The organism is Kitasatospora sp. NPDC034035, from assembly GCF_055575755.1.
Window position 1 is genome coordinate 112,218 of the sequence record NZ_JBVISA010000022.1, and the last position, 57,671, is coordinate 169,888.

At 73.6% G+C, this 57,671-nt stretch carries 39 protein-coding genes, 2 tRNA genes, 1 other RNA gene and 1 pseudogene (1 of these 43 only partly in view); 19 read left to right on the top strand and 24 right to left on the bottom strand.

The window, feature by feature from the left end:
- A protein-coding gene (locus ACZ52J_RS28295) for a beta-ketoacyl-[acyl-carrier-protein] synthase family protein (RefSeq protein ID WP_465622723.1) crosses the window boundary here: on the bottom strand, positions 1-781 show its 5' portion. The gene continues 479 nt to the left of window position 1, outside the view; only the first 781 of its 1,260 coding nucleotides appear in the window; its start codon is at positions 779-781; its stop codon lies off the left edge, out of view.
- A gap of 101 nt (positions 782-882) precedes the next feature.
- Positions 883-1,896, bottom strand: coding sequence for a ferritin-like domain-containing protein (locus ACZ52J_RS28300; RefSeq protein WP_465622725.1), 1,014 nt, complete (start codon positions 1,894-1,896; stop codon positions 883-885).
- Positions 1,897-2,100: 204 nt separating this feature from the next.
- Here ACZ52J_RS28300 and ACZ52J_RS28305 point away from each other — a divergent pair, with 204 nt between their 5' ends.
- Positions 2,101-3,837, top strand: coding sequence for an acyl-CoA dehydrogenase family protein (locus ACZ52J_RS28305; protein WP_465622726.1), 1,737 nt, complete (start codon positions 2,101-2,103; stop codon positions 3,835-3,837).
- A 139-nt stretch (positions 3,838-3,976) separates the two neighbouring features.
- Here the strand turns inward: ACZ52J_RS28305 and ACZ52J_RS28310 are convergent, their stop codons facing one another.
- The 4 genes from ACZ52J_RS28310 to ACZ52J_RS28325 form a co-directional block, all read right to left on the bottom strand.
- Positions 3,977-4,777, bottom strand: a complete 801-nt coding sequence (locus ACZ52J_RS28310; RefSeq protein ID WP_465622728.1) for an SDR family NAD(P)-dependent oxidoreductase — start codon at positions 4,775-4,777, stop codon at positions 3,977-3,979.
- A 133-nt stretch (positions 4,778-4,910) separates the two neighbouring features.
- The gene (gntD, locus tag ACZ52J_RS28315; protein ID WP_465622730.1) at positions 4,911-5,969 is read right to left on the bottom strand and encodes a guanitoxin biosynthesis L-enduracididine beta-hydroxylase GntD; all 1,059 of its coding nucleotides are present in this window, start codon (positions 5,967-5,969) and stop codon (positions 4,911-4,913) included.
- Between the two features lie 144 nt (positions 5,970-6,113).
- Positions 6,114-12,572: an amino acid adenylation domain-containing protein gene (locus ACZ52J_RS28320; protein WP_465622732.1), complete on the bottom strand. Its 6,459-nt coding sequence runs from the start codon at positions 12,570-12,572 to the stop codon at positions 6,114-6,116.
- Entirely contained in the window at positions 12,569-18,931 is a 6,363-nt protein-coding gene (locus ACZ52J_RS28325; protein ID WP_465622733.1) for an amino acid adenylation domain-containing protein, read from the bottom strand. Before ACZ52J_RS28325 ends, ACZ52J_RS28320 begins: the two co-directional genes overlap by 4 nt.
- 275 nt (positions 18,932-19,206) lie before the next feature.
- Here ACZ52J_RS28325 and ACZ52J_RS28330 point away from each other — a divergent pair, with 275 nt between their 5' ends.
- On the top strand, positions 19,207-20,826 hold the full coding sequence (locus ACZ52J_RS28330; protein WP_465622735.1) for an AMP-binding protein: 1,620 nt from the start codon (positions 19,207-19,209) through the stop codon (positions 20,824-20,826).
- Between the two features lie 32 nt (positions 20,827-20,858).
- On the opposite strand, the gene ACZ52J_RS28335 is transcribed toward ACZ52J_RS28330, so the two are convergent.
- The gene (locus ACZ52J_RS28335; RefSeq protein WP_465622736.1) at positions 20,859-21,251 is read right to left on the bottom strand and encodes a hypothetical protein; all 393 of its coding nucleotides are present in this window, start codon (positions 21,249-21,251) and stop codon (positions 20,859-20,861) included.
- A gap of 542 nt (positions 21,252-21,793) precedes the next feature.
- Here ACZ52J_RS28335 and ACZ52J_RS28340 point away from each other — a divergent pair.
- The 7 genes from ACZ52J_RS28340 (at position 21,794) to ACZ52J_RS28370 (ending at position 32,247) form a co-directional block, all read left to right on the top strand.
- The gene (locus ACZ52J_RS28340) at positions 21,794-28,267 is read left to right on the top strand and encodes an amino acid adenylation domain-containing protein (RefSeq protein WP_465622737.1); all 6,474 of its coding nucleotides are present in this window, start codon (positions 21,794-21,796) and stop codon (positions 28,265-28,267) included.
- A gap of 59 nt (positions 28,268-28,326) precedes the next feature.
- Positions 28,327-28,545, top strand: coding sequence for an MbtH family protein (locus ACZ52J_RS28345; RefSeq protein ID WP_465622739.1), 219 nt, complete (start codon positions 28,327-28,329; stop codon positions 28,543-28,545).
- The gene (locus ACZ52J_RS28350; protein WP_465622740.1) at positions 28,542-29,801 is read left to right on the top strand and encodes a beta-ketoacyl-[acyl-carrier-protein] synthase family protein; all 1,260 of its coding nucleotides are present in this window, start codon (positions 28,542-28,544) and stop codon (positions 29,799-29,801) included. Before ACZ52J_RS28345 ends, ACZ52J_RS28350 begins: the two co-directional genes overlap by 4 nt.
- A 92-nt stretch (positions 29,802-29,893) precedes the next feature.
- Positions 29,894-30,265 (top strand): aspartate 1-decarboxylase, encoded by a 372-nt coding sequence (gene panD, locus ACZ52J_RS28355; RefSeq protein WP_189913070.1) that lies wholly within the window; start codon positions 29,894-29,896, stop codon positions 30,263-30,265.
- A gap of 144 nt (positions 30,266-30,409) precedes the next feature.
- Positions 30,410-31,129, top strand: a complete 720-nt coding sequence (locus ACZ52J_RS28360) for a CGNR zinc finger domain-containing protein (protein WP_465622743.1) — start codon at positions 30,410-30,412, stop codon at positions 31,127-31,129.
- Entirely contained in the window at positions 31,129-32,073 is a 945-nt protein-coding gene (locus tag ACZ52J_RS28365) for a metallophosphoesterase (protein ID WP_465622745.1), read from the top strand. Before ACZ52J_RS28360 ends, ACZ52J_RS28365 begins: the two co-directional genes overlap by 1 nt.
- Positions 32,074-32,173: 100 nt before the next feature.
- Positions 32,174-32,247: transfer RNA gene (locus ACZ52J_RS28370), tRNA-Pro, on the top strand.
- A gap of 277 nt (positions 32,248-32,524) precedes the next feature.
- Here ACZ52J_RS28370 and ACZ52J_RS28375 read toward each other — a convergent pair.
- Positions 32,525-35,335, bottom strand: a complete 2,811-nt coding sequence (locus ACZ52J_RS28375; RefSeq protein ID WP_465622746.1) for an AAA family ATPase — start codon at positions 35,333-35,335, stop codon at positions 32,525-32,527.
- A gap of 194 nt (positions 35,336-35,529) precedes the next feature.
- On the opposite strand from ACZ52J_RS28375, the gene ACZ52J_RS28380 reads away from it, so the two are divergent.
- The 5 genes from ACZ52J_RS28380 to ACZ52J_RS28400 all read left to right on the top strand — a co-directional run bounded on the left by ACZ52J_RS28380 (position 35,530) and on the right by ACZ52J_RS28400 (position 40,229).
- Positions 35,530-35,907 carry a nuclear transport factor 2 family protein gene (locus tag ACZ52J_RS28380; protein ID WP_465622748.1) on the top strand — a complete coding sequence of 126 codons (378 nt, stop codon included), beginning with the start codon at positions 35,530-35,532 and terminating at the stop codon, positions 35,905-35,907.
- 174 nt (positions 35,908-36,081) lie between these two features.
- Complete coding sequence (locus tag ACZ52J_RS28385) at positions 36,082-37,149, top strand: MFS transporter (protein ID WP_465622749.1); 1,068 nt, start codon at positions 36,082-36,084, stop codon at positions 37,147-37,149.
- A gap of 3 nt (positions 37,150-37,152) precedes the next feature.
- The gene (locus ACZ52J_RS28390; RefSeq protein WP_465622783.1) at positions 37,153-37,575 is read left to right on the top strand and encodes an MFS transporter; all 423 of its coding nucleotides are present in this window, start codon (positions 37,153-37,155) and stop codon (positions 37,573-37,575) included.
- 204 nt (positions 37,576-37,779) lie between these two features.
- A complete protein-coding gene (locus ACZ52J_RS28395; RefSeq protein WP_465622751.1) occupies positions 37,780-39,660 on the top strand; it encodes a S9 family peptidase in 1,881 nt (626 codons plus the stop codon).
- On the top strand, positions 39,657-40,229 hold the full coding sequence (locus tag ACZ52J_RS28400) for a hypothetical protein (protein WP_465622753.1): 573 nt from the start codon (positions 39,657-39,659) through the stop codon (positions 40,227-40,229). The genes ACZ52J_RS28395 and ACZ52J_RS28400 overlap by 4 nt, the downstream gene beginning before the upstream one ends.
- A 78-nt stretch (positions 40,230-40,307) precedes the next feature.
- Here ACZ52J_RS28400 and ACZ52J_RS28405 read toward each other — a convergent pair whose 3' ends face one another.
- From ACZ52J_RS28405 to ffs, 10 genes are all read right to left on the bottom strand, one after another.
- Positions 40,308-41,105 (bottom strand): SURF1 family protein, encoded by a 798-nt coding sequence (locus tag ACZ52J_RS28405; RefSeq protein WP_465622755.1) that lies wholly within the window; start codon positions 41,103-41,105, stop codon positions 40,308-40,310.
- A 112-nt stretch (positions 41,106-41,217) separates the two neighbouring features.
- Complete coding sequence (locus ACZ52J_RS28410; protein ID WP_465622756.1) at positions 41,218-42,510, bottom strand: hypothetical protein; 1,293 nt, start codon at positions 42,508-42,510, stop codon at positions 41,218-41,220.
- Complete coding sequence (locus ACZ52J_RS28415; RefSeq protein ID WP_360496325.1) at positions 42,503-43,048, bottom strand: SigE family RNA polymerase sigma factor; 546 nt, start codon at positions 43,046-43,048, stop codon at positions 42,503-42,505. The genes ACZ52J_RS28410 and ACZ52J_RS28415 overlap by 8 nt, the downstream gene beginning before the upstream one ends.
- A gap of 308 nt (positions 43,049-43,356) precedes the next feature.
- Positions 43,357-44,418: an aspartate-semialdehyde dehydrogenase gene (locus ACZ52J_RS28420; RefSeq protein ID WP_465622759.1), complete on the bottom strand. Its 1,062-nt coding sequence runs from the start codon at positions 44,416-44,418 to the stop codon at positions 43,357-43,359.
- Positions 44,419-44,446: 28 nt separating this feature from the next.
- Entirely contained in the window at positions 44,447-45,727 is a 1,281-nt protein-coding gene (locus tag ACZ52J_RS28425) for an aspartate kinase (RefSeq protein ID WP_360496331.1), read from the bottom strand.
- Between the two features lie 432 nt (positions 45,728-46,159).
- The gene (locus ACZ52J_RS28430; protein ID WP_360496334.1) at positions 46,160-46,816 is read right to left on the bottom strand and encodes a DUF5063 domain-containing protein; all 657 of its coding nucleotides are present in this window, start codon (positions 46,814-46,816) and stop codon (positions 46,160-46,162) included.
- Positions 46,809-47,408 (bottom strand): recombination mediator RecR, encoded by a 600-nt coding sequence (gene recR, locus ACZ52J_RS28435; RefSeq protein WP_360496337.1) that lies wholly within the window; start codon positions 47,406-47,408, stop codon positions 46,809-46,811. Before recR ends, ACZ52J_RS28430 begins: the two co-directional genes overlap by 8 nt.
- Positions 47,409-47,595: 187 nt before the next feature.
- The gene (locus ACZ52J_RS28440) at positions 47,596-47,934 is read right to left on the bottom strand and encodes a YbaB/EbfC family nucleoid-associated protein (RefSeq protein ID WP_465622762.1); all 339 of its coding nucleotides are present in this window, start codon (positions 47,932-47,934) and stop codon (positions 47,596-47,598) included.
- Positions 47,935-48,075: 141 nt separating this feature from the next.
- Positions 48,076-50,271: a DNA polymerase III subunit gamma and tau gene (locus tag ACZ52J_RS28445; RefSeq protein WP_465622764.1), complete on the bottom strand. Its 2,196-nt coding sequence runs from the start codon at positions 50,269-50,271 to the stop codon at positions 48,076-48,078.
- 79 nt (positions 50,272-50,350) lie between these two features.
- Positions 50,351-50,447, bottom strand: an RNA gene (ffs, locus tag ACZ52J_RS28450) — signal recognition particle sRNA small type.
- Between the two features lie 107 nt (positions 50,448-50,554).
- Between ffs and ACZ52J_RS28455 the strand changes: the two genes are divergently transcribed.
- Positions 50,555-50,639, top strand: a tRNA-Ser gene (locus tag ACZ52J_RS28455).
- 319 nt (positions 50,640-50,958) lie between these two features.
- On the opposite strand, the gene ACZ52J_RS28460 is transcribed toward ACZ52J_RS28455, so the two are convergent.
- Entirely contained in the window at positions 50,959-51,411 is a 453-nt protein-coding gene (locus ACZ52J_RS28460; protein ID WP_465622766.1) for a nuclear transport factor 2 family protein, read from the bottom strand.
- Between the two features lie 98 nt (positions 51,412-51,509).
- Positions 51,510-52,217, bottom strand: coding sequence for an SDR family NAD(P)-dependent oxidoreductase (locus ACZ52J_RS28465; RefSeq protein WP_465622768.1), 708 nt, complete (start codon positions 52,215-52,217; stop codon positions 51,510-51,512).
- 103 nt (positions 52,218-52,320) lie between these two features.
- Here ACZ52J_RS28465 and ACZ52J_RS28470 point away from each other — a divergent pair, with 103 nt between their 5' ends.
- The 3 genes and pseudogenes from ACZ52J_RS28470 to ACZ52J_RS28480 all read left to right on the top strand — a co-directional run bounded on the left by ACZ52J_RS28470 (position 52,321) and on the right by ACZ52J_RS28480 (position 54,415).
- Positions 52,321-53,190, top strand: a complete 870-nt coding sequence (locus ACZ52J_RS28470; protein WP_465622770.1) for a helix-turn-helix domain-containing protein — start codon at positions 52,321-52,323, stop codon at positions 53,188-53,190.
- Between the two features lie 333 nt (positions 53,191-53,523).
- Positions 53,524-53,610 (top strand): annotated as a pseudogene (locus ACZ52J_RS28475) (transposase); the annotation flags it as partial.
- Positions 53,611-53,836: 226 nt separating this feature from the next.
- A complete protein-coding gene (locus tag ACZ52J_RS28480; RefSeq protein ID WP_465622772.1) occupies positions 53,837-54,415 on the top strand; it encodes a DUF5994 family protein in 579 nt (192 codons plus the stop codon).
- A 40-nt stretch (positions 54,416-54,455) separates the two neighbouring features.
- On the opposite strand, the gene ACZ52J_RS28485 is transcribed toward ACZ52J_RS28480, so the two are convergent.
- Positions 54,456-54,707: a hypothetical protein gene (locus ACZ52J_RS28485; RefSeq protein ID WP_465622774.1), complete on the bottom strand. Its 252-nt coding sequence runs from the start codon at positions 54,705-54,707 to the stop codon at positions 54,456-54,458.
- A 327-nt stretch (positions 54,708-55,034) separates the two neighbouring features.
- Here ACZ52J_RS28485 and ACZ52J_RS28490 point away from each other — a divergent pair, with 327 nt between their 5' ends.
- Positions 55,035-55,202 carry a hypothetical protein gene (locus ACZ52J_RS28490; protein WP_465622776.1) on the top strand — a complete coding sequence of 56 codons (168 nt, stop codon included), beginning with the start codon at positions 55,035-55,037 and terminating at the stop codon, positions 55,200-55,202.
- Positions 55,203-55,291: 89 nt separating this feature from the next.
- Here ACZ52J_RS28490 and ACZ52J_RS28495 read toward each other — a convergent pair whose 3' ends face one another.
- From ACZ52J_RS28495 to ACZ52J_RS28505, 3 genes are all read right to left on the bottom strand, one after another.
- Positions 55,292-55,540, bottom strand: a complete 249-nt coding sequence (locus ACZ52J_RS28495; protein ID WP_465622777.1) for a hypothetical protein — start codon at positions 55,538-55,540, stop codon at positions 55,292-55,294.
- A 55-nt stretch (positions 55,541-55,595) separates the two neighbouring features.
- Complete coding sequence (locus ACZ52J_RS28500) at positions 55,596-56,087, bottom strand: DUF5994 family protein (protein ID WP_465622779.1); 492 nt, start codon at positions 56,085-56,087, stop codon at positions 55,596-55,598.
- A gap of 155 nt (positions 56,088-56,242) precedes the next feature.
- Positions 56,243-57,448: a PP2C family protein-serine/threonine phosphatase gene (locus ACZ52J_RS28505; RefSeq protein WP_465622780.1), complete on the bottom strand. Its 1,206-nt coding sequence runs from the start codon at positions 57,446-57,448 to the stop codon at positions 56,243-56,245.
- Between the last annotated feature and the right edge of the window lie 223 nt (positions 57,449-57,671).

Consider the following 57,671-nt stretch of genomic DNA (forward strand, 5'->3'; position numbering starts at 1 on the left):
AGATCCGGGCGCCACGCCGCCGGGCGTGCTCACCGGACTCCAGCACCAGCACCGCCGCGCCCTCGCCGAGGACGAAGCCGTCCCGCTGCTTGTCGAACGGCCGGGAGGCGCAGGACGGGGCGTCGTTGTTGCGGGACAGCGCCTTCATCGCCGCGAAGGCGGTGATCGCCATCGGGTTGATGACCGCCTCCGTGCCGCCGGCCACCACCACGTCGGCCCGGCCCAGCCGGATGAGGTCCAACCCGGCCGCGATGGCGTCGGCGCCCGCCGCGCAGGCCGTCGAGGGCGCGTGGGCCGCCGCCGTGGCGTTCAGCTCCAGCGCGCACAGCGCCGCGGCGGCGTTGTTCATCAGCATCGGCAGGGTGAACGGCGAGACCCGGCGGGTGTCCCCGGCCCGGATCAGGTCGTGCGCCGGCAGCAGGGTGCTCAGGCCGCCGATGCCGCTGCCGATGACCACCGCGAGGCGCTCCGACTCCGGGTGCCCCGGCGCGCCCGCGGCGGTGCTGAAGCCGGCGTCCCGCCAGGCCTCCCGCTGGGCCAGCAGCGCGAACTGGGCGGACCGGTCGGTGCGCCGGGCCTGGACCCGGTCGATCAGCGGGGCCGGTTCCACGGCGGCCGGGGCCGCGATCCGCACCGGCAGGTCCTCGGCCCAGGGCTGGGTGATCGCGACCGCCGCCGAGACCCCGTCGAGCAGTGCCTTCCAGGTGGACCGGGCGTCGCCGCCCAGCGGCGTGGTGGCGCCGAGCCCGGTGATGACGACGTCGTCGCGCTGCACAGGCACGCGGCTCCTCCGATTCGTTCTTGTCGTTCTTGTCGTTCTTGTCGTTCTCGTCGTTCTTGTTGTTCTTGTCGTTCGGGTGACGGCGCCGGTCGCCCTGCGGGTCAGTCGATGCCGACGAAGGCTTCCGGCTTGGCCAGCTGCTCGCTCAGGAACAGGTCGCGCAGCTTGGGGCTGAGCAGGCCGACCTGCCGCAGGATGTGGATGACCTGCTGGAACAGCAGCTGGCGGTAGCCGAACATCATCGGGTCGTTCATCGCGAAGGTGATGCCGGCCTCGACGTCCAGCTCCATGCGCTCCCACACCTCGCGCAGCAGGAAGCGGCGGGACATCAGGAAAACCGACTCCAGCAGGAACTCCTCCCGCCCCGCGCGCTCCTTGCTGTTCATCTGCTCGTACATGCCGGTGAGCGAGACCACGCCGAAGCCGATGTGCCGCGCCTCGTCCTTGGCGATCATCCGGGTGATCTGGGTGATGATCGGCTCCCCGAAGCCGGTGCCCGCCAGGCGGGTCGCCGCCAGGGCGAGGCCCTCGACGATCACCTGCATGCCGAGGTAGACGATGTCCCAGTCGGACTCCGTGAGCAGGTCGCGCAGCAGCGACTTGAGGCCCGGGTTGATCGGGTAGGAGTTGCCCAGCTTCTCGTCGATGTACTTGGCGTACGCCTCGACGTGCCGCGCCTCGTCGGCGACCTGGGCGGCCGCGTAGATCTTGGCCTCCATGTCGGGCACGGTCTCCACCAGCCGGGCGGTGGTCACCAGGGCGCCCTGTTCACCGTGCAGGAACTGACTGATCATCCAGGACAGGTACTCCCACCGGAACTGGTTGATCAGTTCCTCGGGAACCGGGCTGCCCTCGCCGCGGAAGTTCTGCAACCCGGTGCTCTGCCCCTCGTTCAGCAGCGAGCCGAACCGGACCTCGTGGTTCCAGTCGATATCGGTCGCGGCATTCCACTGCGAGATCTTGCTCTTCTCGTAGAGCGACCAGAGGCGATTGTTGCGTTCGCCGTAGTTCCAGTTGAGATTGGCCTTGAACGCGGCGTCGACCTCCATCAGACTCTCCCTGGTCCGGTCCAGGGTGAACAGCACGGTTTCGCGCTCGTGGAATTCGGTAGTCATCGCCGCCGGGCCCCTTCGGATTGACGTACTGCCACACCGGATACTCTCGGGCGAAAGGCACGCGAAAACCTAGGCACTCACTGGGCAACTTGCAGGCATGATGAGTTGCCTGCGCCCCTGCCTGGAACGACACAAAGCCCCCTGGCGACACTGCACCGGAACACCGCTGGGCGTTCCGTATTCCCGCGCACAGGAGCCAGCCGTATGGAGCCGAATTCCGTTCCCCGTCCGACCCGGCAGCTGACCGCCGAGCTCGAAGGGCTGCTGGGCGACCCGCTGGACCCGTCCGGCCCGTACTCCTTCGCCGAGGTCGTGGCGCACGAGGAACTCGGCGAGGTCCCGCCCGGCGCGGAGCGGCTGCTCCTGGACTGGGGCCTGCCGGAGCGCCTCGTCCCGGCGGTGGCCGGCGGGCGGATGCTCAACCTGGAGTCGGTCCTGGCGGTGACCCGCTCGCTGGCGCGCCGCAACCTGACCATGGCGGTGATGTTCGGCTCCAGCATGCTCGGCTGCCAGCCGGTCTGGCTGTGGGGAACGCCCGAGCAGCAGAAGCGGATCGCCGAGGCGGTGACCACCGGGGACAAGCTGTGCTTCGGCATCTCCGAGGCCGAGGTCGGCAGCGACCTGACCACCACGGCCACCACCGCCGTGCTCGACGGCGAGCACTACGTCCTGGACGGCGAGAAGTGGCCGGTCGGCAACGGCAACCGGGCCCGCTTCTACACGGTGCTCGCCCAGGGCCCGCGCGGCCCGATGCTGCTGCTGGCCGACCGGCGCGAGCTGGACCCGGACAGCGTCGAGCCCAAGCCGATCGTCCGCGCCCTGGGCCTGCGCGGCCACGACGTGAGCGGCGTCAGGTTCACCGGCTCCCGGGTGCCCGCCGCCGGCGCGGTCATCGGCCGGCCCGGCCGCGCCCTGATCGACACCGTCCGCACCCTGCAGATCACCCGCACCGCGATCGGCGGCATGTCCCTGGGCAGCATGGACGCCGCGCTGCGGATCGGGCTGGACTACGCGCACGAGCGCCGGCTGTACGGCGCCGAGATCTACCGGCTCCCGGTGGTCCGCCAGCACCTCGTCGACGCGCACCTGGACCTGCTGATCTGCGACTGCGTGGCGATCCCGGTGGCCCGGGCGCTGACCCTCGCCCCGGCCCGGCTGGCCCTGTGGTCCTCGGTGGTCAAGTACCTGGTGCCGGTGATCGGCGAGGAGACCCTGGAGCAGATGTCCAAGGTGCTCGCGGCCCGCAGCTACCTGCGCGAACTGGTCGCCTCCGGCGCCTTCCAGAAGATCCGCCGGGACCACTGCATCACCTCGATCTTCGAGGGCACCACGCACGTCAACCTGTTCAACATCGCGACCCAGCTGGCCGCGCTGGCCCCGCTCGCCGACCGGCCCACCGAAGGCGGAGAGGAACTGCTGGCCCGGCTGTTCGACCTCTCCGCCGAGGCCCCGGTCTGGGAGCCGGACGGCAACAGGCTGGCCCTCGCGACCAACGGGCAGGACGAGATCACCCGGGGCTGGGGCACCGCGGTGGAGCGGCTGGCCCGGGTGGCCACGGCCGAGTGCGCGCCCGGGCAGGCTCGCGACCTGGCCGAGGTGGTGGCCGAACTGGACCGCCGCCGGGCCGCGCTGTACGGGCGCATCGCGGAGCGCGGCATCGAGGCGGCCTCGGTGGCCGGCTCACGCACCGCGGAGGACCACTGCGTGTTCCACGCCGCCGCCTCCTGCGTGCACGTCTGGCTGCACAACCGGGGCGCCGCGCCGGACGCCGGCTGGCTCGTCCTGGTGCTCCGACGGCTGCTGCAGCGCCTGGACCGGGACGTGGTGCTGGACGAGCGGGAGACGTACCTGCCGGGGCTGGAGGCCGTGATGGAGGAGTGCCGGGCCGGCCGGCGGTACTTCGGCCTCGAGGCCGTGCTGGAGCACGGCGCGCGGGGCTGACCCGGGCCGAGGACAAGGACGGCGACGACGGAAGGCGGCTCCGACCCGAGGTCGGCGCCGCCTTCGCGCAACTTCCCCTAATCGGCCGTCAGTTGGGCACCAGGGTGACCGGCATGGTGGACGGGACGGTTGTCCGTGGTCACTTGCCGCCTTCGGGAGCGTCCTGGTCGGGCCGCGGCTGCGGCGCGAGGGGTCCGGGGAAGAACGCGGTGGTGGCGCCGGCCGTCTCGCCGCCGTCCACCACGAACTCCTGGCCGGTGACGAACCCGGCCTGGTCGGAGGCGAGGAAGTGGAACACCCCGGCGATCTCCTCCGGGGAGGCGTGCCGGCGCGCCGGGATGCGCTCGTTGACCTCCTCCAGCATCGCGTCGGTGTACTCGGCGCGCTGCATCGGCGTCAGCACCGCGCCGGGGGTGACGCACGCGGTGCGCACCAGCGGGCTGAGCTCCATGGCGAAGGTCTGGCAGAGCGAGGCGACCCCGGCCTTGGTGGCGTTGTACGGCGCGTAGAGCGGGTAGCCGCGGCTGCCGTTGACCGAGGCGGTGGCGAGCAGCACGCCGTGGCCCTGCTCGATCAGGTACGGCGCCGAGTGCCGCCACAGGGCCAGCACGCCGACCAGGTTGACGTCGATGGCGCGGCGCACGTCGGCCTCGGTCAGCTCGAGCACCCCGCCGCGGACGCTGATGCCGGCGTTGGCGATCACCACGTCGAGGCCGCCCCGGGCGGCGTGCACGGTGTCGACGGCCTCCTTGACCGCCTGCCAGTCGGCGACGTCGACCTCGAGGAAGCTCACCGTGCCGGCGCCGCCGTCCAGGCCCGCCGCCGGGGCCGCGGGCTTGGTGATGTCGAGGTTGACCACGTGGTCGCCGGAGGCCGCGAACCGCTCGGCGGTGGCCTTCCCGATGCCGCTGGAGGCGCCGGAGACGATGACTGTGCGCATGGACGAGGGCCTTTCGAAAGATGCCGGGCCCGGGCGCCGGAGCGGCCGGGCCCGGGCCGGGTGTGCGGGTGCGGGGCGGGTGTGCGGGTGCGGGGCGGGTGTGCGGGTGCGGGGCGAGGCCGGGCCCTGGGGATCAGACGATGACCCGGTGCCGGTCGGGGGCGTAACCGGCCAGGTTGCGGCGGAGGTTGCGGCTGACGGTGATCTTCTTCAGCCAGCGGTCGGTGCCGTCGTACCGGGCCTTGAAGGAGCGCCGGCCGTGCGCGGCCTGGTAGTTGTCCACGACCAGCAGGGTGCCGGGGCCGACCACGACCTCCTGCTGGACCCGGGTGAGCTCCGCCATCAGCCGGTCCAGGGCCTCGACGGCCTCCGGGGCGTCGCCGACACAGCGCATGAACGGCAGGTCGATGCGCAGGTACGGGGAGAGGCTGTCGCCGAACAGGGCGCTGGTGGGCGCGGGGTCGTCGGCCATCCGGCGGAGCTTGGCGAGCGCCGGGTGGCCGGGGTCGGAGGTCTCCAGCTGCCGGATGTGCTCGGTGTCCGGGAGGATGTGGAACCGGTCCTGGGAGAGGACCTCCCGGGTGCGGTCGTCGAGTTCGACGTCCCGGACGGAGGCGACGATGGTCGGCACCTCGTCGGCGTTGCGCAGGCCGAACAGGACCAGGTAGTCGCAGCGGTTGGGGTGGAAGCCGTCCTCGGTGTGGAACTCCAGGAGGGCCTCGCTGCCGTAGCCGCTCTGCCGGTCCTCGTCGCCGCGGATCGGCAGGACGTTCTGGATGATGCTGCCCTCCTGGAGGGTGGCCCAGCCGAAGGGCTCGCCCAGCGCGATGCCGACCAGCGCCAGCATGGCCTCCTGGCTGCGGGCCGACTCCGAGGCGATGGCGTCGCGCCAGTGCGCTGGGGTCGGGCCGAGCTCGGCGTCGTCCACCGGGAGTCCGTGCACCAGGCAGGCGGCGGCGGGCTCGCGGCGGCGGAAGTCGGCCAGGAAGGACTGCAGGCCGACCGGCAGCATCCGGTCGAACTGCCAGGCGCGGTCGTAGAAGCCCTCGTCCAGGGGGTTGCCGCAGTCGTCGGCGATCTTGTGGGCGGCCCGGGCCAGTTCGGCGGCCTCGTCCGCGCTCAGGGTGTACTGCGCCGGCCGGCCCCGGAGCGGGGTCGGAGCGGTGGCAGCGGAGCGTTCTTGACGAATCATCAGATGTTCCCTTGCTGTTCTCCGACCGGTTCGGCCGGTGGGGCGGACGGATGGTCCTGTGCCGCCTGCCCGGGGCAGGCGACGGGGTGGTGTCACGGGCGGAGGGCCGAGCAGGGTCCCGGCCGGCTCCTCCGCCCGGGTCGGTCAGTCCTCGTCGGCGAACTTGGCGATGAACTCGTCGAGTTCGTCCTGGTCGAGGTCGATGAGCGGCTCCTCGGCCTCGTCGGCGGCGGCCTGCGGCGCCGATTCGGTGACCACGGCGGCCAGTTCGGCGACGGACTTGTGGGTGAAGACGTCCCGCGGGGAGATCTCCAGCCCGGCCTCGCGCGCCGCGGTGACCAGCTTGATCGACATGATCGAGTCGCCACCGAGCGCGAAGAAGCTGTCGTCGATGCCGATCCGCTCGACCTGGAGCACCTCGACGAACAGCTGCCGCAGCAGCTCCTCACGCGGGGTGCGCGGCGCCCGGCTGCCCTCGGCCGCGGCGAAGTGGGGGGCGGGCAGCGCGGCCCGGTCCAGCTTGCCGTGCGGCGTGGTGGGCAGCTCGGGGATCTCGACGACGGCGGCCGGCACCATGTACTCCGGCAGGTGGGCGGCGACCCGGTCGCGCAGCGCGGCGGGGTCGGTGCCGTCCGGCCCGGCCGGCACCACGTAGGCGACCAGCCGCCGCGACCCGGGGGTGTCCTCGCGCAGCTGCACGGTGGCGTGCCGCACGCTCGGGTCGGCGGCCAGCACGGCCTCGATCTCGCCCGGCTCGATCCGGAAGCCGCGCAGCTTCACCTGGTCGTCGGCCCGGCGCAGGTAGTCCAGGCGACCGTCCGGCAGCCAGCGGGCGATGTCGCCGGTGCGGTACATCCGGGCACCCGGCGCGCCGAACGGATCGGCGACGTAGCGGTGCGCGGTCAGGTCGGGCCGGTGCAGGTAGCCCCGGGCCAGGCCGGCGCCGGAGATGTACACCTCGCCGGGCACGCCGGCGGGCAGCGGGCGCAGGCAGTGGTCGAGGACCCGGATCCGGGCGCCGACGACCGGGACGCCGATCGACACGGCGACGCCGGGCTCCAGCGGTCCGCCGACGGTCGCGATGATCGTCGTCTCGGTGGGGCCGTAGATGTTCAGCATCCGCCGGCCCGGGGCCCAGCGGGCCACCAGCTCGGGCGGCAGGACCTCGCCGCCGGTGACGACGGTGATCCCCGCCGGCAGGCTGCCGTCGGCCATCGCGGCCAGCGAGGACGGCGGGATGGTCAGGGTCTGCACCCCGGTCCGGGCCACCCAGTCGGCCAGCGGCTGCCCGGGCAGCATCTCCTCGTAGCTGCCGACGACCACGCAGGAGCCGCTCAGCAGCGCGGTGTTGAGCTCGCCCATGGCGCCGTCGAAGCTGGGCGAGGCGAACCAGAGCACCTTGCGGCCGGGGCCGAGGTCCAGGTGGCGCCGCTGGGTGGCCAGGAAGCTCGCCAGGCCGGCGTGGGTGACCAGGACGCCCTTGGGACGGCCGGTGGAGCCCGAGGTGAAGATGACGTACGCGCCGCAGGCGGGCAGCAGCGGGCGGCCGCGCTCGGCGTCGGTCACCTCGCCGGACGGGGTGTCCGCCGGGGCGGTGAGCCGGTCCGTGGTCACCACCCGGTCGCGCAGCTCCGCCGGGATCTTCTCCACGGCGTCGGGCGCGGCCAGGATCAGGTCCGGCCGGGCCTCGGTGAGCATGAACTCGATCCGGTCGGCCGGGTAGTCGGTGTCCACCGGCATGTGGACGGAGCCGCTCTTCCAGATCGCCAGGATCGTGGTGACCAGCTCGGCGGTGCGGGGCAGCAGGACCGCGACGATGCGCTCCGGGCCGGCCCCGTGCGACAGCAGGACGCGCGCCGACCGGTTGGCCCGGGCGTCGAGTTCGGCGTAGCTCAGCTCCTCGGTGCCGGTCAGCACGGCCGGCGCCTCGGGGTGCTCGGCGACCCGCCGGGCGAACAGCGCCGGGATGGTGGCCGCGGGCTCGGCGGGGGCGGTCGCCGCCCACCGCTCCAGGACGGCCTCCCGGGTCGGCGCGGACAGCAGGTCCAGCCCGGCGAGCGGGGTCCGCGGCGCCTCGGCGAAGGTCTCCAGCACCCGTAGCACCGAGGCCAGCAGGTCGCCGGCCTCCGCCGCGCCGTACAGGTCGGTGCGGTAGTGGAGCTTGACGTCCAGGTGCTCGCCCGGGCGCACCAGCAGCCGCAGCGGGTAGTGCGCGGAGCCGGGGACGGACGGCTCGCGCAGCCCGATGCCCAGGCCCGGTACGGGCTGGGCGACCTCGGCGTGGTCGATGCCGGCGTTCTCGAAGCCGACGATGGTGTCGAAGAGTTCGCCGAGGCCGACCGCCCGCTGGATCTCGGGCAGCCCGAGGTGGTGGTGGGCGATCAGCTCGGACTGCTCGGTCTGCATCCGGACCAGGGCGGCGGACAGCGGCTCCGCCGGGTCGAGCACGGCCCGGAACGGCACGGTGTTCATGACCAGGCCGATCGCGTCCTCGACGCCGGGCAGCTCGGGCGCGCGCCCGGACACCGCGGCGCCGAAGACGACGTCGCCGCGGCCGGTCAGCCGTTCCAGGGCGATCGCCCAGGCGCCGTTGAGCAGGGTGTTCACGGTGATCCCGGCGGCGCGGGCCGCGGCGGTGATCCGGGCGGAGGCGTCGGCGTCCAGGACCTCGTGGGCGGTGCCCTGTGCGGCCAGCACCGACAGGTCGGCGTTCGGGGCGACCAGGGTGGGCTCGTCCAGGCCCGCGAGGGCCCCGGCCCAGGCCCGCTCCGCCGCCGCGCCGTCCCGGCCGGACAGCCAGGCGAGCACCCGGCGGAACGGCATCGGCTCGGGCAGTCCCTCGGCGGAGCCGCCGGCGGCGTACGCGGCGAAGACCTCGCGGTAGATCAGCGGCACCGACCAGCCGTCCAGCAGGAGGTGGTGGTCCGTCACGACCAGCACGTGGCGGTCGCCGGCGAGCCGGACCAGCAGCGCCCGCAGCAGCGGGGCGGAGCCGAGCGGGAACGGGCGGTCGTGCTCCTCGGCCACCAGCTCCTCGACCCGGCGGCCCCGCTCCGCGGGGGCCAGGGCGCCGAGGTCGACCTCCCGCCACGGCACCTCGACCCGCTCGGGGATCACCTGCACGGCCCGGCCGGAGCTCAGCCGTACGAAGCGGGCGCGCAGGTTGGCATGCCGGGCGAGCACCGTGTCGAAGGCGGCGCGCAGGACGGCGGGCGCCACCTCCCCCTCCAGGTCGAAGACCTGCTGGGTGATGTACGGGTCGACGCGGTCGGGTGCGAGCAGCGCGTGGAAGAGCATGCCCTGCTGGAGCGAGGTCAGCGGCCACACCTCGACGGCGTCGGGGTGGGCGGCGTCGATCTCGGCGCGCTCCTCGGCGGCCAGTTCGAGCAGCGGGCCCTCGGGCGGCGCGCTCTCGGGCAGCGGGCCCTCGGGCGAAGACTGGGCGGCTTCCGCGTCCTCGGCGTCCCGGGCGGCGGCGACCAGGGCGGCCACCGTGCGGTGCAGGAAGACGTCCCGGGGGCTCAGTGCGAGCCCGGCCCGGCGGGCCAGCGAGGAGAGCCGCATGGAGAGCAGCGAGTCGCCGCCCAGGTTGAAGAAGTTGTCGTGGATGCCGATCTTCTCGACCCGCAGCACCTCGGCGAACAGCCCGCGGAGCAGTTCCTCCTGCTCGTCGCGCGGCTCGCCGCCCTCGCCCGCGCCGTCGAAGCGGACCGCGGGCAGGGCCGCCTTGTCCACCTTGCCGTTGACGGTCATCGGCAGCTCGTCCAGGACCAGCACGGCGGTCGGCACCATGTAGCCGGGCAGCACCTCGGCGGCCCGGGCGCGCAAGGCCGCGCCGTCCGCGGTGGCGCCGGGCGCGGCGACCACGTAGCCGACCAGCATCGGCGAGCCGGGGTGGTCCTCGCGGGCCACCACGACGGCGTGCCGCACGCTCGGGTCGGCGGCCAGCACGGCCTCGATCTCGCCCGGCTCGACCCGGAAGCCGCGGATCTTGATCTGGTCGTCGGTGCGGCCGAGGAAGACCAGGGTGCCGTTGTCGTCCCGCTGGGCGCGGTCGCCGGTGCGGTACATCCGGGCGCCCGGCTCGCCGAACGGGTCGGCGACGAAGCGCTCGGCGGTGAGGACCCGCCGGCCGAGGTAGCCGCGCGCGAGGCCGGCGCCGGCCAGGTACAGCTCGCCGGTCACGCCCGGCGGGACGGGCCGCAGCGCGTCGTCCAGCAGGTGGGCCCGCAGGTTGTCGGCGGGGCCGCCGATCACCGGGTGCTCGTGCGCCGCGAAGCGGGCGTACATCGGGTCGACGGTGCACTCGGCCGGCCCGTACAGGTTGTACGCGGACAGGCCCTCGACGGCGCGCAGCCGCTGCCACAGCGGCTCGTCGACGGCCTCGCCGCCGAGCGCGAGGACGCGGACCGTACGGCCCTCGTCGAGCAGCCCCTCGGCGATCAGCCGGCGGGCGAAGCTCGGAGTGGTGTCGAGCACCTCGATGCCGTGCCGGGTGACGTGGTCCAGCAGGGCGTGCGGGTCGGCCCGCAGCTCCTCCTCGATCAGGTGCAGCTCGTGCCCGCCGACCATCCACAGCAGCTGGCTCCACGAGGCGTCGAACACCAGGGAGTTGGTCAGCGCGGCGCGCAGCGGACGGCCGGCGGCGGCCTGCTCCGGCTCGAACAGGTGGTTGCGGTGGCTGTGGAACATGTTGGCCAGCGACCGGTGCTCGATCGCGACACCCTTGGGGCGACCGGTGGAGCCGGAGGTGTAGACGGTGTACGCCAGGTTCTCCGGGCACAGCGGGGCGAGCCGGTCGGCGTCGGTGAGGTCGGCGCCGTCGGCCTCCAGCGGCAGCTCGTCCAGCAGCAGCCGCTCGGTGCCCTCGGGCAGCCGGGCGGCGGACGCGCCGGTGGTGACCGCGAGGTGCGGGCGCAGTTCGGCGAAGACGGCGGCGATCCGCTCGGCGGGCTGCTCGAGGTCCACCGGCACGTACACCGCACCGGACTTGAGGATCGCCAGCAGGGTGACGACGGCCTCGGCGGTGCGCGGCAGGGCCATCACCACGGGCCGTTCGGGGGCGGCGCCGCGGGCCACGAGCTGCCGGGCCAGCCGGTTGGCGGCGGTGTTGAGCGCGGCGAAGGTGAGCCGCTCGGCGCCGCAGCTGACCGCGGGCGCGTCCGGGGTGCGGGCGGCCTGCTCCTCGAAGAGCCGCACCAGGGTGCCGGGCGGTGTGGCGACCGGGGCCGGGGCGGCGGCGCGGTCGATGCGGCGGCGCTCCTCCCCGGTGAGCAGCGGCAGCCGGCCGACCGGGGTGTCCGGCCGCTCGACGGCGTGGCCGACCAGCAGGCTCAGCCGCTCCAGCAGCGCCTCGGCCCGCTCCTTCGGGTACAGGTCGGCGCGGTAGTTGAGCTCGAAGACGGTGGTCGGGCCGGGGAAGACGGCGAGGCTGAGCGGGTAGTGGGTGCCCTCCGGCACCTCGTCGACGGCCTCACCGGCAAGAGCGAGGCGCAGACCGGCAACGTCGACGCCGCGGGCGGAGGCCGGCAGCGGGAAGTTCTCGAAGGCGATGGTGGTGTCGAAGAGGCTGTCGTGGCCGCTGATCCGGTGGATGTCGGCGAGGCCGAGCCAGGAGTGCTCGGTGAGTTCGGCCTGCTCGTCCTGGACGCGGTCGAGCAGGGCGCCGAACGGTTCGGTGCGGTCGATCCGGACCCGGGCCGGGACGGTGTTGATCAGCAGGCCGACGACCCGGTCCACGCCGGGGACGGCGGCCGGGCGGTCGGCCACGGTGCAGCCGAAGACCACGTCGTCGCTGCCGGTCAGCAGCGCGAGCAGCAGCGACCAGGCGCCCTGGATGACGGTGTTGACGGTGAGGTTGCGGCCGCGGGCGGCCTCGGCCAGCGCGCGGGAGCGCTCCTCGTCCAGTTCCAGGCGGATCCGCTGCTGGGACACGGTTCCGCCGGCCGGGTCGGCGCCGCGGCCGAGCAGGGTCGGGCCCTCCAGGCCGGCCAGCGCCTTGCCCCAGGCGGCCTCGGTGGCGGCGCGGTTGCGGGCGCTCAGCCAGCCGAGGTAGTCGCCGACGGAGACCGCCGGGTCCAGGGCGGTGGCGTCGCCGCCGTGGTGGAGGATCCGGAACAGGTCCTCGACGACCACCGGCATCGACCAACCGTCCATCAGGATGTGGTGGTTGGTCAGCACGAAGACGTGCCGGTCGGCGGCCAGCGCGCACAGGGTGAACCGCAGCAGTGGGGGCTGGGCCATCTCGAAACGGCGGTGGCGCTCCTCGGTGAGCACCTCGCGCAGCCGGGTCTCATGCTCGGCCGGGGCGAGCCCGGTGAGGTCGACCTCGGCCCACGGCAGTTCCACCTGGGACGCCACGGCCTGGAACGGCTCGCCCGAGCGGCGCTGCAGGAACCCGACGCGCAGCGCGGGGTGCCGGGCCACGACCAGCTCGCCGGCGCGGCGCAGCGCGGCCCGGTCCAGCGGGCCGGTCAGCTCGATCGGGAGCTGCATGTTGTAGTGGTCGACGCCCTCGTGCCCGCCGTCGTACAGGGCGTGGAAGAGCATGCCCTCCTGCAGCGGTGTCAACGGCCAGATCGCGTCGAACGAGGTCGGCTTCATTTCCCACTTCTCCAGTGCGCTTCGAGTTCGGCGAGCTCGTCGGCGTCGAGTTCGAGCCGGGGCGCCGCCGGCGGGGCGACGGCCGCCTCGGGCTCGGTCTCGGTGGCGACGTCCGCCAGAGCCGCCACGGTGCGGTGACGGAACACGTCCCGTGGGGTGAGGGACAGGCCGGCGATCCGAGCCCGGCCGGCCAGTCGGGCGGAGGCGATGGAGTCGCCGCCCAGGTCGAAGAAGTTGTCGTCGATGCCCACCTGCTGTCCGTCGAGCACCTCGGTGAAGAGGCGGCACAGCAGGCGCTCGCGGTCGGTGCGCGGCTCGCGCCGCTCCCGCCGGCCCGCCTGCGGAGCGGGCAGCGCGGCCCGGTCGAGCTTGCCGTTGGGGGTGAGCGGCAGGGCGGTCAGCGGCACGATCACGGACGGGACCATGTACTCGGGCAGTTGCTCCGCGACCTGCTTGCGGGCGGTGTCCGGGTCGGGCACCGCCCCGGGCTCGGGCACCGCGTACGAGACGATCCGCGGGCTGCCCGGGATGTCCTCGCGGACCACCGTGGCGACCTGCCGGATGCCGTCCACCGCGGACAGTGCGGAGTCGATCTCGCCGAGTTCGATCCGGTGGCCGCGGATCTTCACCTGGTGGTCGGCGCGGTCGAGGTAGCGCACCGCTCCGTCGGGGCGGCGTACCCCGAGGTCGCCGGTGCGGTACATCCGGGTGCCGGGCGGGCCGAAGGGGTCGGGGACGAACCGTTCGGCGGTGAGCAGCGGACGGCGGGTGTAGCCGTCGGTGACGCCGGTGCCGGCGATGTAGATCTCGCCGGGCAGGCCGGCCGGGACCGGGCGCAGGGCGCCGTCGAGCAGGTACACCCGCAGGTTGTCGGCCGGGCTGCCGACGGGGACGTCGGCGGTGCCGGTCTCGGACCCGGCCTGCCAGGTGGTGGTGTAGACGGAGACCTCGGTGGGCCCGTACAGGTTGTGCAGGCCGGCCTCACTGGCCTTGCGGAAACGTTCCACCAGACCGGCGGTCATCTTCTCGCCGCCGCAGAACACCTGGCGCAGGCTGCCGCACTCGGCGGCGCCGGGCTCCAGCAGGAACAGTTCCAGGGTGGACGGCACGAACTGCGCGGTGTGGATCCGCTCGGTGCGGATCAGCTCCGGCAGGTAGCCGGGGTGCTGGTCGGCCTCCGGCAGCGCGACCACCATCGTCGCGCCGACGTGCAGGGTCCAGAAGATCTCCCACACCGACGGGTCGAAGCTGATCGAGGTGCGCTGCAGCACCCGGTCGCCGGGCGCGAGCGGGAAGCAACGCTGCATCCAGCGCAGGTAGTTCACGATGCCGCGGTGGGCGACCACGATGCCCTTCGGGCGGCCGGTGGACCCCGAGGTGAAGATCACGTACGAGGTGTGCACCGGGTCGACCGCGCGGTCCGGCGCCGGGCCCGCGCTCTCGCGCGCCGACAGCTCGGCGAAGCTCCGCTCGTCCAGCGTGAGCGCCGGACGGGCGTCCTCGGTCATCGCCCGCACCCGCTCCGGCGGGTACTCCGGGTCCAGCGGGAGGTAGGCGGCGCCGGTGCGCAGCGTCGCGAGCAGCGCCACGACCAGGTCCACGCCGCGCGGCAGCGCCACCGCGACCACGTCGCCGGGGCCGATCCCCCCGGCGGCCATGGTGGCGGCCAACCGCCCGGACAGCGCGTCGAGTTCGGCGTAGCCGACCCGGCGCTCGCCGTACACCACGGCCTCGGCGTCCGGCGTGCGGCGGGCCTGGGCGGTGAACAGCCCGTGCAGGGTGCCCTCCTGGTGCGCCATGGCGGTGTCGTTGCACGCCCCGACCAGCGTGCGGCACTCCTCGGCGTCGACCAACTCGACGCGTCCGAGCGGCAGTTCGGGCTGCCCGACGAAGGCCAGCAGGTACCGCTCCAGCCGCTCCAGCAGCGCCTGCGCCTGCTCGGCGGGGTACAGGTCGGCGCGGTGGGTCAGCTCCAGGCGCAGCCGCGGACCGGGGTGGACGATCAGGGTGAGCGGGTAGTGGGTGACCCCCGTGCGGTCGGACTCGGCGACCCCGATCCGCAGCCCCGGCAGGGTCCGGCGGATCGCCTCACGGTCGGCCGGCGCGTTCTCGAACACCATGGTGGTGTCGAAGAGTTCGCCGAGGCCGAGGCCGCGCTGGATGTCGGCCAGGCCCAGGTGGTGGTGCGCGCCGAGCGCGGCCTGCTCGGCCTGCACCTCGGTGAGCAGCTCGGACAGCGGCCGTTCGGCGGAGAGCCTGACCCGCACCGGGACGGTGTTCATCACCAGGCCGACCAGGTCCTGCATCCCGGCCAGCTGCGGCGGCCGGGCGGACACCGAGGTGCCGAAGACCACGTCGTCCCGGCCGGTCAGCTGCCCGAGCAGCGCCGCCCAGGCGCCCTGGAAGACGGTGTTGACGGTCAGGCCGGCCGTCCGGGCGGTGCGGTTCAGGTCCGCGGAGAGCTTCTCGGACAGCGCCCGGCGGGTCAGCGCGGGCATCTCGGTGGTCAGCGCCGCCCCGGGGGCGACCAGGCAGGGCTGCTCGACGCCGGCGAGCGCGCGCTTCCAGGCGTCCGCGGCGGTGTCCTTCGGCTGACGGTCCTGCCAGCGCAGGTAGGCCGCGAAGGAGACCGGCTCGGACGGCTCGTTCCGATCGGACACCTCGGAGTCCTCGGAGTAGGCCGCGAACAGGTCCTTCAGCATGATCCCGACGGACCAGCCGTCGAAGAGCACGTGGTGGCTGGTGAAGACCAGCAGGTGCCGGTCGTCGGCGGTGCTGATCACGGCGAACCGCAGCAGCGGCGGCTTCGCCAGGTCGAAGCGGGTCGCCTTGTCGGCGGCCAGCAGTTCGGCCGTGCGCTCCCGCTGCTCCTCGGCGCCGAGCCCGCGCAGGTCGTGCTCGGCCCAGGGCACCGTCACCGCGGCCGGGATGGTCTGCCGGGCCTCGCCCAGCTCGTCCAGCGCGAAGTGGGCGCGCAGCGCGTCGTGCCGGGCGACCAGGGCGTCGCAGGCGGCGCGCAGCCGGTCCGGCGCGATCTCGCCGGTCAGGTCGAACACCATCTGGCCGATGTACGGGTCGGCGCCGGTGTCGTCGGCATACAGCGAGTGGAACAGCATGCCCTGCTGCAGCGGGGTCAGCGGCAGGCCTTCGGCCGGGCCCCCGGCGTCGGTCAGCAGCGACCGGTCGAGGTCGGCGGCCCGGCCGCCGTCGGCGACCGCGGCCATGGTGGCGGCCGTGCGGTAGGTCAGGACGTCCTGCGGGGTGAGCGCGAGCCCGGATTTGACCGCCCGCGCGGCGAGCCGGACGGCGGTGATGGAGTCGCCGCCCAGATCGAAGAAGCTGTCGTCGATGCCGATCTCCTGCGCGCCGAGCACCTCGTGCAGCAACTCGCACAGCACGGTCTCGGTACGGGTGCGCGGCGGCCGGCGGGTGGCGCCGCCGCGGATGTCGGGCTCGGGCAGCGCGTCCCGGTCGATCTTGTTGTTGGAGGTGAGCGGGAAGGCGTCCAGGGCGACGACCGCGGCGGGCACCATGTGCTCCGGCAGGGTCCGGCCGACCCAGGCGCGCAGCTCGGCGGGCTCCACCTCGGCGTCGGGCGCGGGCACCACGTAGGCGACCAGGCGGCGCGCACTGCCCTTCGCGGCGCGGGCCACCACGGCGGCCCGGGCGACCGAGGGGTGCGCGGTGAGTCTGGACTCCACCTCCCCGAGCTCGACCCGGAAGCCGCGGATCTTCACCTGGTGGTCGCTGCGGCCGACGAAGTGCAGTTTGCCGTCCGGCCCCCAGGAGCCGTTGTCGCCGGTGCGGTACATCCGGCTGCCGGGCGGGCCCCACGGGTCCGCGACGAAGCGCTGCGAGGTGAGGCCGGGCCGGCGGTGGTAGCCGACCGAAACGCCGGGGCCGGCCAGGTGGATCTCACCGGTGACGCCGGGCGGCACCGGGCGCAGCAGCCCGTCCAGGACGTACACCCGGGCGTTGTGCAGCGGCGAGCCGATCGACGGCGTGCCGGGGCCGGTCAGCGGCCCCGTCATGGTGGTGAACACGGTGCTCTCGGTGGCGCCGTACACGTTGTGCAGCCGGTGCACGCCGCCCCAGCGGCGGACCAGTTCGGCGGGCAGCGCCTCCGCGCCGACCGCGATGATCAGGTCGTCCGGCAGCGAGCCGGGCGGGAACGCGGCCAGCACCGACGGCACGGTGCCCACGCAGCTGACCCGGTGCCCGGCGATGAACTCGGCCAGCTGCGGGCCGGGCATCAGCTTCGGCGGGGCGATCACCGCGCAGCCGCCGCTCATCAGCCAGACCGACAGCTCCCACACCGACGGGTCGAAGCTGGGCGAGCTGATCATCAGTACCCGCTCGCCCTCGCGCAGCGCCAGCACGCCGGGCTGGGACTCGGCGAAGTCGGCCAGGCCGGTGTGCGGCACCAGCACGCCCTTGGGGCGGCCGGTGGAGCCCGAGGTGTAGATCATGTACGCGAGGTCGGCCGGGGTCGGCGCGGTCGGGGGCGCCGGCTCGGCGGGGTCGGCGGCGTCCAGCGCGGCGGCCACCGCGGCGTCGTCGAGGTGGACCGCGGCGAGGCCGTCGCGGCCCGGGAGCCCGTCGGCGTGCCGGGTGACCATCAGGTCGGGCCCGGCGTCGTCGAGCATCCCGTCCACCCGGTCCGCCGGGTAGCCGGGGTCCACCGGGAGGTAGACGGCGCCGGCCTTCATCACCGCGAGCAGCGCCACCAGGTTGTCCAGGCCGCGCGGCAGGGCGACGGCGACGATGCCGCCGCGGCGCACCCCGCGCTCCACCAGCATCCGGGCCAGGCGGTTGACCCGGGCGTCGAGCAGGCGGTACGTGAGGGCCCGCCCCTCGAACTCCACCGCGTCGGCGTCGGGGGTGCGGGCGGCCTGGCGCTCGAACAGCTGCGGCAGGGTGACCCGCTCGGTCGGCCACTCGGTGTCGTTGAAGTCGTTCAGCACCCGGTCCTGCTCGATCGCCGTCGTCAGCTGCAGGCGGGCCAGCGGGGTGTCCGGGTCGGCCTCGGCGAGGCGGTGCAGGAAGGCCGGCAGCCGGACGGTGTGGGCGTCCAGGTCGGCCTGGTCGTAGCGGGCCTCGTTGCCCTCCAGGCGGACGTGCTGCCCGCCGGCCGGGTCGGGGAACAAGGTGAGGACCAGGTCCGGCACCTGGCCGGCGTTGAGGCCGGTCACGGTGGCCGGGAAGCCGGCGAGCTCGGCGCGGTCGCCGGTGGGCACCAGGTTGAGCGCCGCGTGGAACAGCCGGTCGCCCGCGTCGCGCATGCCCAGCTCGCGGCGGATGTGCTCGTGCGGGAAGCGCTGGTGGGTGAGGAGTTCGCCGAGCCGCGCGGAGGTGTGGTCGATCAGCTCGCCCACCGTCATCGCCGCGTCCAGCCGGACGCGCAGCGGCAGTTCGTTGGCGAGCATGCCCGGGGTGGTGCGGGCCGCGTCGGTGCGCCGGACGGTCGCGGTCAGCCCGAGGACCAGGTCCTGATGGCCGCTCAGACCACTGAGGTAGGCGGCCACTCCGGCCGCGACCACCGCCGTCCAGTCGGTGCGGCGGCGCCGGCCGAGCTTGCGCAGCGCGGTCACGTAGGTCGAGGTCAGCAGGGTCTGGGCGCGCAGCACGTCGCCCACCCGGTCAGCGGCGCGGGGGGCCACGGTGACCGGCTCGGGCCGGTCGGTCATGCGCTCCAGCCAGTACGCGCGGTCCGCCTCGTACTGCTCCGAGGCCAGGTACGCGCGCTCCTCCAGCGGCAGCAGCAGGGCGGACGGCAGCGGGCGGCCGCCCGGCTCGGCGCCGGCGACCATCGCCTTGTAGAGCGCGTTGATCCGCTCGGTGAGGATGGCCAGGCCCTGGATGTCGGTCAGCACGTGGTGGTAGCTGCTGTACCAGAACCAGTGGCCGGCACCCAGCCTGAGCAGCACGTCCTCGCCCACCGGGCCGCGCCGCAGGTCGTAGGTGGTGCGCATCCGCTCGGCGATCCACCGGTGGGCGGCCAGCTCCGGGTCGGACCGGTCGGACAGGTCGACGATGTCCCAGCCGGCGTTCGAACGGCCCAGGAACTCCTGGTACGGGCCGTCGGCGTCCTCGCCCAGCCGCACCTCGAAGACCTGGCTCTCGGCGTGCGCCTGCCGGATCGCGCGGTGCCACAGCTCGGGGTCGAGCGGGCCGCGGATCTCGAAGCGGCGCACCAGGTTGAACCTCGGCGAGTCCGGCGCGAACTGCTGGGCGAGCCACAGCGCCCGGCCCGCGGCGGTCAGCGGCGTACGGTCCCCGGCGGTCAGCGGCGTACGGTCCCCGGCCTCGCGGATCGACGAGTGCGGACCGGATCCTTCTTGATCGCTTGCCCGGTACACACCTGGCTCCTCTCCGCGGCGGTCGGCCGGCGGCGCGGGCGGCCCCCTGGCCGACGACCGGGGACCGCACTGACGGTTCTCGCCGCCGATGCTTGCGCGCGCGGACAGAACCGACCAGGAAACTGACCGGCAATCGACCTTGCTGGTCCCGGCCGTGCGCCGGACCGGAGTTGCCCGCTCGATTCCTGGCTTCCTGCCCGTACGAACCGGAGGATGCGGCCTGGGCGGCAGCGACGTTGCTCCGAAGAACGCAAGGATCTGGGAGGAATCGGTCAATGAGCATCCCCGACAGGGCCCTGCTGGACTGGGTCGAGGAGGCCTCGGAGGAGCGCGGCCTGCACTTCGCCGGTCCGGGTGACTCCTGGGAGTTCCACAGCTACGCCGAACTCGCCGACAGGGTGCTGCGCACGGCCGGGGCGCTGCGCGCCGCCGGCGCGCAGGACGGCGACGTGGTGGCGGTCGTCCAGCGCTGCAGCCCCGGCTTCGTGGCGACGTTCTTCGGCGCCATCGCGGCCGGCTGCACGCCGTGCTCGATCGCGCCGCCGTTCGCCTTCCAGCGCGGCGGCGAGTACGCCGAGCACGCGCGGGCCCTCTTCGACACCGCGCAGCCCCGGGTGATCGTCTGCGACGAGGAGTCGCAGAACTCCGTGCGCACCGTCACCGAAGGACTCGACCTGCCCGAGCCGGTGGTCTTCGACACGTTCATCGCCGAGGTCGAGCCCGCCCCGAAGCCGTACCCCCCGGCCGAGTTCGCGCTGCTGCAGTTCACCTCCGGCTCCAGCGGCCGCTCCCGCGGCGTCCTGGTGAGCCACGAGGCGCTGACCAACGACGTGAACGCGATGCACCGTTGGCTGGAGTGGTTCCCGGAGTACTCCGGCGCCTCCTGGCTGCCGGTGCACCACGACATGGGCCTGATCGGCTGCATGGTCAACTTCGTGACGATGAGCTGCGACGGCTGGATGATGCAGCCGGAGGACTTCATCCGCTCCCCGCTGCGCTACCTGCGCTGCATCAGCGACAACAAGGTCGGCCTGACCGCCATGCCCAACTTCGGCCTGGCGTACATCCTGCACCGGGTGAAGCCCGCCCAGCTGGAGGGCCTGGACTTCTCGTCCTTCCGCTCGCTGATCCTCGGCGCGGAGCGGATCGACCCGCAGGTGCTGGAAGGCTTCGAGGCGCTGCTCGGCCCGCACGGCTTCGACCGGCGCGCGCTGCTGCCCGCGTACGGCGGCGCGGAGGCCACCCTGGCCGTCACCGGCCTGCCGATCGGCGAGGGCTGGAGCGAGGTCACCCTGGAAGGCGACCAGGCCGGGCGCTTCGTCGGCTGCGGCCGCCCGCTGCGCGGCGTCCGGGTCACGGTGGTCGACGACGAGGGCACCGAAGTGCCGGACCGCGTCGTCGGTGAGGTGCTGGTGAGCGGGAACACCCTCGGCACCCGCTACCAGGGCGCCGCCGGAACGGCCTCCGGCACGGTGCTGGACGGCGGGGTGCTGCACACCGGCGACGCCGGCTTCCTGCACGACGGCCAGCTCTACGTGGTCGGCCGCCTCGGCGACGGCGTCAAGGTCCGCGGCAAGATGGTCTTCGCCGAGAGCCTGGAGGCCCGCCTGCACGAACTCGGCATCCCCCAGCGGCGGGTGGCCGTCCTGCTCGGGCACCTCGAGGACCGCGCGACCGGCGTGGTCGTCCTGGAGAAGCCGGACCCGCAGTGGCAGGCCGCCGCGCACACGGTGCTCTCCGAAGCCCTGGGCACCGAGGCCGACCTGCTCGCCGTCGAGGTGCCGCGCGGCGGCCTCGCCGTCACCTCCAGCGGCAAGCCGCGCCGCCGGGTGATGTGGGCCGCGCTGACCGCCGGCGAGCTGGGCGGCGACATCCGGAGCCTGACACCGGCCTGACCGGCCGACCCCCGAAGCGCCGCCCCGCCACGTCAGGCCACCGAGCCGGCAGGCAGGCGCTTCCGGGACCGGACGGTCACCACCAGCGTGCGCGCCAGGAGCATCGCGCCGAACGAGATGGCCAGGAAGCCGAACCCGGTCTCGATGCCCTGGTTCTGCCCGACCTGGTAGAAGGCCGTCCGGGACACCAGCAGGCCCGCCCAGACCAGCAGGGCGTACAGGCCGCCCCTGAACACGGTGTGCCCGGCGGCGTCCCGGCCCACCGGGAGCAGCGCGCCGTAGGCCACGCCCAGCACCAGACCCACCCCGGTGATCGCGGCGCCGAGCCCGATCGAGGCGCCGCTCCTGTCGTGATCGATCAGGTCGTCCTGGAGAGCTCCGACCACGATCGGAATCACCGGAAGCAGCCACGGGACAAGAGTCAACCTCTGATCCCTGAACTCGCGGACAAGTCCGAGCACCAGAACGGCAGCGGTCAGAATTTCGACCATGTTGTCTTTCACGGGGAAATCCCATCGTGTGTGAGGCGCCCGCGTCGGCACCGGTGCCGTGAGCACGGCGCGGCCTCGTCAGAACGGCGCAGAGGCACCCTACTGCAGCCCCCGCCGGTGGAATAGGGACGCCTCTCGGGCGTTTCTCGGACGCCTTCCGGGCGCCACTCGGACGTCAATCGGGCGTCTCCCGGGCGCCATTCGGCGTTCTATCGGGTGCCTATCGGGTGCCTATCGGGCGCCTCCGCAGAACCGAATTCCCCGGCTGGAGACCGTTACACCCGATCGGCAGCTGGAATGCAATTTCGATTGCCGGGCACTTGCCTGGCCGGGCCGCGCGGCAGCCGGAAGCATGGCCGACGCGGGCCGGCCGGACGGCCCTGCAGTCCCCATCCCCCCGGCGATCCCGGCCGGTCCGTGCCGGACGTCGCCCGCGGACCGTGCGACCGCAACCCGCCCCGGTTGGAGATCACCCAGTGCCTGCCCACGACTCACCGCTGGAAGCGGTCCTTCCGCTCGCGCCCCTGCAGGAGGGGCTGTTCTTCCACTCGCTGCTCGGCAACGGCATCGACGAGTACGTCAGCCAGGCCGCACTGCGCCTCGACGGCCCGCTCGACCGGGACCGCCTGCGCGCCGCCTGCCAGGCCGTGGTCCGCCGGCACGCCGCGCTGCGCACCTCCTTCCAGCAGCGGAAGAACGGGCAGGCCGTCCAGCTGGTGCACCGCAAGGCCGCCGCGCCGATCACCGAACTCGACCTGGCCGGCGGCCTCGACCTGCCCGACGGACTCGACCTGGCTGGCGGACTCGACCTGCCCGACCGGACGGGCACGGAGCCGGCCGCTGGGACGGACGCCGAACTGGTCCGCCACCTCACCGAGGAGCGGCTGCGCGGCTTCGACCTGGGCGCCCCGCCGCTGATCCGCTTCTCGATCGTCCGGACCGCCCCCGAGTCGCACGTCCTGCTACTGACGCATCATCACATCCTGCTCGACGGGTGGTCGTTGTCGATCGTGCTGCGCGACCTGGTGGCGATCTACGCGGCCGGCGGCGACGACACCGCCCTGCCGAAGGCCGTCCCGGCCACCGGCTACCTGGCCTGGCTGGCCAAGCGCGACACCAAGCTGTCCGGGCAGGCGTGGCAGCAGGCCTTCGCCGGACTCGAGTCGCCCACCCTGACCGGCCCCGAGCACACCGGCGCCACCGAGGAGCTCCCCGACCTGGTCACCACCGAGCTCTCCGCCGAGCTCACCGCCGCCGTCCGGGACGCCGCCCGCGCCCGCGGTCTGACCCTCAACACTGTCGCCCAGACCGCCTGGGCGCTCGCCCTCGCCTCGCTGACCGGGAAGACCGACGTCGTCTTCGGGCAGACCGTCTCGGTGCGCTCCGCCGCGGCCCCGCGGGTCGAGGAGATGGTCGGACTGCTCATCAACTCGGTTCCGGTACGCGTGCGCCTGGACCCGGCCGAGCCGCTGCGCACCCTCCTGGACCGGGTGCAGCGCGAGCAGACCGCGCTCACCGACCACCACCACCTCCCGCTGCCCGAGATCCAGCGGACCGCCGGGCACGGCACCCTCTTCGACACCTTCCTGGCCCTCGCCGACCCGGGCAGCGGCGACGGCGCCGACCGGGGCAGCGGCGACGGCGCCGACCGGGGCAGCGGCGACGGCGGGACCGCGCGTCCGCCGGCCGGCCTGCGGATCTCCCCGCTCGCCGACGACCTGGTCGCCGCCGACCCGAACGGCGCCCGCGGCTCCACCCACTACCCGCTCAGCCTGGTGGTCGTCCCCGGCGACCGGCTGATCCTCGAACTCACCCACCGCCGCGAGGTGTTCGACGCCGACACGGCCCGCGGCGTACTGCGTCGGCTGGAGTCCGTGCTCACCGCCCTGGCCACCGCCCCGGACACCCCGGTGGTCGCCCTCGACCTGCTCGACGACACCGCCCGGGCCGCCCTGCCCGTCCCCGGCGTCCCGGCCCGCGGACCCGCGTCCGAGACCACCCTGCCCGCCCTGTTCGAGGCCCAGGTCGACCGGGCACCGGACGCCGTCGCGCTCTCCGACCGGCACCGCGCGCTCAGCTACCGGGACGCCAACGCGGCCGCCAACAGGATCGCCCGCGCCCTGATCGCGCGCGGCATCGGCCCCGAGTCCGTGGTCGCCGTCCTGCTGCCGCACGACGCCGAGCTGGTCGTCGCGCTGCTCGGCGTGCTGAAGTCCGGCGCCGCCTACCTGCCGATCGACCCGGCGCTCCCGGCGGAACGGGTCGCCTTCATGCTCGAGGACGCCCGGCCCGCCGCGGTGCTCACCGACCGCGCCCCCGGCCACCTCCCGGCCGAGCCGCTGCGGCCCGCCAACCGGCTGCCCGCCGACCTGCCACCTGCCAACCGGCTGCCCGCCGACCTGCGGCCCGCCGATCTACTGGCCGAACCGCACCCGGACGGGAACGTCACCGACGCCGAGCGGGTGCGCCCGCTGCGCCCCGGCAACGGCGCCTACCTGATCTACACCTCCGGCTCCACCGGCCGCCCCAAGGGCGTCCAGGTCGAGCACCGCTCCGTCGGCGTCTACCTGGAGTTCGCCCGGCACACCTACCCGGGGCTGGCCGAGACCGCGATCGTGCAGTCGCCGATCTCCTTCGACTTCACCGTCACCGGCGTCTGGGGCGGCCTCACCGCAGGCGGCCGGGTGCACCTGGCCGAACTCACCGATCCCGCGCCGACCGGCCTCGGCCCGGCCGCCTTCGCCAAGGTGACGCCCAGCCAGATGCCGCTGCTCGCCGACACCCACGCCTGGCTCTCGCCCACCCGTGACCTGGTGGTCGGCGGGGAGCAGCTGTCCGGCGCGATGCTGCGCGCCTGGCGGGCCGGCAACCCGACCGCCACCGCCGTCAACGAGTACGGCCCGACCGAGGCCACCGTCGGCTGCATGGAGTTCCGCAGCGGGCCCGACGACGAGATCGCCCTCGGCGCCGTCCCGATCGGCAAGGCGATCCCGGGCGCCGCGATGCACGTCCTCGACACCTGGCTGCGCCCCGTCCCGGTCGGCGTGCCGGGCGAGGTCTACATCGCCGGGCCGAGCCTGGCCCGCGGCTACGTCCGCCGCCCCGGCGTGACCGCCGAACGCTTCGTCGCCAACCCCTTCGGCGCGCCCGGCGAGCGGATGTACCGCACCGGCGACGTCGCCCAGTGGGGCGCCGACGGCGAACTCGTCTACCTCGGCCGCGCCGACGACCAGGTCAAGATCCGCGGCCAGCGGGTCGAGCCCGCCGAGATCGAGGCGGAACTCTGCCGGCACCCGGCGGTGCGGCACTGCGTGGTCGTCGTCCAGAGCGGCCCGCAGGCCGACCGGCTGGTCGCCTACCTCGTCCTGGACGGCACGCCCGAGGCCGAGGAACTGCGCGAGCACGTCGCCTCCCGGCTGCCCGCCGCCATGGTGCCGGACGCCTTCGTCCCGGTACCGGAGATCCCGCTCACGCCCAACGGCAAGCTCGACCGGGCCGCGCTGCCGCCCGTCCCCGACCAGGGCGAGGGCCGCGCCACCGGCCGACCGCCCCGCAGCCGGATCGAGAAACTGCTGGTCAAGCTGTTCGGCGAGGTGCTGAACCGCGACGTGCGCTCCGTCCACGACGGCTTCTTCGAGCTCGGCGGCGACTCGATCACCTCCCTGCAACTGGTCGCCAAGGCGCGCGGCGCAGGCCTCGAACTCACCGCCAAGCAGGTCTTCGAATACCGCACGGCGGCCGCGCTCGCCACCCTGTCCGGCCCGGCCGCCGGAACGGCGGCCCAGGTCGTCCACGACGACGGCACAGGCGACTTCCCGGCGCCGCCCATCGTCCACCGGCTGCGCGAACTCGGCGGCCCCGTCGACTCGTTCAACCAGTCCACGCTGCTCGCCGTGCCGGCCGGGCTCGGCCTGGAGCAGCTGACCGGCGCCGTGCAGGCGCTCCTCGACCGGCACGGCGCGCTGCGCATGCGGCTGACCGAGGACTGGTCGCTGTCCGTCCCGCCGGTCGGCTCGCCCGTCGCCTCCGACGGCGTCCGCCGGGTCGACGTCACCGGGCTCGACCCCGACGCCCTGGCCGCGGCCGTCACCGAGCACGCGGAGGAAGCCGCCCGCCGGCTGGACCCGCGCGCCGGAAATTTGCTCCAGGCGGTCTGGTTCGACGCCGGCACCGCCTCCGGCCGCCTGCTCGTCGTCGTCCACCACCTGGCCGTGGACGCCGTCTCCTGGCGCGTCCTGCTGCCCGACCTGCACGCCGCCTGGCTGGCCGCCGGCACCGGCGAACCCGCTCGGCTCGACCCCGTGCCGACCTCCCTGCGGCGCTGGTACGACACCCTCGCCGACGCCGCCGCACGCCCCCACGTCGCAGCCCAGGTGGAGCACTGGCGGCGCACCCTCGCCGAGGCCGGTCCGCAGCTCACCGACCGCGCCGCCGACCCGGCCCGCGACGTGCACGGCACCGCCCGGAGCCTGACCGTCGAACTCACCCCCGCCGAGACCGAAGCCCTGCTCACCACCCTGCCCACCGCCTTCCGGGCCGGCCCCGACGAGGTCCTGCTGACCGCCCTGGCGCTCGCTGCCACCCGCTCGCGCGGCACCGGCGGACTGCTGGTCGACCTCGAGGGCCACGGCCGCCGGGAGCTCGACGGCCTGGACCTCACCCGGACGGTCGGCTGGCTCACCACCCTGCACCCCGTCCTGCTCACCCCGGGCACCTCTGCACTGGACGACGGCGCAGTTGCCCGCGCCCTCAAGCTCGTCAAGGAGCAGCTGCGCGGCGTGCCCGACCACGGCCTCGGCTACGGCCTGCTGCGCTACCTGGACGAGCAGGGCCGCGCCGCCCTCGGCGCCCTCCCCCACCCGCAGCTCGCCTTCAACTACCTCGGCCGGTTCACCGCCGGCGGCCCCGAAGCGGACTGGCGCCCGGCCGGCGAGAGCGCCGCCCCGCCCGTCCACCCCGACCAGCCGATGGCCCACCCGCTGGAGGTCAACGCGGTGGCCGAGGACGGCGGCAACGGCCTGCGGCTGACCGCCACCTGGACCTGGGCCCCCGGCCTGCTCGCCGAGCACGAGGTCCGGACCCTCGCCGAGGAGTGGACGGCCGCGCTGCGCGCCCTGGCCGCCTTCGCCGGTCGGCCCGCGGCCCACGGGCTCACCCCCTCCGACGTACCGCTGGTCCGGATCACCCAGGACGAGCTGGACGCCCTCGCCCAGGACGGCCCGGTCGCCGACGTCCTCCCGCTCACCCCCACCCAGCAGGGCCTGCTGTTCCACGCCCGCTACGAACACGGCGCCCCCGACCCGCACACCGTCCAGACCGTTCTCGAACTCGACGGCGAGCTGGACGCGGCCCGGATGCGCACCGCCTTCCAGGCCCTGGTGCGGCGTCACGAGGCCCTGCGCGCCCGGTTCGGCCTGCTGCCCTCCGGCGAGCCCGTCCAGGTCCTGGACCAGCGCGCCCAGGCGCCCTGGCGCGAACTCGACCTGCGCCGCGCCGACGAGGCCCGGCAGCGGGAGGCGCTCGCCGACGAACGGTGCGAACCGTTCGACCCGGCCCGCTCCCCGCTGGTCCGCGGCCTGCTGGTGCGCCTCGGCAAGCGCCGCCACCTGCTGGCGCTGACGATCCACCACATCCTGGTCGACGGCCGGTCCAGCGCGATCCTGCTCCGCGACCTGGCCCACCTGTACCGCCACCGCGGCGACGACGCGGGCCTGCCCGACACCGTCCCGTACCGCCGGCACTTCGACTGGCTGCAACGGCAGGACGGCGAGGCCTCCCGCGCCGCCTGGCAGAAGGCCCTGTCCGGGGCCGAACCGACCCTGCTGGCACCCGACGGCGACACCGCGCGGGTCCACGCCCAGCCACTGCGGCGCACCGCCCAACTCCCCGAGGAGACCACCGAGGCGCTCCGCCGGGCCGCCCGCGACCACGGCGTCACCCTCAACACCGTCGTCCAGGCGGCCTGGGCGCTCACCCTGCACCGGCTCACCGGGGCCCGCCGGCCCGTCTTCGGCGCCACCGGGTCGATCCGCACGCCGGAACTGCCCGGCCACGAGGACCTCGTCGGCCTGCTCATCAACACCGCACCCGTCCGGGTACGGCTCGACCCGGACGCCGGACTGGACGCCCTGCTCCGGGACCTCCACCGGGAACAGACCGAACTGGCCCCGCACCGGTACCTGTCGCTCGGCGAGATCCTGCGCGCCGCCGGGCAGCGCGAACTCTTCGACAGCTGCCTGGTGTTCGAGAACTACGCGGCCGCCGAGGCGGTCGGGGCGGAGGGCTCGGCGGCGGTCGGGCCGGCGGGCTCAGCAGGCTCGGAGGCGGTCGGACCGGCGGGCTCGGCAGGCTCGGAGGGCCCGTCAGGGCGTTCCTCCGGCGGCCTCCGGATCACCGACACGTACGGCCAGGACCCGTACCACTACCCGGTCCGGCTGACCGTCACCCCGGAGCAGCGGCTGCACCTCGCGCTCAGCCACCGGCCCGAGCTGGTCCCGACCGCGCTCGCCGAGCGGGCCGGCGAACTGCTGGTCGCACTGCTCCACGCGATCGCGCAGCGGCCCGCGGCGAAGGTCGGCGAGCTGCTGCCGGACTCCGACGCCCTGCGAGCCGCCCGGGACACCCTGGCAGTGCTGGCGGCCGAGGCCATCGGCGCTGCCTCCGGCACGTCCGGCACGTCCGGCACGTCCGGCTCGTCCGGCTCGTCCACGGCGCCGGAACCCCTCGGCACCGAACCCCTGGACGTGGACGACGACTTCTTCGCCCGCGGCGGCGACTCACTCGCGGCGCTGCGCCTGTCCGGCCGGATCGAGGCCACGTTCGGCCGCCCGGTCGACATCCGCACGATCTTCCAGCAGCGCACCCCGCGCCGGCTGGCCGCACTGTGCGTCCCGACCGCCTCCTCCGCATCCCCCACCTCCCCCGGCTTCACTGACCCCGACGCCCGCTGATCGCGCCCCCCAGAACCCGACAAGACCCACCGAGCACCCCGCGACGAAAGGCACGAGTCATGCAGAACCCGTTCGACAACCCGGACGGCACGTTCCTGGTGCTGCGCAACGAGGAGGGACAGCACTCCCTCTGGCCGTCGTTCGCCGAGGTCCCGGCGGGCTGGACGGTGGCGCACGACAAGGCCGGGCGCCAGGAGTCCCTGGACTACATCGAGCACAACTGGACCGACATCCGGCCGCAGAGCCTGGTCGCCGCCATGGAGTCCGAGCCGGCATGACGGACGACCGCAGCGGTGAAGCCGTGGTGGTGACCGGACTCGGCGCGGTCACCCCCCTCGGAGCGACGGTCAAGGACACTTGGTCGGCGCTGCTCGCCGGGCGCGGAGCCGTTGCGGCCCTGGACGAACCCTGGGCGGCCGAGCTCCCGGTCCGGATCGCGGCGCGGGCCGCGGCCGGACCCGGGGAGCTGCTGGACCGGGTGCTCGCCCGCCGGGTGGACCGGGTCGGCGCCTTCGGCCTCGCCGCCGTCCGCGAAGCCTGGGCGAACGCGGGCTACACCGGACCGGCCGGCACCCCCGACACCCCGGACCCGGAACGGGTCGCCGTGGTGCTCGGCACCGGCATCGGTGGCGTGCACACCGTCGTGAACAACCACGAGGAACTGCGCACCCGCGGGGCACGCCGGGTGTCGCCGCACGCCGTGGCGATGCTGATGGGCAACCACACCGCCGCACTGGCCGCCCTCGACGTCAACGCCCAGGCGCAGGCGTCGGCCCCGGCCACCGCCTGCGCGGCCGGCGCCGACGCCATCGCCACCGCGCTGGACCTGATCCGGCTCGGCCGCGCCGACGTCGTCGTGGCGGGCGGCGCGGACACGGGCGTCCACCCGCTGGTCGCCGCCGCGTTCGCCGCCATGCGCGCACTCTCCGGCCGCCACGCCGAGCCGCACCGCGCCTCCCGGCCGTTCGACCGGGACCGGGACGGCTTCGTCCTCGGTGAGGGCGCGGGGGTCCTGGTGCTGGAGAGCGAGCGCCACGCCCGGGCCCGCGGGGCACACCGGTACTGCGTCCTCGCGGGCGCCGGTCTGGCCTCCGAGGCCCACCACCCCACCGGCCCGCGCCCGGACGGCCGCGGCCTGGCCGCCGCACTGCGCCGGGCCCTGGCCGACGCCCGGCTCGACCCGGCCGAGGTCCGGCACGTCCAGGCGCACGCCACCTCCACCCCGGCCGGCGACGCGGCCGAGGCCGCGGCGCTGCGCACGGTGTTCGGGCCGGGCGCCGTCCCGGTTTCGGCGATCAAGTCGATGACCGGCCACCTGCTGGGCGCCGCCGGCGGGCTCGCGGCGGTCGCGGCCGTCCTGTCCCTGTCCGACGGCGTCGTCCCGCCCACCGTCAACCTGGAGAACCCGGAGGAGGGCCTCGGACTGGACGTGGTCCGCGACACCCCGCGCGAACTGCCCGCCGGCCCCGCCGCCGTCCTCTGCAACGCCTCGGGCTTCGGCGGGCACAACGTGTCGCTCGCCTTCGCCCGCTGAACCGCTTCCTCGTTTCCGTTCCGCTTCCGAAGCGCCGTACCGCCGTACTTCCGTAGTGCCCTGTCGAAATCCACACCTGTGAGGTCGAGAACGTGCGACGCACCATGCTGAAGTCGAAGATCCACCGCGCCACCGTCACCCAGGCCGAGCTGCACTACGTCGGCTCGCTGACCCTGGACCCGGTCCTGATGGAGAACGCCGACCTGCTGCCCGGCGAGCTGGTCCACGTCGTCGACGTCGACAACGGCGCCCGCCTGGAGACCTACGTCATCGAGGGCGAGCGCGGCTCGGGCGTGGTCTGCATCAACGGTGCCGCGGCCCGCCTGGTCCACCCGGGCGACACCGTGATCATCATCGCCTACGCCTCGGTCGAGAACGACGAGGCCGCCGACCTCAAGCCGGCCGTCGTCTTCGTGGACAAGGCCAACGCGGTCGTGAAGGTCGGCGTCGACCCGGCGTCCTGACCGTCGACTCCCCCGGTGCCCGCCGCCTTGTGCGCGGCGGGCACCCGCCGTTCGCCCCCTCCAGGGCTCCTTCAAGCTCCAGCGCTCCTTCAAGACCCCTTCCGGGCCGTAACCCCTCAACCCGGTTACACCTATCCTGGCCCCATGACCGACGGGAACGACCGGAACCCCACCCCACCCGGGCTGGTCCTCACCACCCCCACAGGCAGCCGCTTCCCCTTCGACCCCGGCGCGCTCTGCCTCGAACTCCTCACCACCGGCGGCCCCGGCCCGTACGCCCGCTACGAGGTCCTGCACCAGCCGGCCGACCTCGCCGCCTGGCTCCCCCAGTCCCGCCTGCGGCTGCCCGCCGACGCCGTCCGGATCACCGCCCCCGAGCTCGCCGCCGCCCGCACCCTGCGCGACGCGCTCTGGCGCCTCACCGCCGCCCGCGCCCACGGCGAGCCGGGCCCGGCCGAGGACTACGCCGCGCTCAACCGGGCCGCCGAGCACCCCCCGCTGGTCCCCCGGATAGCCCACGACGGCACCGCCGCCGCCCCACTGCCCGCCGACGGCGCCCAGCTGGTCTCCACCCTCGCCCGGGACGCCATCACCCTGCTCACCGGCCCGCACGCGGGCCGGATCCGCGAGTGCGGCGCGCACAACTGCCGACTGATCTTCGTCGACACCTCACGGCCCGGCCGGCGCCGCTGGTGCTCGATGGAACGCTGCGGCAACCGCCACAAGGTCCGCGCCCTGCGCGCCCGCCGCGATACCGGGGCACCGCCCCCGCCGTTCCCCGCCCCGGCCGCCGCCTCCTCCTCCTTCCCCTCCCCCGCCGCCGGGCGTTCACCAGCTGATCGACCGTCTGAGAGCATGGGCTGATGCGACCGCTGTACTCCGTCCCCCTCGGCTTCGCCGCCGCCGGCGCCGCCTGCCTCGCCTACTCCGCCGGCTACGAGGTCCGGGCCTTCCGCCTCCGCCGGGTCGAGGTCCCCGTCCTCCCCCGCGGTGCCCGGCCCATCCGGATCCTTCAGGTGTCCGACATCCACATGGTGAGCGGCCAGGGCAAGAAGCAGCGCTGGCTGCAGAGCCTGGCCGGCCTGCGCCCCGACCTCGTGGTCAACACCGGCGACAACCTCTCCGACCCGCTCGGCGTCCCCGCCGCCCTCGACGCGCTCGGGCCGCTCATGGAGTTCCCCGGCGTCTACGTCTTCGGCTCCAACGACTACTACGGCCCGGCCCGCAAGAACCCGGCGCGCTACCTCCAGGCCATGCGCAGCGGCGTCCACGGCATGAACAACCCGGACGGCACCGCCAGCCGCGGTATCAGCGGCGCCGTCCACAACCCGTGGGAGAAGCTCCGCGACGGCTTCGACGCGGCCGGCTGGCTCAACCTCACCAACACCCGCGGCCGCCTCCCCGTGAACGGCCTCGACATCGAGTTCACCGGCCTCGACGACCCGCACATCCGCCGCGACCGCTACAGCGAGGTGACCGGCGGCCCCTCCGCCGACGCCGACCTCTCCCTCGCCGTCGTCCACGCGCCCTACCTGCGCGTCCTCGACGCCTTCACCGCCGACCGCTACCCGCTGATCCTGGCCGGCCACACCCACGGCGGCCAGCTCTGCATCCCCTTCTACGGCGCCCTCGTCACCAACTGCGACATCGACACCCGCCGCGTGAAGGGCCTCTCCACCCACACCGCCGGCGGCCACCGCTCCCACCTCCACGTCTCCGCCGGCTGCGGCACCAACCGCTACACCCCCGTCCGCTTCGCCTGCCCCCCCGAAGCCACCCTCCTCACCCTCACCCCGACCCCCCGCTGACCCCCACCGGACGCCCGCCCGAAACCGGATTTCGTGTCTCGGCGAGCGTCCGGTAGAGTTCTACTCGTTGCGACGGAGACAGAGCAACAAACCGCAGGACCGGGGTGTGGCGCAGCTTGGTAGCGCGCTTCGTTCGGGACGAAGAGGCCGTGGGTTCAAATCCCGCCACCCCGACCCAGTGCAGAGGGCCCATCGGAGAAATCCGATGGGCCCTCTGACGTTGTGTACGCCGTCTTCCCGACGGGCGAGCCGTCAGGCCTCCAGGTCGGCGCCCGATGCCGCCTCCCGGATTCCGCGCCTGCTCCACCGCGCGGCGAGCGGCCACCCCGCATCACCCCGCCTTCCGTCCGGCGGTGCGCGCACCAGCCGGCACTGCAGGTCCCACCTCGTGACGGCCGTGAGACCGGGCCCACCATGCACGCCGAGCCCTCGGCCACGGCCGAGGCCGGCCTCAGAGGGCTGTGGGGAGTTCGGTGCGGGAGGTGATGTTGAGCTTCGGGTAGGCCTTGTAGAGGTGGTGGGCGACGGTGCGGGGGCTGAGGAAGAGCTGGGCGGCGATGTCGCGGTTGGTGAGGCCTTGGGCGGCGAGGCGGGCGATCTGGAGTTCCTGGGGGGTGAGGGGGGACTGCGGGGTGCCTGAGGGGGTGGGGGCGGGGGTGCCGGTGGCGGAGAGTTCGGTGCGGGCTCGGGCGGCCCAGGGGTGGGCGGCGAGGCGGTCGAAGGTTTCCAGGGCGGTGCGCAGGTGGGGGCGGGCGTCGGTGCGGCGGCGGGTGCGGCGCAGCCACTCGCCGTAGAGGAGGGCGGTGCGGGCCTGTTCGAACGGGCGGTGGCCGGGTTCGTGGAGGTCGAGGGCGGCGCGGTAGGCGGATTCGGCGAGTTCGTCGGGGCCGAGGAGGGCTTGGCAGCGTAGCCGCAGGGCGTGGGCCCACGGGCGGTCGGCGGTGGTGGCCCAGCGGGCGAAGCGCTCGTACGGTGCGGCGGCGCGTTCGGGGGTGCCGAGGCGGACGGCGGCTTCGACCAGGTCGGGGACGGCCCGGGTGGCGCTGACGTGGTGCCGGTGGGGGCCGGTGGTGAGGGTGTGCAGGCGGTCGGCGGCGTCGCCGGCGCGGCCTTGGCCGAGGTCGAGGAGGGCGAGCGCCCACTGGGCCCAGGGGAGGCCGGCCGCGGGGGCGGCGGTCTGCGGGCCGGTGGTGGCGAGGGCGGTGGCGGCGAGTTCGGTGCAGTGGTCGGTGCGGCCGTCGAGTGCGGCCAGGTAGGCGAGCAGCGCGGTGAGTTGGCTGACCCACTGGTGTTGGCCGGTGTCGCGGGCGAGGCCGAGGGCCTCGGTGGCGGTGAGTTCGGCGTCGCGGTGGCGGCCGTGGAAGAGTTCGGCTTCGGCGAGGAAGAACTGCAGGGTGGGCATCACGCCGATGGTGCCCTTGGCGCGGGCTTCGGCGATGAGTTCGCCGCCGAGTTCGGCGGTCTCCTCGTCGCGGCCGAGGATCAGGGTGGCGCCGCACAGCTGGACGAGGTCGACGGGGCTTTCGGCGCCGGCCCGGCGGGCGGCTTCGGCGGCTTCCCGGACGGGCGGCGGCGGTGTGGCGGGCCGGCCGAGGGCGGGGAGGACGGCGGCGGGCAGGTGGCGGGCGAGCGGGGCGAGGGGGTCGCCGTCGGCCAGGGGGAGGGCGGCGAGCCGGTCGAGGACGGCGATCACCGGTTCCTCGCCCGCGTACCAGGCGGTGTGGAAGGCCTGGAGGAGCATCCGGGCGGCGTACGACGGGTCGATGCGGGTGCCGGCGGCGTCGAGGAGCAGCCGGTAGGCGGTCGGGTACGAGCCGCGCCAGAAGTGCGCGGTGGCCCGGACCTGGTCGAGCAGGGCGTGCGCCAGGACGCTGTCGGTCCGGGCGGCGGCCTCGTCGGCGAGCACCTCGGCCCGGACCGACTCGCCTTCTTCGGTGGCTGCTTCGGCGGCCAGGACGAGTCGGCGGGTGGCGGCGTCGCGGTCCGGGGTGAGCCGGGCGGCGCGCTCGTACGCGGCGGCTCCGCCGTGGGCGCCGCGGCGTTCGGCGCGGACGGCGGCGCGTTCCAGGGCGTCGGCGAGGTCGGCGTCGGGGGCGGTGGCGGCCAGGGCGAGGTGCCAGGTGCGGCGGTCGCCGTCCGGCAACACGTCGGCAATGGCCCGGTGGATCGTCAACTTCTGGTGGTGTGGCGCACGTTGGAGGATGGCTGAGCGCAGCAGCGGGTGCCGGAAGGCGATCCGGCGGTCGGCGGTGACCGTCACCAGGCCGGATTCCTCGGCGGGGGTGAGGTGTTCGGCGGTGACGCCGAGCGCGGCTGCGGCGGCCAGGACGACGTCGAGTTCGCCGCGTTCCTCGGTGGCGGCGGCCAGGAGCAGCGTCTGGGTGGCCGCGGGCAGGCCGGTGGCCTGGCCGTGGAAGGCGATCAGGAGCCTGCTGGTGAGCGGCAGGCCGCCCGGTGCGTGCGCCTGCGGCCCGGCGGCGACGGGGAGTTCGGTGAGGGCGAGCGGGTTGCCGGCGGCTTCGGCGAGCAGCCGGTCGCGGACGCCGGCGGGCAGGTCGGGGCCGGCCCGTCGGGTCAGTAGCCGGGTGGCGTCGGTCTCGGCCAGGGCGGTCACTTCCAGCTCGGGGAGGCCGAGTCGGTGTTCCGTTGAAACACCGGTGCCGGTGAGGCTGCCGGCGCCGGTGAGGCTGCCGGTGCCGGTGAGGCTGCCGGCGCCGGCGCTGGTTCCGGTGCCGCCGGCGGTGCGGGAGGCGAGCAGCAGGGCCACTCCCTCGGCCTGGAACCGCCGGGCGGCCAGCAGCAGCGCGTCCAGCGAGGCCCGGTCCAGCCACTGCGCGTCGTCCAGGACGCACAACAGCGGCTGTTCGGCGGCGAGTTCGGCGAGCAGAGCGAGCGTGGCGAGCCCGACCAGCAGCCGGTCGGTCGGCCTGTCAGTCGGCCGATCGGGGGAATCCCCGTCGTCGGCGAGCCCGAACGCCGCCTCCAGGGCCCGCCGCTGCGGCCCGGGCAGGGCGTCCAGCCGGTCGAGGCCGGGTGCGAGCAGCAGGCTCAGCCCGGCGTACGGCAGCTCGGCCTCGTACTCGACGCCCGCCGCCCGGATCACCCGGAACGCCGCCCCAGCCCGCGCGACGGCGTCGTCCAACAGCGCGGTCTTGCCGATGCCGGCCTCGCCGCGGAGCAGCAGGACGCCGCTGCGGCCGGCCCGGGCCGCGTCCAACAGTCCGTCCACGGCGGCCTGTTCGCTTTCCCTCCCGTACAACATGCCCCCGACCCTATCCATCCGGCCTGCGCCGCCCCAGCGCAGAAGCCCGACGGGCGGGGCCATCGGTACCCCCCGCACGAACCTACGTACCCCCCTACCTATACGTGACGGATTCGCCGTCGCCCGCCCGTCCCTACCTTTGTGAGCACCGGGAACGACCCGGCCAACCGCCCACCGGAACACGGGAGATGACGATGACCGACATCACCACCGCCGCCCTCCAGCAGCTCGCCGAGCGCTACCTCGCGGTGTGGAACGAGACCGACCCGGCGGCCCGCCGCAAGCTGGTCGACGAGGTGTGGGCCGAGGACGGCCGCTACACCGACCCGCTGGCCGCGGTCGCCGGCCGGGACGCGATCGACGCGCTGATCGGCGCGGCCCAGGCCCAGTTCCCGGGGCTGGAGTTCACCCTCGGCCCGGTGGACGCGCACCACGACATCGCCCGCTTCATCTGGAACCTCGGCCCGGCCGGCGCGGAGCCGGTGGTGATCGGCTTCGACGTGCTGGCGGCCACCCCGGACGGCCGGATCGGCGCGGTGTACGGATTCCTCGACCGCGTGCCGGGCGCCTGAGGCCACCGGGCCGCAGCCGTCACCTTCCCGCAGGAGGGGCGGGCCGCTTCCCCTGGCCCGCCCCTTCCTTCGCCGCGCCGAACCGCCGAACCGCCGGATCCCTGGACCGCCGAACCACCGGACCCCCGTACGGCCGACCCACCGAACCGCCAACCCCCTTGAGGAGACCCCGAGATGAGCACCGCCCTGCACACCCGGCGGCCCGCCCCGGCGCCGCCTGCCACAACGATGGCGGCACCGGCCCCCAAGGGCCTGCTGCCGGTCGTCCTGACGGCCACCTTCATGACCGCCCTCGACATCTTCGTCGTCAACGTCGCCCTCCCCTCCCTCCAGGCCGACCTCGGCGCCGGCCCGGCCGCCGTCCAGTGGGTGATGGCGGGCTTCAGCCTGGCCCTCGCGGCCGGCCTGGTCACCGCCGGCCGTCTCGGCGACCGCTTCGGCCGCCGCCGGGTGTTCGGCCTCGGTCTGGCCCTGTTCGTCCTCGCCTCGGCAGGCTGCGGCCTCGCCCCCACGGCCGCCACACTGGTCGGCGCCCGGGTGGTGCAGGGCCTGGCGGCGGCACTGATGGGCCCGCAGGTGCTGGCGATCCTGCGGACCGCGTTCAGCGGCGCGGCGCAGGCTCGGGCCTTCGCCCGGTACGGGCTGACCATGGGTGTCGGCGCGGTGTTCGGCCAGCTGATCGGCGGATTGCTGATCCGGGCGGACCTCTTCGGTCTCGGCTGGCGCAGCTGCTTCCTGATCAACCTGCCGATCGGCCTGGTCGCCCTGGTGATGGTCCGGCGCTGCCTGCCGGAGTCCCGCGCCCCGCAGCGGCCCGGCCTGGACCCGGTCGGTGTGCTGCTGGTCACCACGGCGCTGACCGCCCTGGTGCTGCCGCTGATCCAGGGCCCCCAGCTGGGCTGGCCGCTGTGGACGGTGCTCTGCCTGGTCGCCTCGCTCGCCCTGCTCGCCGCCTTCGCCGTGCACCAGCACCGCACCACCCCGAGCGACACCACCTCGCGCGACACCGCCGCGACCGCCACTGCCACCGCCACGGCGAGTGACACCACTGCCACCGCCACCCCGCTGGTCGACACCCGTCTCTTCCGCAGCCGCACCTTCAGCGCCGGTGTGCTCGCCCAACTCGCCTTCTGGCTCGGCCAGGGCTCCTTCTTCCTGGTGCTCGCCCTGCACCTGCAGTTCGGCCGCGGCCTGGACGCGCTCGGTGCCGGGCTGGTCTTCACCGCGATCGGCCTCGGCTAGCTGATCACCTCCACGACCACCCACCGGTTCACCGCCCGTCTCGGCGGCCCCCGCACGATCTCCGTCGGCGGGCTGCTGATGGCCGCCGGGCTGGGCCTGCTCGCCCTCGCCGTGTACGACTTCGCGGACGGCAGCGTCTGGTGGCTGGCACCCGGCCTGTTCGTGGACGGGCTCGGCATGGGCCTGGTGATCGCCCCGGTCACCGCCGTCGTCCTGGAGGGCGTCGAGCCGCGGCTGGCCGGCTCCGCCGCCGGGGTGGTGGCCACCGTGCAGCAGGTCGGCGGGGCGGTCGGGATCGCGCTGATCGGCCTCGTCTACTACGGCGCCGGGGACGCGACCGCCGCCTTCGGCCACAGCGTCCTGGCGCTGGCGGTGCTGGAGCTGGTGCTCGTGGGCCTGGTCCGCCTGCTGCCGCGCGAGAGCTGACCGGCCTACGCAAGGCCCGCCCACGAGCTGACCGGCCCGCGCAAGGCCCGGCCCGCCGACGCAGAGGCCGCCCCGCCGCACCAGCGCCGAGCGGGCACGAACCGGCGCGACCCCCCTTCGTGAACACCCCCGAACCACCGGGCGGGTGGCCTCAGGCCCACCCGCCCGTTCCATTCCCTCCCCCCGATCGGGTTGGATGGTCGGATGAGCGAGGAGAAGAGCGCCGTACCGGCGTGGGAGCAGCGGTTCAGGGCGGCCCGGGTGTCGCTGCCCGACTGGGCCGAGGACGCCCCGGACCGGGCGCTGTACGTGTCCAACGCGACCGGCACCTACGAGGTCTACGCCTGGGACCGCGCCACCGGTGCCCACCGCCAGGTCACCGACCGCCCGAACGGCACCACCGACGCCGAGCTGTCCCCGGACGGCGCCTGGGTCTGGTGGTTCGACGACCAGGACGGCGACGAGTTCGGCGTCTGGCGCCGCCAGCCGTTCGCGGGCGGCCCGGACGAGGAGGCCGTGCCCGGCCTCGCCCCCTCCTACTCGGCCGGCCTGGCCCTCGGCCGCGACGGCACCGTGGTCGTCGGCCGCTCCACCGACGAGGACGGCACCACCCTGCACCTGCGCCGCCCCGGCGACGCCGAGCCGGTCGAGATCTACCGGCACGCGGAGTACGGCGGCGTCGGCGACCTCAGCCACGACGGCACCCTGCTCGCCATCGACCACACCGAGCACGGCGACGCGATGCACTCCGCGATCCGGGTCGTCCGCCTCACCGGCACCGGCACCCCCGCCGTCGAGACCACCATCGAGACCGTCGCCGAACTGGACGAGGTCACCGGCCGGGACGAGCCGCGCGGCGTCGCCTGCCTCGGCTTCGCCCCGGTCGAGGGCGACACCCGCCTGCTGGTCGCCCACCAGCGCACCGGCCGCTGGGAGCCGATGATCTGGGACGTCGCCACCGGCGCCGAGACCGCGCTGCCGCTGCGCGACGAGCAGGGCCGCGAACTGCCCGGCGACGTCTCCGCGCAGTGGCGCCCCGGCGCCGAGGAGCTGCTGGTGGAGCACGAGTACGAGGCGCGCAGCGAGCTGTTCTCGTACGCGCTCGCCGACGGCCGGCTCACCCGTCTCGACACCCCGCGCGGCACCGTCGGCGGTGCCACGGCCCGTCCGGACGGCACCGTCGAGTACCTGTGGTCCTCCGCCGCCGAGCCCTCCGCCGTCCGTTCCACCGCCGGGACGGTCGTGCTGCGGGCGCCCGGTACGGTGCCGCCGGGCTCGGTCCCGGTCGAGGACGTCTGGGTGGACGGGCCCGGCGGGCGGGTGCACGCCCTCGTGCAGCGGCCGGCCGGGACGACCCCCGAGGACGGCCCCCTGCCGACCGTGTTCGAGATCCACGGCGGCCCGACCCACCACGACAGCGACTCCTTCGCCGCCGGCCCGGCCGCCTGGCTGGACCACGGTTTCGCGGTGGTCCGGGTCAACTACCGCGGCTCGACCGGCTACGGCCAGGCCTGGACCGACGCCCTGCACGAGCGGGTCGGCCTGATCGAGCTGGAGGACATCGCGGCGGTCCGGGAGTGGGCGGTCGACAGCGGCCTCGCCGACCCGCGCAGGCTGGTGCTCACCGGCGGCAGCTGGGGCGGCTACCTGACCCTGCTCGGCCTCGGTGTCCAGCCCGACGCCTGGGCCCTCGGCGTCGCCGCCGTGCCGGTCGCGGACTACCACGCCGCGTACGCCGACGAGATGGAGGCGCTCAAGTCGCTGGACCGCACGCTCTTCGGCGGCACCCCGGAGGAGGTGCCGGACCGCTTCACCGCCTCCTCACCGCTGACCTACGTCGAACAGGTGCGGGTCCCGGTGTACATCAGCGCCGGGGTCAACGACCCGCGCTGCCCGATCCGGCAGATCGAGAACTACGTCGAGCGGCTGGAGCAGCTCGGCAGGACGCACGAGGTGTACCGGTACGACGTCGGGCACGGGTCGCTGGTCGTGGAGGAGCGGATCAAGCAGCTGCGGCTGGAGATCGACTTCGTCCGGCGGCACCTGGGCGCGGCCAAGTGCGACGGCGACGGGGAGTCGGTGTGAGACGGGCGCTGATACTCGCGGGGGCGGTGGCGGCCGGGGCCCTGGTGCTCACCGGCTGCTCCGGATCGCACAGCGACAACGCCTCCTGCCCGCCCCCGGCCGTGCCGGCCGTGCCCACCACCGCACCCGCCGCACCCGCTGTCCCGGCCGTCCCCGTCACGCCGCTCGCCACGGCGACCCGGGCGAGCGCGGTCGGGGCGGGGGCCCCGGTCGTGCCGGCGGCCTACGCCGCGTACGAGCCGGCCGACGGGGACGGCACGGTCCAGCTCGCCAAGGGCTCGAAGGGGTCGAGCGGCTCCAAGGGCTCGTCGGGCTCGTCGGGCTCGAAGGGGTCGAGCGGCTCCAAGGGCTCGAAGACCGGGCGCACCGTGCACCACCACATCGACCACTACGACTCGAACGACACCACCGGCAGCGTCCACAACCACTGCTTCGGCAACCCGACGCCGGTGCCCGTCGGCTCGACCACACCGGCCCAGCCGCTGATCCCGGCACCGACCCCGACGCTGGCCCCGACGCTGCCGCCGGTCAAGCCGCCGGCGGTACCGCCGGCACCGACCAAGCGCTGAGGCCGACCAAGCGCTGAGGCCAGCCAAGCGCCGACCAAGCGCTGAGGCCGAGGACCGGCCAGGCGGTCGGTCCCTCGGTCAGTCCAGGACCGGGTCCAGTCCCAGGGCCCGGTCCTGCTCCGCCTCTGCCTCGCGGCGCACCAGGCGGAACCACATGAAGACGACGAAGCCCGCGAAGACGAACCACTCCAGCGTGTAGCCGAGGTTCTGGAACGCGCGCAGGGTGAGCCCGTCCCCGCCCTCCGGCTGCACGGTCGGTACGGAGGTCAGGCCGGCGGGCGCCTCGTCGGCGGCCACCCAGCCGTCGTACCAGCCGTCGTACTCGAGCACGTTCAGCAGCGCGGCCCGGTTGATCATGCCGAGCTGCCCGGCCGGCAGACCGCCGGCCACCGCACCGTTGCTGCCGACGGCCTCGTTGGCCTGCAGCCGCCCGGTCACCGTCACCGACCCGCCCGGCGGCAGCGCGGCGGCCGATCCCGCGGTCCCCGCAGCCGGCGCCCCGGGCGCCCACCCGCGCACCACGGCCACGGCGTGCCCGTCGGCGGTGCGCAGCGGGGTGAGTACGTAGTAGCCCTGTTTGCCGTCCACCACCCGGTTGGGGACGAGGAGCTGGTGCTCGGTGTCGTAGCCGCCGGTCACCGTGACGGGCTTGCCGACGGTCTCCGTGGTCACCTGCGGGGTCGCCTGGTTGAGCAGCGCGTCGATCGGCCTGGCGTCACTCGAAGCGGTGATCGCCTGCTTGGTCTCGTTGTGCGTGGACACCCGGTCCTCGAACCGGCCGAGCTGCCAGGAGCCCAGCCACACGCACACCGCCACGGCCGCCACGGCCAAAGCGGTGCCGCCCAGCCATCGCGGAGTCAGGAGGAACCGGTACACACCCCCCACGGTAACCACTCCTCACACCCACCCCGCCCCCAGGGCCCGGTCCTGGCCCTCCTCACCCCGCCGGTCTCATCACCCCGCCGACGGGCTCACCCCGCCGACGTCCTCACCCGACCGAGGGCGAACCCGTCGGCTGCGGCGCCGAACCGCCCACCGACTGCACTCCGCCCCGGTACAGCGTCCCGCTGCAGGCCAGGGGCAGGGTCGCGGTGGCGGCGGTGGGGCTGCCCGGGGCCGGGGTGTGGGCGATGGTGGCGGTGGGGGCCGGGGTGGTGGGGTCGGTGGTCGGGGTGGCGGTGGGGCTGGGGGCCGTGGTGGGGCCCGCCGAGGGGGATGTGGTGGCCCGGGGGTTGGCGCTGGGGGCGCTGGTGGCGCCGACGGCCGGGACGCCCGAGGCTGCCGCAGGGGCCTGGGAGGTCAGGGATGCCTGGTTGGCGCCGGTCGGGGCGCTGGTGGCGACGCCGGGGCCGGTGGTGCAGGTCTGGTCGGGGATCCAGGCGAACGGCACCCGGTATCCGGTCTGCGGGGCGAGTACCGGCGGTTCCGTGTCCATGGCGGTCAGGCCGCCGGCCGGGTCGCCCGGGGAGTGGTCGGCGGTGCGGATGCGGTTGCGGTCGCCGCCGCTGACGCCGGTGACGGCGACCGCGCCGGGCCCGCCAAGGCGGCAGCTGTGCCCGGAGACGTTGTAGACGGTGAACGAGCCGTAGATCCGTCCCGTCGCGTCGGCCGAGCCGACCTGTGCGGCGCCGTCGCCGAGGTCGGTGCGGGTGCAGAGCGGGATGATGTCGCTGTCGCCCGTCCCGGCGGTTCCGGTGGGTGAGACGGTGCCGTCGATGTGCGTGGCCCCGGTGCCGGGGGTGTGGGAGGTGGCGGGCGTGCCGGCGGCCGGCGGGGTGGCTCCGGTGCCGCTCGGGCCTGGGGGCGGGGCGCCGCCGGTGCCGCTGGTGCCGATGGCGGTGCCGCTGGGGGCGGTGGCGGCGGGGCTGTTGGCGTCGGCGGTGCCGGGGCCGCCGGAGAGCCCGAGGTGTTCTCCTTCGTGCAGGACCGGGAGGGCGATCGCGACGGCGAAGGCGAGGGCGGCGGCTCCGGTCCAGGCTCCGCGCCGGGCGGCTCGCCGGCGGGGTACGGCTCGCCGGATCCGGGGTAGTCCGCCGGCGGAGGGCTGGATCCCGGCGACGGCGTGGTGCAGGAGTTCCCGTACGGCTCGTTCGTCGGACGACAGCCCGGACACCCCGGAGAGCTCCGAAACACCCGCAACACCCGAGACACCCGAGGACCCCGGGGGCACCGGCGACCCCGAGGGTTCGGCGGCCACCCCGTCCACCCCGTCGACGCCGTCCACCGCCCGCCGCCCGGTGCCGTCCGCCCCAGCCCCAGCCGCAGCCCCCGCCTCAGCCATGACCGGCCTCCATCTGCGTGCGCAGGGCGGCGATTCCGCGCGATCCGTAGGCCTTCACCGAGCCGAGCGAGATGCCCAGGGTGTCGGCGACCTGCGCCTCCGTCATGTCCACGAAGTAACGCAGCACCAGAACCTCCCGCTGACGGCGTTGCAGACCACGCAGCGCGGCCTTCAACTGGTCGCGCTCCAGGGCATCGTAGGCACCTTCTTCTGCACTGGCCATGTCAGGCATGGGCTTCTGCAGCAGTCTCAGGCCGAGGATCCGGCGCCGCAGCGTGGAGCGGGACAGGTTGACGACCGTCTGTCGCAGGTAGGCCAGGGTCTTCTCGGGCTCGCGGACCCGGCGCCGGGCGGCGTGCACCCGGATGAACGCCTCCTGGACGACGTCCTCGCAGGTCGAGAGGTCGTCGAGGAGCAGCGCGGCGAGCCGCAGCAGCGAGCGGTAGTGCGCCTGGTAGGTCTCGGTGAGCAGGTCCTCGCTGGTACCCGCGTCGGTACCGGCGCCGGAGTCCGCCGCACCCCGTGCGGCCGCCGTCATCAGGTCGTCTTCCGGCCTACTCGCAGGCCACGGGGCGCGCGAGGGGAACGACACCGCGGCTCTCGCCGGAATGCCCGCCCTTGCCCCCACCATCACGTTCGCCACGCCCGTTGGACACTCGATCCCCTGTCATGGTTGCCCAGCCGGGGGCCCATTCTTCCGCATGGGCGGAAGCGGCCTCCAGGGGATTCCCTCGGGATTCCGGACAGATTGTGTCGAGGAGCGGACACAGGTATGGACACAGGTGTGGACACAATCGGGCACATCGGAACGAATGTCAGGCCTCACGGACCCGGTCCACCGCCGGCTCAGCCTTGGTCCACCGTCAGCTCGCCGGCCACCAGTTCGGCGATCTGGAGCAGGTTGAGCGCCGCTCCCTTGCGCAGGTTGTCCCCGCACAGGAACAGGTCCAGTGCCTCCGGCTCGTCCAGGGCCCGGCGTACTCGCCCGACCCAGACCGGGTCGGTTCCGACCACGTCGTTCGGCGTCGGGAACTCGCCGGCCGCCGGGTCGTCGTAGAGGACCACGCCGGGTGCGTCGCGCAGGATGTCCTGCGCGTGTTCCTGGGTGACTTCCCGTTCGAACCGGGCGTGTACGGCCAGCGCGTGGGTGCGGACGACCGGGATGTGGACGCAGGTCGCGGAGACCTTCAGGGCGGGCAGGCCGAGGATCTTGCGGGACTCGTCCCGGATGCCCAGCTCCTCGGCGGCCCAGCCGCCCTCGCGCAGTCCGCCGGTCCAGGGCACGGCGTTGTACGCGAGGGGGGCGGCGAACGGCCCGTGGTCGGCGATGACCGCGCGCAGGTCGCCGGTCTGCCGGCCGACCTCGGTGCCCGCCACGAGCGCGGTCTGCTCGCGCAGGGCCGCCTCGCCGTCGCGGCCCTCGCCGCCGGCGGCCTGGTAGGAGGCGACGACGAGTTGGGTCAGCCCGTATTCGGCGTGCAGCGCACCGACCGCCGCGATCATCGCGAGGGTGGTGCTGGCCGGGCTGGCGACGATGCCGCGCGGGCGGATCCGCAGCGCGGCCGCGTTGATCTCGGGGACGACCAGCGGCACGTCCCCGGTGGTGCGGAAGGCGGCGGAGTCGTCGACCACCACGACGCCCTTGGCGGCCGCGATCGGCGCCCACTGGGCGGAGACCTCGTCGGGGACGGCGAACACGGCGATGTCGATCCCGGCGAAGGCCTCCTCGGTCAGCGGGACGACTTCGACGGCCTCGCCGCGCACGACCGGCTTGCGGCCGGCCGAGCGCGGGGAGGCGACGAGTCGGACCTCGCCCCACACGTCCTGACGGAGTGAGAGCAGGCCGAGCAGCACCTCGCCGACCGCGCCGGTGGCGCCGACGACGGCGAGGTTCGGCCGCCGGGTCATCGCCCGGTGCCTCCGCTGCGCTCCCGGGTCATCGCCCGGTGCCTCCGTAGACGACGGCCTCGTCCGTCTCGCTGTCCAGGCCGAAGGCGCTGTGCACGGCGCGGACGGCCTCCGGCACGTCCTCGGCACGGGTGACGACCGAGATGCGGATCTCCGAGGTGGAGATCAGCTCGATGTTGACGCCCGCGGCGGACAGCGCCTCGAAGAAGGTCGCGGTGACGCCCGGGTTGGAGCGCATTCCTGCGCCGACGAGCGAGATCTTGCCGATCGCGTCGTCATAGCGCAGCGACTCGTAGCCGATGCCTTCCTTGACCCGGCCGAGCGCGTCGATGGCCTTCTGGCCCTCGGTCTTGGGCAGGGTGAAGGAGATGTCGGTCAGGCCGGTCGACGCGGCGGAGACGTTCTGCACCACCATGTCGATGTTGACCTCGGCGTCGGCGATGGCACGGAAGATACGGGCCGCCTCGCCCGGCTTGTCGGGCACGCCGACGACCGTGACCTTGGCCTCGGAGGTGTCGTGGGCGACTCCGGAGATGATGGCCTGCTCCATCTCGCCCCCTTCGGGCTTGTTCGGGTTGTCGTTGCTGACGATCGTCCCGGGGAGACCCGAGAAGGACGAGCGTACGTGAATCGGGATGTTGTAGCGCCGGGCGTACTCCACACAGCGGTCGAGCAGCACCTTGGAGCCGGAGGACGCCAGCTCGAGCATGTCCTCGTAGGCGATCCAGTCGATCTTGCGGGCCTTCTTCACCACGCGCGGGTCGGCGGTGAACACGCCGTCCACGTCGGTGTAGATCTCGCAGACCTCGGCCTTGAGGGCGGCGGCGAGGGCGACGGCGGTGGTGTCCGAGCCGCCCCGGCCCAGCGTGGTGATGTCCTTGCCGGTCTGGGACACCCCCTGGAAGCCGGCCACGATCGCGATGTTGCCCTCGTCCAGGGCGGTGCGGATGCGACCCGGCGTCACGTCGATGATGCGCGCCCGGTTGTGGACGGAGTCGGTGATGACACCGGCCTGGCTGCCCGTGAAGGACTGGGCCTCGTGACCCAGGGATTTGATCGCCATGGCCAGCAGCGCCATGGAGATGCGCTCTCCAGCGGTCAGCAGCATGTCGAACTCACGGCCGGCAGGCAGCGGTGACACCTGCTCGGCGAGTTCGATGAGCTCGTCCGTCGTGTCGCCCATCGCGGACACCACGACGACGACCTCATGGCCGGCCTTCTTGGCGTCAACGATTCGGCGGGCTACGCGCTTGATGCCCTCGGCATCCGCAACGGATGAGCCGCCGTACTTCTGCACGACAAGGCCCACGTGCGCTCCTCGACTTGTGTCGTTTTCCGGGGACACCAGGCCCCCGTACCCCCCGGGGGGAGGGGGGTGTGCGGTCCGCGCCAGTCTACCGAGCAGGGGTGCCCCGACCGGCGCTTTCCATATGATGAGACGCCTGTTTCAGCAGGTGATCGGCGAAACGGGTGGCTCCACCGGCAGGTCTGCGGGCGATTCGGTACGACCCCGAAGAATCGGCGGGTCCACGGACGGCGACCCGGCCGGATTTCCTCTCCGGGCGGATCGCTGAGGCATCCGTCACAGTCGACATCCGTCACCCTCGGCGCCGCGACCGCGATCCCCGCTTCACCGGTTACCGCTTCACCGGTTGCCGGTTGCCGGTTACCGCTTCACCGGTTGCCGGTTGCCGTTGCTGCTTGCCGCTCACCGCTCACCCCTGCGGCCCTGGCCTTACCGCTACATCCCCAGCTCGGCTGCCATCAGGTCGCCCGCCTGCTGCTCCAGCTGCTCGTCGGTGAGCCCGTCGTCGTCGGTGTCCGCCCCGTCCGGCGCCGCGCCGATCGGGCTGTCCAGCCGGACGTGCGCGATCAGCGACTGCAGGGCCCGCAGCACCGCGGTGCAGGTCGTACCCCAGTTGGAGAGGTAGGAGAACTGCCACCACCACAGCGCCTCGCTGACCCGGCCCTCGCGGTAGTGCGTCAGGCCGTGCTGGAGCTCGCTGACCACGCCGGCCAGGTCGTCCGAGATCCGGAAGGCGTTGGGCTTCTCCGCCGGGCCGTACGGGTCGAAGACCTCGTGGTAGACGTCGATCGGCGCGAGCAGCTCGGCCAGCCGCTCGCGCAGCTGCTCGCCGTCCGGCTCCGGACCGGTGTCGGGCTCGAAGCGGTCCTCCGGGACGACGTCCTCGATGGCACCCAGCCGGCCACCGGCCAGCAGCAGCTGCGAGACCTCCAGGAGCAGCAGGGACACCGCGCTGCCCGGCTCGTCGCCCTTGGCGACCTCGGTGACGGCGAGCACGAAGCTCTCCACCGAGTCGGCGATCTGCACGGCGAAGTCGTCCGGCTCCGAGCCGTGCGCGTGGGTGTGCTGCTGGTTGATCGTCCGGTCAGACATCGAGCAGTCGTCTCCCTTCGAAGGCGCGGCCGAGGGTGACCTCGTCCGCGTACTCCAGATCCCCGCCGACGGGCAGGCCGCTCGCCAGACGGGTCACCTTCAGGCCCATCGGCTTGCAGAGCCGGGCCAGGTAGGTGGCGGTCGCCTCCCCCTCCAGGTTGGGGTCGGTGGCCAGGATCAGCTCGGTGACCGTGCCGTCCGCGAGGCGCGACAGCAGCTCGCGGATGCGCAGGTCGTCCGGGCCGACGCCCTCGATGGGGCTGATCGCGCCGCCCAGCACGTGGTAGCGGCCGCGGAACTCACGGGTGCGCTCGATGGCGACGACGTCCTTGGACTCCTCGACCACACAGATGACGGCGAGGTCGCGGCGGGGGTCCAGGCAGACCCGGCACTGCTCGGCCTCCGCGACGTTGCCGCAGACCACGCAGAAGCGAACCTTGTCCTTGACCTCCAGCAGTGTGTGCGCGAGCCGACGCACGTCGATCGGGTCGGCTTGCAGCACGTGGAAGGCGATCCGCTGGGCGCTCTTGGGCCCGACGCCGGGCAGCCTGCCCAGTTCGTCGATCAGGTCCTGAACCACGCCCTCGTACAACGTCGCGCCTTCCTTCGGATGGTCGGTGGTGCTCCGGTGCCATCATCCAACGAATCGGGCGTCGGACACAGCGCCCGACGCCCGACTCCCACATAAATCACATAGGTCTGTCGTCTGAACTTCAGACCCGTTCGGCCTACTCGGCTCGGAACGGCGGGCTCAGGACGGCAGGCTCAGATCAGCCGGGTCAGAACGGCAGGCCGGGGATGCCGCCGCCCAGGCCCTGGGTCAGCGGGCCCATCCGCTCGGCCTGCATCTTCTGCGCGGTCTGGTTCGCGTCGCGGACCGCCGCCAGGATCAGGTCACCCAGGGTCTCGGTGTCCTCCGGGTCGACCGCGGCCGGAGCGATCGTCAGCGCCACCAGCTCACCGGCGCCGGTCACCGTCGCCTCGACCAGGCCGCCGCCCGCCGTACCGGTCACCTTCGCCTCGGCCAGCTCCTGCTGGGCCTTCGCGAGATCCTGCTGCATCTTCTGCGCCTGCTTCATCAGCTGCTGCATGTTGGGCTGGCCACCACCGGGGAACACGGCTCTCTCCTTGCTGTCACGGCTGTCTGCGGTGAGTCGTTCGTCACCGCCGAGCCTACGTGCTGCGTCCTGCTCAGGGGCCCCGGTAACTCAGCTGCCCCGGCTGCCCGGGTGCCCGGGTGGCTCGGATGCCCAGGCGGCTCAGCTCCCCCGGTGGTGGATCTCCTCCAGCACCGTCGCACCCAGCTCGCGGATGATCAGCTCCTGACCGGAGAACGCGTCCTCCTTGAGGTCCGGGTCGTCCTCCTCCGGGATGTCGTCCTCCGGCGCCACCGACTGCACCGGACGGGCCTGCGGCGCCGGAGCGGGCGGCGGGGCCTGCACCGGCGCGGACTGCACGGGCGGGGCCTGCAGCGGCGGAGGTGCCACCACGGGCGCGGGCGCCGGAGCGGACGCGGGCGCCATGGCCGGCGGGGCGGCCGGACGGGCCGGGGCTCCCCAGCCCCCACCACCCTGGGCGCCACCGCCCTGAGCGCCACCGGGAGCACCGCTCGGGGCGGCGCCGACACCGCCGGACGGGTCGACGATGCACTCGATCCGCCAGTCCACGCCCAGCGCGTCGGTCAGCGCGGCACGCAGCACGTCGTCGCTGTTGCTGCCGACGAAGCTGTCCCGGGCGCCGGCATTGATGAACGACACCTGGAGCACACTGCCGTCGAACCCGGCCACCTGGCCGTTCTGGCTGAGCAGGATCCAGGTGAAGCGGCGGCGGTTCTTCACCGCCTCCAGGATCTGCGGCCACAGCTGCCGGACCTGCGCGGCACCCTGCTGCGCGGCCGCCGACGGCTGCCCGCCGGGAACGGCCGCCGCGGGGGCCGCGGCGGGAGCCGGAGCAGGCGCGGGCACCGGGGCGGCCGCGGGGGACGGAGCGGCCTGCGGCTGCGGCGCGGCAGGCGCCGCAGCGGCCGGGGCGGGGGCGCCGCCACCGGCGGGCGGGAAGCTGCGCGGGATCGGCCAGGCACCCGGCGCGGGCCCGGCGGGCGCGGCCGGAGGCGGCGGAGCCTGCACGGGCGCGGGCGGCGCCACGGGCGCGGCCGGCACCTCCATCGCGGGGACGGCAGCGGGCACGGCAGCGGGCTCGACAGCGGGCTCGGCCACCGGCGCAGCCGCCGGTACGCCCAGCGGAGCCGCTCCCGGCACCGCTCCCGGCACCGCCATCGGCGCGGCGAACCCACCCGCCGCCGCTCGCCGCTCCAGCTTGTCCAGCCGCGCCTGCAGCGACAGCTCGTCGCTGTACGCGCCGGGCAGCATCACCCGGGCGCAGATCAGCTCCAGCTGCAGCCGGGGCGCCGCGTTGCCGCGCATCTCGGTCAGTCCGGTGTTGACGATGTCCGCGGCCCGGCTCAGCTCGGCCGAGCCGAACGCGTCGGCCTGCGCCTGCATCACCGCGACCCGGTCCGCCGGGGCGTCGATCAGCCCCTTCTCCCCGGCGTCCGGCACCGTGGCCAGGATCACCAGGTCGCGCAGCCGCTCCAGCAGGTCGGTGACGAAGCGGCGCGGGTCGTGCCCGCCCTCGACCACCCGGTCGATCACCTGGAACACCGTCGCCCCGTCGTGCGCGGCGAAGGCGTCCACCACCTCGTCCAACAGCGCGGAGTCGGTGTACCCGAGCAGCGAGGTCGCCATCTGGTACGTGACGCCGCCCTCGGCGGCGCCGGCCAGCAGCTGGTCCATGACGGACATCGAGTCACGCACCGAGCCCGCCCCGGCCCGGACCACCAGCGGGAACACCGTGTCCTCGACCTGGATGCCCTCGCGGCCGCAGACGTCCGTCAGGTAGTCGCGCAGGGTGCCGGGCGGGACCAGCCGGAACGGGTAGTGGTGCGTCCGGGACCGGATCGTCCCGATCACCTTCTCCGGCTCGGTGGTCGCGAAGATGAACTTGAGGTGCTCCGGCGGCTCCTCGACCACCTTGAGCAGCGCGTTGAAGCCGGCCGAGGTCACCATGTGCGCCTCGTCGAGGATGAAGATCTTGTACCGGCTGTGCACCGGTGCGAAGAACGCCCGCTCGCGCAGCTCGCGCGCGTCGTCCACACCACCGTGCGAGGCGGCGTCGATCTCGATCACGTCGATCGAGCCGGGCCCGCCGGTCGCGAGGTCCCGGCAGGACTGGCACTCCCCGCAGGGCGTGGGCGTCGGCCCCTGCTCACAGTTCAGACAGCGGGCCAGGATGCGCGCACTCGTCGTCTTTCCACAGCCGCGCGGCCCGCTGAACAGGTACGCGTGATTGACCCGGTTGTTACGCAGGGCCTGCTGGAGCGGAGCGGTCACGTGCTCCTGCCCGATGACCTCCGCGAAGGTCTCGGGGCGGTAGCGGCGGTACAGGGCTAGGGACACACCCCCGACGATATCGGGACGGACCGACAAACGCGTCGCCCCTCACTGCCCGGCCCCCGCAACCCCGGCTCCCCGGGAACGCAAAGACCCCTCGTGCACCCGCCAGAGCCCTCCTACCCTTGCTGCCTTCCGGCCCTGGGGGGGTTCAGAGAGATAACGCCACACGAGGGGCTGACCCCCACACTACCGGATCCCGGCCCCGACGATCCACAGGCCACCCCCACCCCCGGCCTGCGGGATAGGTGGTCGCGACCACCCCGAAACATGTACTAAGCTCTCCCACGGAGGATTCGCCTAGAGGCCTAGGGCGCACGCTTGGAAAGCGTGTTGGGAGCAATCCCTCACGAGTTCGAATCTCGTATCCTCCGCCTCCGCCCGCCAGGGCAGACGAGGGCCCCGACCGCTCAGCGGTCGGGGCCCTCGTCGTTCCATGGTCCCGGTTGGACCTGCGGGGTCTCAACGGGGCCGGCGATGTCCGGCCCCCGACGTGGGAGCCGACTACGAGCCGCCCCCGGGCGGCTGTCAGGGGCATCCTGCGGCCACAACCAGCATGCTCGGGCGCTGTGCGTTCCAGCTTCCGGATCTCCCCGCTTGCTGGCGAGGAGATCGGAGACCCTGACACCGACGACCGCCGGCAAGCTGCGGTTGCTGTGCGCGGAGTTCCAGGCTCCGGGCACAGCACCGTCGTCAGCTCGCCTGGGCGGCTGCTTCGGCTTCCGAGTTCTGGATGCCGAGGTTGGCGTAGGCCACGGGGTTGGCGTACTCCCACACCTTGACGACCTTGGCGTCCTCGATCTCGACCCGGAAGATGTACACGTTGCGGTAGACCAGCTTCTCCGCAGTGGACAGGATGTCGCCGTTGGCCTGTAGGAAGACCGACTTGGCGTCCTCGCTCACCGTGTAGACCTTGTCGAGGAAGGCGATGTGGTCGAACTTGGCCGCGACGGATTCGATGTAGCCCATCACGTGCTCCCGACCGTCGAAGACGTACCAGGGGCCGGGCGTACCCTCGATCGACAGCGGGATGGTGATGTTGGCGTGGGGCGCGAGCAGGACTCGCACGCCCGCCGGGTCGCGGCCCTCGAAGGCGGCGAAGAAGCCCTTCGCGGTGTTCAGAGCGGTCTCGTGGTCAATCGTCATGATGTTCTCCGTGGGTTCGGCGGCCCGGTCGGCCGAACGTAGTTGGTAGTGAGTGGCCGGTTGGTCGAGGGTGCGGTGGTCGAGCGACGTGCGCGCTGTCACCAGGGGGTCGGGGCGTGGGCACCGAGGAAGGTGCCGGTGGGGCCGTGCGGGCCGGCGGTGGCCGTGGCGACGATCACCGCAGCTCCCTCTTCCACGCTCTGCGTGCCCTGGTGCCCGTTCAGGTCGGTCGCGGTGAATCCGGGATCGACGGCGTTGACCTGGATGCCTGGGTACTGCTGCGCATACAGGACGGTCAGCATGTTCAGGGCTGCTTTGGACGAGTTGTAGGCGAGGAGCGGGATCCACGCCGGCACGATGGACGCATGCGCGGCAGGATCAGCATTGACCGCGAGCGACCCCAGGCCGCTGCTGACGTTGACAATGGCCGGGCTGTTCGCGGCCTGGAGCAGGGGCAGAAAGGCGCGCACGGTGCGCACCGCTCCGAACACGTTGGTGTCATACACCTGCTGCAGGTCGGCGGCGGTCAGCTCCTCGGTCGGCAGGGCAGGACCGGCGATGCCAGCGTTGTTGACCAGCACATCGACGGCTCCGGCTTCCTTGCGCACCGCTTCCGCGGCTGCTGCGACGGACCGGTCGTCGGTGACGTCGATGAGCAGCGGGCGGGCGCCCAGCGCTCTTGCAGCCTCCTCACCTCGGCGGGCGTCGCGGGATCCCGCATAGACGGTGTGTCCCAGCTCGATGAGACGGCGGGCCGTCTCGAATCCGAGCCCCTTGTTCGCTCCGGTTATCACTGTGGTGGTCATGGACTCCACCCTCGATGACCAGCGCGGATCGAGGGAGAGCCCCGGGCAGCGGGGGGCCTGGCAGTACCAGGCTGGGGCAGCCGACGAAGCCGACAATGGGGATGTGGCTCACGACGACACAGCACTCGGCACAGCTCTGCGCCAATGGCGCGACCGGACCAGCCCCCAGGACGCGGGACTCCCGGCTGGTGGTGTCAGGCGGGCACCCGGACTACGCCGCGAGGAACTAGCCCTGCTCGCCGGACTCTCCGTCGACTACGTCGTCCGGCTGGAGCGAGGCCGCGCCAATTCACCCTCCCCCCAGGTCCTGTCCGCGCTTTCCCGCGCCCTGCGGCTGTCGGAGACCGAGCGGGATCACCTGTTCGTCCTCGGCGGACAGGCCCCGCCCAGCGCCGGACAGGTTTCCCAGCACGTGCCGCCGAGCGTCCAACGGCTGCTCGACCAACTGCAGGACACCCCGCTCAGCGTCCACGACGCGGCCTGGAACCTCATCTCCTGGAACCCCCTCTGGGCCGCTCTGGTCGGCGACCCGTCCTCCTGGCGCGGAAGAGAACGCAACATCGCGTGGAGGCACTTCACACACCTGGCCGGCCGCGTCACCCACACCCCCGAGCAGCAGGCCAGCTTCGAAACCGCGCTCGTCTCCGACCTACGCACCTCCACCGCCCGCTACCCACGGGACAGGCCACTGCGATCACTGATCGCCGACCTGCGGCGCGAGGACGCTCGCTTCGACGAACTCTGGCGCTCCCACACCGTGGGCTTCCACACAACCGACAGCAAGACCATCCACCACCCCGCCCTCGGGCCGGTCACCGTGGACTGCGACACCCTCACCATCCCTGGCAGCGACCTGCGCATCGCCGTCTGCTCCGCGCCGGGTACCGCAACCGCGGAGCAGTTCGCCCTCCTCAAGACCATCGGCATCCAGGCCATCTCAGCTGCTGCCATCGATCCCACCCACAGCTCGTAGCCAGGGGCCCGCCCCTCCGCCGACGAAACCCTGGTTGCAGTTCTGGTTGCATTCACCCCCGTCCAACGCCGTCCGAAGCTTGGCAAGCGAGCAGCTCCGCCGCAGGCCAGGACGCTCCCGACCACCCCCGGACGGCCGGGCGAACAGTTGGAAAGCGTGTTGGGAGCAATCCCTCACGAGTTCGAATCTCGTATCCTCCGCCTGCACGAAGGCCCCGACCGCTCAGCGGTCGGGCCTTCGTGCCGTGGTTGCGGTGGCGGCAGCCCACCGGGCCTGTGGAAGGTCGGCAGGAGAACGCGACAGTACCGGCCCGCACCGGACCGTCGCCAAGGCCAGAAGATCCGTGAGCGCGGCCGGGTCGTCAATGTCCACTGCCTCGTCGCCGTCGGCGTCAACACCGAGGGCCGACGCGAGGTCCTGGGCCACGGATGCGTCGGATCGACAGCCTCCCCGCTGCGGGGCGTCCGCCCGAAGGTGCCGGGCACCAGATCGACCACCGCGACCATGCCGGGCTCGGTCGAACAGGGAGTAGCCTGGAGATCACCGAAGGCACTTCGCATGCCGGTACCGGATATTGGCGTCGTCTGCGGCGAACGACAATGCCGGACCAGACCTCTCGGCCGGGCCCGGGGACAGGTCTTTGATCATGACCACGACCCTCGATCGTGCGACGATGCCCACCACCACGGATTCCACCGCACGGCTCTCCCTCACGCCCAGTGGCGTGCGGCGCGGCCGTCTGGACGGAGCCTGGTGGCCGCGCTCGCGCGATCTTCTTCTCGAACTCCCCGCCCTGGCCGCCGAGATCGACGAGCGGTGGGGCCGGATCACCCGGATCACCGTGAACCCCGCGCAGTGGCCCGTCATCCCCCGGCGGATACCGGTCGCGGGTCACACCGTCCACGCGGGCTGGTTCACCATCGAACAGGACCCGCACATGATCATGGTCTGTTCCTACGCCCCCCGCCGGCTGAACCTGCTGGTCGTCCCGCCCCGGACGGATGCCGTCGAGGCCGCCCGGCTGATGGCCGAGGCCGCCGATCCCGCGAACACCAGGACCGCGAGCGAGTTGCTCGCCGCGGAGCCGAGCGCCGGTGCGACCGCGCCGGACACCCGTTCCGACTTCCTGCCGTCGGCCGTCACACCCTTCACCGGGCTTGGCGAGGCCGAGCGGCGAGCCGGTCTCGCCCGAAGCCGGGCCGCCTCCTGGCCGACATCCGCGTAGGCGGCGGACGGGAGCCGCCCGGGCCGGGGCGGGGCCTGCGTCACTCGCGTGACCACTCGGTCTCGGCCTGGGGTTCGCCGACGGCATCGGCCCCTTCCCAGAGGCGGATCCTGACCGCGCGGGGGCCGGGAGAGGGCCGGGAGAGGGTGCGTACGAACACGTCACGCAGGTGGTTGGCCGCCCGCTGGGGCGGCCCGTCGTATTCCAGCGGATTCTGGATCGGAGTACCGCCCTGCCGGGACCAGTGGCCGTCGTCGGCCTGGGTCTCCAGAATCCATCGGTACTGCCGCATCCTGGCCTCCCGTGCCGACGATCCCGCCCCCACCACGGTATGGGCGGGGTGGATCACCCGCGACCGGTGGACTCCGCCCGCGCTGTGGCTCGGCCTGCCGGTCGCACCAGCAGTTCCGAGCAGGTCGTCTGTCGTTCGAGAGCCACTGGGCACCGGGCACCGGGCACCGAGGATGAAAGCGTTCCCGATCGCCAACTCGTCATCGAACACCCGCCGAGGAATCGGCCGTCAGGTTTGGCCACGACACGCTCGCCCATACGTGAGGTGCGGGCCCCCGCCCACCGTCGGCTCGCCGGTCACCCCGGACAGACCTTGAAGGAGGCCGAAGTGGCACTCGTGCTCTTCCTGATCATCGTGGCGATCGCGCTCGGGCTGGTCGGTGTCGTCGCCAAGGGCCTGCTCTACCTGCTGTTCATCGGTATCGCCGTACTGATCGTCGCGCTGGCCCTCTCCGCCGTCCGTATCCGGCGCGGAGGCCGGTCCGCGCCCCGCTGAGCAGCCACCGGTCCGCGCCCCGCGCTGAACAACCAGGTGGCGCCGCTGGCTGAGTAGCGTTCCCGCGGTTCGCACGGGGCGGATCGCCGTCAGTATTCGGAGCCACTTCGCCGGTAGGTGCCCGCGACCTGGAGCCACGCTCCGGGCGTGAAGCACGCCTCGATCCGGTGCGGGGTGTCCTCGAAGACCCGCAGAACACGCAGAGCACCGCTTGGATGCAGGTCGTACTCGAAGGTGACGCCGTCGTCCGAGCCGTCCTCGTACTGGAGGTCCAGCGGCCCCTGCGAGGGCTCCGCCGGCACCCGGGCGTCGGCCGAGAGTTTCACGTAGACGGACATCTCGCTGTCCCGCCCTTCCTGCCTGCCCGAGGAGTCCGGCCCATGCGGCCGTTCCTCAGGACGCTTCGCTCGGCGGTCCGGATCCGATGCCGGTGGCGATGAGGATCTGCCGCGCCGAGTCGGTGTCGTCGGCCTGAACGGCGCGTGCCATCGAGGCCAGGGCCGCTTCCAGGGCCGCCTGCGGGGGAACGACGAGCAGGCTGAAGTGGTCGCGGTCGCCCCGGGTGATGATCACCGTGTCGTCACCGACCGGGTACTGGTCGATGTGCACCGATCGGCCGTCGACGACCAGCCGGGCCGGCACGTCGTCCCAGGCATCCGCGTCCAGCCCGACGCTCACCACGGGGCCGAGGTGTTCGGTCAACGCTCTGACCAGGCCGGGCAGCTCGGCTCCGACGTTCCGCGAACGCGGCCACCAAGCGCCGTCGAGCGAGCCCGCGCGCGACTCTGTGGTCTCCAGGCGCAACAAGACGGTCCCCGGCTTCGCGGACTGCCGAAACCGGTCGGGAAGCAGCCCCGAAGGCGGAGCACCCGCTTCGTCCGACATGGCCTCGCCACCTATCTGCGGGCACAGGCCGGGCCCGCGGAGGGAGAGCCGGTCCTTTGGGAGCGGCGGCTCGGGCTGCCCCGGTACTCCCACGGTACTCTGCCCGCGCCGGGCAGATCCGGTCGGTCACGAGAGCCCTGACGGGGTGCCGGTTCTCAGCGCCACTCGATCAGGAACAGGGTGGCGTCGTCGCTCGTGCGCCCGCCCCGCTTCTCCTTCAGGACGTGGGAGAGCGCCCGCACCACGGCCCGCACCCCCTCCTGCGAACGCTCGACGAGGTTGACCCAGTCGATGAGCTGTTCCTCCCCGAACTGCTCCCCGCCGGCCTCGCGCTCCTCGACCAGGCCGTCGGTGAAGCACAGGACCCGGTCACCGTGCCGCAGTACCCGCTCGCTGATCACCGGCTCCTCGCCGCCGAACCCCACCGGCAGGGTGGTCGCGCTCTCCAACCGCTCGACCACCACGTGGTCGCGGATCAGCAGCGGCGCGGGATGCCCCGCGTTGACCCACTGCAGGTGACCGGTGGCGATGTTCAGCCGCATCATCTGTGCGGTGACGAAGTGGTCCGGCCCGAACTGCTCGGCGACAGCCCGGTCCATGAACGCGTAGATCTCGGCCAGCCCGATGTCGGCGCGCCGGGCATGCCGGTACGCGCCGATGGCGACGGTCGCCATGGTGGCGGCGTCCAGCCCGTGGCCCATGGCGTCGATCGTGGCCACGTGCAGGAGGTCGTCGTTGAGCGCGTAGTCGAAACTGTCACCGGCCACCTGGTAAGCGGGTTCGAGGATGCCCGCCACGGCTACCCGGGGGACAGTCATCGACAGCGGTGGCAGCAGAGACCACTGGATCTCCGCCGCCACGCTCATCGGTTCCAGGCGCCGGGCCTGGAAGATCCGGTCGGTGTAGCCGCTCTTGGTGACCAGCAGATCCGCGACCAGGCCGGCGAAGCGCCCCAGGAGCCGCCGATCGTCCCCGTCGACGGCGTCCAGCGTGAGGGCCAGCACCCCCACCTCGTCGCCACCGTCCAGCAACGGCAGGTACAACCGCGTCCCGTCAGCCTGCGACACCTCGACGGGAACACCGCGCAGAAAGGCCGCACCCGCGGGGGAGCCATCGATCGGCACCGGTTCTCCCGTGGCCAGCCCCCTCCCCGACAGCGGCACCAGCACGAGCTGGCCGTAGTCCTGCAGCAAGAGCGCCGGATCACGGCCGCCGAACCCGCGTACCGCGTCGGCGACCAACGGAACGATCAACCGGGGCGGCAGCTCGTGTGCCTGATCGAGCAACGCCCCCAGCAGCCGTTCGCCATACCCCTCGGACCGGTCCGGTCCCGCTGCGCCGGACGGCCGCTCACCGCTCATCCTTTGCTCACCGCCGTCTGACTCCCGTCCTGGGCACTCGGCACCGCCTTGATCAACCCTGGCACCACGGTGCAGTTCGCCGGGGCAGGTCCTTCCATTACGCCCGACAGCAGTGCATCGCGCCCCCGGTCACGTCTCCCCTCACGAGTCGCCCGCCGGAACGGTCCCCGAGCCAGACGGAGCACAGCCCCGCCCTGGTTGCAGTTTCGGTTGCAGTCACCCC

What these genes read in the sequence shown, in the direction of transcription:
- ACZ52J_RS28460 (WP_465622766.1), bottom strand. Translation starts at nt 51,411, where the DNA reads ATGACGATTGACCACGAGACCGCTCTGAACACCGCGAAGGGCTTCTTC.
- ACZ52J_RS28430 (WP_360496334.1), bottom strand. Translation starts at nt 46,816, where the DNA reads ATGTCTGACCGGACGATCAACCAGCAGCACACCCACGCGCACGGCTCG.
- ACZ52J_RS28320 (WP_465622732.1), bottom strand. Translation starts at nt 12,572, where the DNA reads ATGAAGCCGACCTCGTTCGACGCGATCTGGCCGTTGACACCGCTGCAG.
- ACZ52J_RS28480 (WP_465622772.1), top strand. Translation starts at nt 53,837, where the DNA reads ATGACCACGACCCTCGATCGTGCGACGATGCCCACCACCACGGATTCC.
- ACZ52J_RS28375 (WP_465622746.1), bottom strand. Translation starts at nt 35,335, where the DNA reads ATGTTGTACGGGAGGGAAAGCGAACAGGCCGCCGTGGACGGACTGTTG.
- ACZ52J_RS28500 (WP_465622779.1), bottom strand. Translation starts at nt 56,087, where the DNA reads ATGTCGGACGAAGCGGGTGCTCCGCCTTCGGGGCTGCTTCCCGACCGG.
- ACZ52J_RS28385 (WP_465622749.1), top strand. Translation starts at nt 36,082, where the DNA reads ATGAGCACCGCCCTGCACACCCGGCGGCCCGCCCCGGCGCCGCCTGCC.
- ACZ52J_RS28365 (WP_465622745.1), top strand. Translation starts at nt 31,129, where the DNA reads ATGCGACCGCTGTACTCCGTCCCCCTCGGCTTCGCCGCCGCCGGCGCC.
- ACZ52J_RS28465 (WP_465622768.1), bottom strand. Translation starts at nt 52,217, where the DNA reads ATGACCACCACAGTGATAACCGGAGCGAACAAGGGGCTCGGATTCGAG.
- ACZ52J_RS28345 (WP_465622739.1), top strand. Translation starts at nt 28,327, where the DNA reads ATGCAGAACCCGTTCGACAACCCGGACGGCACGTTCCTGGTGCTGCGC.
- ACZ52J_RS28395 (WP_465622751.1), top strand. Translation starts at nt 37,780, where the DNA reads ATGAGCGAGGAGAAGAGCGCCGTACCGGCGTGGGAGCAGCGGTTCAGG.
- ACZ52J_RS28495 (WP_465622777.1), bottom strand. Translation starts at nt 55,540, where the DNA reads ATGTCCGTCTACGTGAAACTCTCGGCCGACGCCCGGGTGCCGGCGGAG.
- ACZ52J_RS28360 (WP_465622743.1), top strand. Translation starts at nt 30,410, where the DNA reads ATGACCGACGGGAACGACCGGAACCCCACCCCACCCGGGCTGGTCCTC.
- ACZ52J_RS28410 (WP_465622756.1), bottom strand. Translation starts at nt 42,510, where the DNA reads ATGGCTGAGGCGGGGGCTGCGGCTGGGGCTGGGGCGGACGGCACCGGG.
- ACZ52J_RS28505 (WP_465622780.1), bottom strand. Translation starts at nt 57,448, where the DNA reads ATGAGCGGTGAGCGGCCGTCCGGCGCAGCGGGACCGGACCGGTCCGAG.
- ACZ52J_RS28415 (WP_360496325.1), bottom strand. Translation starts at nt 43,048, where the DNA reads ATGACGGCGGCCGCACGGGGTGCGGCGGACTCCGGCGCCGGTACCGAC.
- ACZ52J_RS28485 (WP_465622774.1), bottom strand. Translation starts at nt 54,707, where the DNA reads ATGCGGCAGTACCGATGGATTCTGGAGACCCAGGCCGACGACGGCCAC.
- ACZ52J_RS28420 (WP_465622759.1), bottom strand. Translation starts at nt 44,418, where the DNA reads ATGACCCGGCGGCCGAACCTCGCCGTCGTCGGCGCCACCGGCGCGGTC.
- ACZ52J_RS28305 (WP_465622726.1), top strand. Translation starts at nt 2,101, where the DNA reads ATGGAGCCGAATTCCGTTCCCCGTCCGACCCGGCAGCTGACCGCCGAG.
- ACZ52J_RS28310 (WP_465622728.1), bottom strand. Translation starts at nt 4,777, where the DNA reads ATGCGCACAGTCATCGTCTCCGGCGCCTCCAGCGGCATCGGGAAGGCC.
- ACZ52J_RS28330 (WP_465622735.1), top strand. Translation starts at nt 19,207, where the DNA reads ATGAGCATCCCCGACAGGGCCCTGCTGGACTGGGTCGAGGAGGCCTCG.
- ACZ52J_RS28350 (WP_465622740.1), top strand. Translation starts at nt 28,542, where the DNA reads ATGACGGACGACCGCAGCGGTGAAGCCGTGGTGGTGACCGGACTCGGC.
- gntD (WP_465622730.1), bottom strand. Translation starts at nt 5,969, where the DNA reads ATGATTCGTCAAGAACGCTCCGCTGCCACCGCTCCGACCCCGCTCCGG.
- ACZ52J_RS28300 (WP_465622725.1), bottom strand. Translation starts at nt 1,896, where the DNA reads ATGACTACCGAATTCCACGAGCGCGAAACCGTGCTGTTCACCCTGGAC.
- ACZ52J_RS28380 (WP_465622748.1), top strand. Translation starts at nt 35,530, where the DNA reads ATGACCGACATCACCACCGCCGCCCTCCAGCAGCTCGCCGAGCGCTAC.